This window comes from Methylobacterium sp. 77, from assembly GCF_000372825.1.
Lineage (GTDB): Bacteria > Pseudomonadota > Alphaproteobacteria > Rhizobiales > Beijerinckiaceae > Methylobacterium.
This window is the reverse complement of sequence record NZ_KB910516.1, coordinates 2,200,450-2,255,876: the sequence shown is the minus strand read 5'-3', so window position 1 is coordinate 2,255,876 and position 55,427 is coordinate 2,200,450. Positions and strand designations below refer to the sequence as shown.

The following is a 55,427-nucleotide window of genomic DNA, read 5'->3' as shown; positions in this document are numbered from 1 at the left end:
GAATGGTTCGACCCGGACCGGCGCTGTACGGCACGGGTTCCATATGCGGCGAAAGATTATGAACGGGAGCTTAAGGATAGCCCGAGTTGACCAGGGTAAAGGTCGTACTCCTTCTGGCTGAGTGTATTGCAACACAGGTGAGAAATAGTGCCAAAATAAAAAATACAATGCCGCGGCGCAATCTCACCTTTGATGCGACGCGGCAGATCTGGACTTTTCTGTGGCGCAGCGCATCACGGCGCCGGCTGCAGCCCTTCCGACGCGATCCAGGCCTCGGTCCGGTCAAGGGCGCGGATCAGGCGGTCGAACAGCGTATCGATCTCGTCGTCGGAGATGACGAGGGGAGGGCAGACCGCGATCCGGTCGCCGGCGAGGAACCGGACGATCAGCCCCTCGCCCTGGGCGAAGGCGACGCAGCGGGCGGCGACCCCGGCCTTGGGCTCGTATTGGCGCTTCGAGGCCTTGTCGGCGACGATCTCCAGGCCGCCGATGAGGCCGATGCCACGGGCCTCGCCGACGATCGGGTGGTCGGCCAGGGCCGAGAGCCGGGCCTGGAAATGCGGCGCCTTCTCGGCGACGCCCTCGACGATGCGGTCGCGCTTGTAGATCTCGATGGTCTTGAGCGCGACGGCGCAGGCGACGGGATGACCCGAATAGGTCGTGCCATGGCCGAAGGTGCCGAGCTTGGCGCTCTGCGTCACCATCGCCTTGTAGAGCGGCTCGTCGATGCTGATGCCGCCGAGCGGCATGTAGCCCGAGGTCACGGCCTTGGCGAAGGACAGGCTGTCCGGCCGCATCCCGAGGGCTTCCGAGCCGAACCAGGTGCCGAGGCGGCCGAAGCCGCAGATCACCTCGTCGGCGATGAAGCGCACGTCGTAGCGGTCGAGCACCGCCTGGATCTTCTGGAAATACCCGGCCGGCGGGGCGATGGCGCCGCCGGCTCCCATCACCGGCTCGGCGACGAAGGCGGCGACGGTATCCGGCCCTTCGCGCAGGATCAGGGCTTCGAGCTCATCGGCGAGGCGCTGGGAGAACGCCTCCTCGGTCTCGCCGGCCTCGGAGAAGCGGTAATGATGCGGGCAGCCCACATGCAGGAAGCCCGGCAGCGGCAGGTCCCAATCGGCATGGTTGGCGGTGAGCCCGGTCATCGAGGCCGAGGCGACGGTGACGCCGTGATAGCCCTTGATCCGCGAGATGATCTTCTTCTTGGCCGGGCGGCCGAGGGCGTTGTTGAGGTACCAGGTCAGCTTGACCTGGGTGTCGTTGGCCTCAGACCCCGACGAGGTGAAGAAGATCTTCGAGGTCGGGATCGGCATCAGCTCCTTCAGCGTCTCCGCGAGCTCGATCGCCGGATCGTGGCTGCGCCCCGAGAACAGATGGGTGAAGGGCAGGCGCGACATCTGCTCGCTCGCCGCCTCCACAAGCTCCTCGTTCGAGTAGCCCAAGGCCGTGCACCACAGGCCGGCCATGCCTTCGAGATAGGGCCGGCCGTCGCTGTCATAGACCCAGACCCCGTGGCCGCGCTCCAGCACCAGGGGGCCGGTCTCACGGAAGGTGGAGAGGTTGGTGTAGGGATGGATCAGCGTTTCGACGTCGCGGGTCGCGAGGTTCGAGAGCATGGGCCTGCCGTTACCTGTGGAAGCGGGCCGGTTCGGCCCCGTGTTCACGCGATGCCACACTAGCGAGCCGAGCGGCCGGTAGAAACCCGTCCCGGCATCGGCGCGTGCGGTCGAGCGAGAGGTGCGCCGGGCCAGGGGGGCAGCAGTCGTCCGGCCGCTCTGTTGCGCCATGCGTGACAGCCCATGGTGGACATCCGACGCCGGGTGCCCATTCCCTTCAAAGAAGCGGGAATCGGCCCGCACCAGGAGACGCACATGCCCTTCGCTCGCATCGATCTCGTTCAGGGCAAGTCCGCTGACTACCGCCGCACGATCGGCGATGTCGTCTACGAGGCTATCGTCTCGGCACTCGGCGCTCCGAAAGACGACCGCTTCCAGGCGATCACCGAGCACGCGCCCGAGAACTTCATCGTCGACCCGACCTACCTCGGCATCGCGCGGACGGCAGATTGCATCGTGATCCAACTCACCCTCAACAGCGGCCGTTCGATCGAGCAGAAGCGCAACTTCTACAAGCAGGTCGCCGATGGGCTGCACGAGCGTCTCGGACTGCGCCGCGAGGACGTCTTCATTAATCTCGTCGAGGTCGTGAAAGAGAACTGGTCCTTCGGCAACGGCGAGGCCCAGTACGCGACTTGACGGCCACGACGTGCGGCTGCTTCGCGTTGGGAGCGAGCCACGGCCGAGGGTGAGATCCATTGAATGGTCACCACTGGAACGTCAATGCGATCTCGAACCCCAGAGACCTCATAGCGGCGCTTGCCGCAGAGCCTAGCCCCGACCTAGGCTAACCCAGCCGCAAGCCGTTCCGGACGTAAGCTCAAGGACGACCGAAAGGTCGGGCACGAGGCATTGCGGTGCCTTTGAACGCCATTCCCATGCCACCGCTTATGATGGCGTTTGCCATCGCCTTGGTACGTTTGCTCTATATGGCCGGACTTGTAGGTGACACCGAACGTGCGCCGCAATCCCTTGCCGCCGACGCCTTGACGCGGCCTGACGAACAAGTGGATCGCATAGAACTACAGTTGCAGGGGCATATGTGTGTTCTGCAGGATGGTGACAGCGGTCGCAGACACCGCATCACCGCCCTATCGACACGGGCTGCTGTTGAATGAGACTCCGTGGGCGGACCTCCATCCGGCGGATCGGTCCCGCTCCGGGTTTCAAACCGGGGCACGACCCGGTATCGATCCACACACCTCACGCCTCCCATTCGCACGAATGTCCCCGCGCATGCTCGATCCCGCAACCTTCGTGGCTCATCCGGCGCCGGGGCGCTCGTGCGGGACCTGCACCCTGTGCTGCAAGGTCTACGACGTTCCGGCGGTGGAAAGCGTCGCCGGCCAATGGTGCCGGCACACGCAACAGGGGAGGGGCTGCGCCATCCATTCGACGCGGCCGGACCATTGCCGCGCCTTCCACTGCCTCTGGATGACGGAAGCCTGGCTCGGGGCCGAGTGGAAGCCGGAGCGGGCCAAGATGGTGCTCGCCCTCGATCCCGTGACCAAGAACATGAACGTCCAGGTCGATCCCGGCCAGCCGAACGCCTGGCGGCGCGAGCCCTATCACGGCCAGTTGCGGCGCTGGGCCGCCGCCTCCCTGGCGCAGGACCGGCTCGTCCTCGTCCATCTCAACAAATCCACCACCGTGATCCTGCCCGACCGTGACGTGGCCCTCGGCGTGTTCGAGCCCGGCGACAGGATCGTGCGGCGCGAGCGCGCGGGCGCCTTCGATGTCGTCAAGGTGAGTGCCGGCACGTGACGTCGACCCGACCTGACCGCCTCGCCGGCATCCTGTTCGACAAGGACGGCACCCTCGTCGATTTCGACCGGACCTGGGGGCCTGCCGCCTATGCGGTGATGGACATTCTGGCAGGATCCGACCGCGCCCGCCTCGAAGACCTGATGGCGGTGAGCCATTACGTCGAGGAGGAGCGCCGCTTCCTGCCGAGCTCTCCCCTCATCGCCGGCTCGTCGGCCGCCTATGGCCCGCTCTGGGCAAAGGTTCTCGGCCGGCCGGCGGGGCCGGCGCTGTATCGGGAGATGGATTCGCTGTTCCGGCAGGAAGGGCTGAGGCATCTCCGTCCGATCGGCGACCCGGCCGCGATGGCGCGAGCCCTTGTCGATGCGGGCTACGCCCTCGGCATCGCCACCAACGATTCAGAGGCCTCGGCCCGGGCCCAGGGCGAGGCCTTGGGTCTGACCCCGCACCTCACCTACGTCGCGGGCTACGATTCCGGGCATGGCGCCAAACCGGAACCCGGCATGGTCAGCGCCTTCGCCGCCCATCTCGGCATCGCGCCGGACCGCCTCGCCATGGTCGGTGATTCCCCCTACGACCTCGTCGCCGGGAGCGCGGCCGGCGCGATCACCATCGCCGTCATGAGTGGGCCCATGGGGGAGGCCGCCCGCGAGGCCATGGCGCCGCTCGCCGACCATGTGATCGCATCGATCGGTGACCTTCCCGCCTTGCTCGATGACATCGCGGATGGGGCGCAGGCGAGATCCGCCGGGTGGCAGCCGGGACGTTGAGCGAAGGCCGTTCACCGATCCGGCCGACCGTGATGGAAGGGGAATTTTTACCCGCAAGGGCCATATTCACCGCTGTCGTTTCCGGGCGCCCGGCCTTGCCGATGCGGCCCCATCGGCACCGGCGGCAGGACGCTGTCGCGCCCTGATGTTTCGCCCGAACGTCCTCCCCGACCATCGGCTTGACTGCGTGAGTTCCCGACGATGCCTCCTCACGATCGCACCGGCTCCTTTGGCACCGGATTGAATGCTCCGACGAAACGTGACCTTCTTCGCGGGGCCGCCGGTACCGCACTCACCGCCACGCTCCCCTTCCTCGCCTCGCCGGCCCTCGCGCAGACGGGCAACGCGCCGAAACACGTGCTCGTCCTTGGCGCCGGCATGTCAGGTCTGACGGCCGCCCTGGCTCTTCTGCGCAGAGGCCATCGCGTCACGGTGATCGAGTACCAGGATCGTATCGGCGGTCGCCTCTACTCGCTTCCGCTGAAGAACGGGCAGTTCACCGAGGCCGGCGGAGGACACTTCAGGTCCAACATGCCCTACGTGCTGAGCTACGTGCGGCGCTTCAACCTGCCCCTTCTCAGCCTGAATGACGGCCTTCCCCGCTACATCGTGGGCGGCAAGACCGGGACGGGCGCCGATCTCGCCAACTGGCCCTGGCCGGTCTCCCGCGAGGAACGCAACGTCAGCGTCGCCACCAGCCTCAACCGCTATCTCTACCGGGCCGGGCTCGACACCGATTCCGTCCTCGATTCGCGCTGGCCCGACCCGGAATCGCTGGCCCGCTATGACAACGTCACCGTGGGCGACCTCGTGAAGGGCGTCGGCGCCTCGGACGCGTTCTGCCAGCTCCTCGACGCCCATGGCGGCACCTTCACCAGCCGCTCGCAGGCGCTGGGGGCCATCCCAGACCTGGCCTACCATTTCGGCGACCAGAACGTGTTCCGCATCGAAGGCGGCAACAATCGCCTGCCGATGGCCCTCGCCGGGGCGATCGGCCCGACGAACGTCGTCCTCAAGGCCGAGGTGGTCAGCATCGAGCAGACCGACGGCGGCGTCCGTGTCGGAACTCGCGACGGGCGCGACTTCAGCGGCGATGCGATCGTGTCCACGATCCCGTTCAGCGTCCTAGGCGATATCGAGGTAAAACCCGGCTGGTCGGAGGGCAAGCGGCGGATGTTTGCCGAGATGGAATGGGACAAGACCGTGAAGGTCATCGTCCAGACCAGGACGCCTTCATGGCTCTCCAAGAACGTCCATGGCTGGCCCATGGCCGGCGGTGACAGGCCCTGGGAGCGGGTCATCGACATCACCGGCAACGAGACCGGCTCGCATGGAAACGTCTTCTTCTACCTCAACGGAGCGAATGCGGAGGCGATCCTGGCCCGCCCCCGCGAGACGCGCGCTCAGGTGACGGTCGACCAATTCCGCGCCGACATGCCGGACCTGTTCGACGAGGTGATCACGGTGAAGGACTTCGCCTGGACCGAGCAGCCCTGGATCAAGGGCTCGTTCGGCTCGCCGCCGCTCGGCGGCGGATGGATGATCCGGGAATGGACCCAGCCCGAGGGCCGCATCCATTTCGCCGGCGACTTCACCAGCCTCAAGACCGGCTGGGTCGAGGGAGCGATCGAGGCCGGTCTTCGCGCTGCCCGGCAAATCGACCCGCTGGTCCAGGCGGAAGGCCGCCCGGTGATCCGTCAGAGTCTCTGACGCGGAAAAACCGAAGGCGATCAGCCGCCCGACTCGGCGCGGGCGACATCGCGCCACTTCAGAACGAGCTGTTCGAAGGCCGCGATGTCCTCCTGCGGCAGGGTGCCGAGGGTGCGCGCGACATAGGCCGTCTGCGCGGCGATTCCGCGCGCCGCGATCTCGATGCCCGCCGCCGTGAGGTGTAGAGCATGCGAACGCCGGTCGCCGGGAATGGCATGACGCTCGACGAGGCCGGCCTCCACCAGCCGGTCGATCAGCCCGGAGACGTTGCCCTTGGTCACGTAGAGCCGCGCGGCGAGATCCTGCTGCGTCAGACCTTCACGCTCGGTCAGCGTCGAAAGCACGTCGAATTGCGGGATCGAGAGGCCGAGACCGCGCAATTCCGCCGCCATCGCCCCCGTTACCCGCCGGTTGAGGCGAATGAAACGGAACCAGACCCGCAGCGGGTCGCCCGCTTGCGCATCGGTCACGTCGGGGCGGGTCGCGGCGTCTAGACTCATGTCATGCCGCTATAGCAGAACCGGGCCGCATCGACAGCCCGCCGCAACTCGCGGGTGGCGTCGGCATGCGAGGCCCGGTAAAGCTCGGACCCAAGCGCGCGGATACGACTTCCCCATGGCGCAGCGATCTCCCGGACAGCGATTTCACTGGTCTCATGCGTCGTTCGCTCATCGAGGAGCCCATCACCCGCGCCGGCCCGCTCTCCCGCGGCACCGCCATTCTGTCCGTCCTCGTCACCCTGTTCGCGCTCGTTCTGGTGCGGGATCCGCGGGCGGACGAGGGGCCCGCGCTGGTGACCCTGGGGTCCGGCCTCGTCCTGGCGGTCATAGCGATCGCCTTCTCCCTCTTCGCATTCGTTCGGGTCTGGCGTGAGGGCGCACGCGGATTGGGAAGCGCGATCGCCGGCCTGCTCATCGCCGCGATCCTCCTCGGCTATCCCGCCTTCATCGGCTTCCGCAGCCTGCGCCTTCCGGCCATCGCCGATGTCACCACCGATACCGACAACCCGCCCGCTTTCTCGCGCTCGCACGCTGCTTTCGCCGCCCGGGAAGGACATTATCCTCCCGATCCCGGACCGGAATCGCGGACGGCGCAGCGCGCCACCTATCTTCAGATCGCGCCGCTCACCCTCGACCTCGACGCGAACGCCGCGTTCGAACTCGCCCGCAAGGCCGCCGTGAACCGCAAATGGCAGATCGTGGAAGCGATCCGCCCCGGCGGCAGGGTCGGCAACGGCCGGATCGAGGCGGTGACGCGCGGGCTCATCCTGAACCTCGCCAACGACGTCACCGTGCGGGTCCGGCCGAGGGCGGACGGAGCCCGGATCGATGTCCGCTCGGCCTCCCGGATCGGCGACCGCGATTTCGGCGCCAATGCCGACAGCATCCGGGCCTATCTCGACGAGGTCGCCAACCTCGCCATCGCCGTCAAGTGAGCGATCAGGCCGGCGCGTAGATGCTGTCGAGGCGCGGCGGACCGTCGGTGACGATGATTCCCCGCTCAACCAGATCCTCCAGATGGGCGAAGACCGAGAGCGCGGCAGCGCCCTGCAGGGCCGCACTCAGCCCCTGATAGATGACCCCGACGATGGAGCGGATGTCGCGGTCTCCGGCCTCGATCCGTGCGCGGATCGCGCTCTCACGCTGTCGCCGATGGGCAGCGAGGCCCCGCACGAACCGCCGCGGATCGCGCACCGGGCCACCGTGACCCGGCCAGTAGATCGTCTCGTCACGCCCGCGCAGCGCCTCGAGCGACGCCATATAGGCGCGCATCGACCCGTCGGGCGGTGCCACGATGGTGGTGGACCAGGCCATCACGTGATCGCCCGAGAACAGGGTCGCCTCCTCGGGCATGGCGAAGGCGAGGTGATTCATGGTGTGGCCGGGCGTCTCCACCGCCTCCAGCGTCCAGCCGGGTCCCTCCAGCCTGTCTCCCTGCGTCATCTGACGGTCGGGACGGTGGTCGCGGTCCGCGCTGGCGTCGAGATGCGGGAACTCGCCCTCCGCGAGGAGCCTCGCGGCACGGTGCGGACCACAGCCGACGATGGGCGCGCCCGTTTCCGCCTGGAGCAGCCGCGCGCCCGGAGAATGGTCGCGATGGGTGTGGGTAACGACGATGGCTGTGAGGCGCTCACCGGCGATCGCGGCAATGAGCGCAGCGACGTGAGCCGGATCGGCGGGGCCTGGATCGATGATCGCGACCTCGCCGCGTCCGACGATGTAGCTGCAGGTGCCGCTCGACGTGAAGGGACTCGCGTTGGGACAGATCCGTCGTCTCACCAACGCCGTGAGGTTCACCGTCTCGCCGTTCGTGGGCGATGCAGAATCGAAATTCGGATCGACCCCGGTGTCGCCTTCGTCGTTGCTCTTGGTCATGCGCTAACCTGGAACGTTCGCTGTCGCGTCCGCCCCTACGCCATCATGCCGAATGCCACAACGGACGTCACAATCATCGGATGAAGGGCGAGGCCACCACGACCCGAACGACAGAGAATCCCGCTTCGTTGTCCTGGCTGCGCTGAACGATGCCGAAACCGCCGGTTCCTTCGATGTCGCCCATCTGCGCGACCCGGATCCGCGGGGCGCGATCGACCGTCCGGCTAGCCTGACGGATATCCCGGCCCGAGCCGCGGGCATCGGCCTCGCGCCGCACGACGTCGATCTTGCGGTCGATGTTGCGACGCTGACGGTGCGACAGGATGCTGGCCTCGCGGAAATCCACGACCTTGAACCCCCCGGTCCGGGTGGAGACCACGACACGGGCGCTCGACGGCGTGGCGACCACATCTCCGACTCTCGCGGTCATATCGAGCTCGATCGGCAACGGCGTGGCCGCCACGCCGTCGGGCTGGCACGAGCATTGGTCGACGCGCTTCGTCCGGTAGAGGTTCGCTACCCGGAGCGTACGATAGGGCCGGCCGTCGAGGCCGATCGCGCGGTCGAGATCATTCTGGTCCGCACCGAGCGTGTAGAGGTTGGTGGCGGCATTCGGGCAAGCCGCCGCGCAGGCGGCCTCGTGGACGGGGATATCGGAACGTGAGGCCAGCCGCCCGAGCGGAAACAGGTAACCGTCGCAAGACCGGACGCAGACGGTACGGGTGCCGAGCGCTGAGGCCGTCAGCGCAGCGGACGCCGAACGGCTCGAGCGCGCAGCGACCGGCCGCTTGACGCGGGCCAAACGAGGCGTCTGCCGGAAGGATTGTGCAGCGGTGACGCGGCTCGCATTGGGGAGAGAGGCGTAGCGGGGTCTCGCCGGGCGCGGCATGGGCGCAGGCTGAGGCTGGACGGCCGGCCCGCGAAAGATCTCCTCGAAGAAGCCGAAGATGCCTCCCCGCTCCGAGGCCTGAACCAGGCTCGCCCCGGCAACGATGCCGCCGACGCCAAGGATGAGCCCGGCCATCAACGGTGCGATGACCCGTCTGTTCGCCGTGGAAATCTTTCTCGTTCCCATAGGGCCATTCACCCGCATCGTCTTCTCGACCCTTTAGAGATCCTTCATCAGGACGCCTGTCCTGCCTAAAGCCCGAAACAAGCGGTTCGCAACGGGGTAGACCACCGAGGGAGAAGAGTCCGGTGGGCAACCGGGCACAATCCAAGGTCGTTGTCCGGACCCGCCTGACGCTGTGTCGGCAACGAAAAGATTCGCCGTCCCAGCCAAAACCCGATCTGCGGTGCATTGGAGACTCGGCAGATAGCGGAGCGACGACAGCGCAACCGCATGTGAGGCCTCTCTTAGCCTTTGTTTTCCATTATAGCAGATGCTATACGCCAGCTCGCGTGCAGTGCAGCGCTCACGGGTAAGGTCGACGGATTTCCAGATATGGACAGGCTTAACGAGGATCGGGCGTGGCGTTTCAGCCGCGACACCCAGGAACAGCCGAGCCTCGGCCGTATGAACGCCAGCGTGCCGGTGCTGTCACACGGAAGCTGGCTGAGGCGGCTGCTGGCCTTCATCGGCCCAGGCTACATGATCTCTGTCGGCTACATGGACCCGGGCAATTGGGCGACCGACATCGCGGGAGGTGCCCAGTTCGGTTACACGCTGCTTGCCGTCATCCTGCTCTCCAACCTGATGGCGATCGTGCTGCAGGCTTTGTCGGCGCGGCTCGGAATCGCCACAGGTCGCGACCTCGCCCAGGCATGCCGAGATCACTATCCCCGACCCGTGAGCCTCGCGCTTTGGATCGCGTGCGAAGCGGCGATCATCGCCTGCGATCTCGCCGAGGTCATCGGCACCGCCATCGCCCTCAAGCTGCTCTTCGGCATTCCGCTCATCGTCGGAGCGATCATCACGGCCCTCGACGTCTTCCTGATCCTCCTTCTCATGCGGAGGGGCTTCAGGGCACTCGAAGCCTTCGTCATCGCGCTGCTTCTCGTGATCTTCGTGTGCTTCGGCATTCAGATCGCGCTCGCCGCACCTCCCGTCCAGGCGGTGCTGGCGGGGTTCATCCCCTCCACCGAGATCGTCACCAACCCAGCCGCACTCTACATCGCCATCGGCATCATCGGCGCGACAGTGATGCCGCATAATCTCTATCTGCACTCGTCCATCGTGCAGACACGGGCCTATCCCCGCACCGACGAGGGACGCCGCGGTGCTCTGCGTTTCGCGGTGACGGATTCGACTATCGCCCTGATGCTGGCGCTCTTCGTCAATGCAGCGATCCTGATCATGGCCGCCTCGGTGTTCCATTCCACCGGGCGAACCGACGTGCAGGAGATTGAGCAGGCCTACGAGCTGCTGTCACCGCTCCTCGGTGCCGGCATCGCGTCAACCCTGTTCGCCGTCGCCCTCCTCGCCTCGGGTCTCAACTCGACCGTGACCGCGACGCTGGCCGGCCAGATCGTCATGGAAGGCTTCCTGCGCCTGCGCATTCCCGACTGGGCGAGGCGTCTGATCACGCGCGGCATCGCCATCGTTCCCGTCGTCATCGTGACGGCACTTTACGGGGAAGACGGTACGGCGCGCCTGCTGGTGCTGAGCCAGGTCGTCCTGTCTATGCAATTGCCCTTCGCCGTCGTTCCCCTCGTCCGCTTCGTCTCGGACAAGGAAAAGATGGGAGCATTGGTCATCCCGGCCTGGCTGAAGTTCCTCGCCTGGGTGATCACCGCCATCATCATCGTTCTCAACATCAAGCTCTTGGTCGATACCGTCATCGGAGCCTGAGACCTGAACCAGCGCCCGCTTCCCAGAACGGGAGCGGGCGGGAAACTGATCACGACACCCTCGCCCAGGCCGCGTCACGGCATCGGGCGAACAAGCTTTGCCCGCGAATATAGCATGGACTATACTATTGAGACGAGGCGTCGATGATCAGCTTGGAGAGAATGGGCAGACGCGGAGCGGCAAGGATCAGGGAGACCGTATTGGCGCTCGCCGTCCTGGCAGCGTCGCCCGTCAAGTCAGAGCCTGGGCAGACCGGGGCCGTTGACGACCGACCGGCACAATCCGCTTCGCTGGAAGCCGATCGTCCCCCGTCGATACAAGACTCTCTCGGCGCATTCGGTGATCCGGGCGGCTTTCGCAGCATCACGACGGCGCGAGGTATCACTTACAATCTGCTCTACACGAACGAGGTTCTCGGCAACGTCGCGGGTGGAGTGAGGCGTGGCCCGATCCATGCCGGGAAGCTCGAGGCGGCGCTTACAGTCGATCTCGACCGACTCGTCGGTTGGACAGGCTGGGCTGCCTTCGCCAATGTCTTTCAGATCCACGATACGGGCGGCCTACGCGACAGAAGTTTCCAGCGGCTGATCACGGTCAGCAACATCGAAGCCTATCCGTCGACGCGGCTGTCGGAACTGTGGCTCGAGCGAACCTCGGAGAACGGGAATCTGAGCCTACGCATGGGGCAACTCGTGGCGGATGGCGAATTTTTCTCGTCCGACACCGGGAAGATCTTTCTCAGCAATGACTGGCCGACCATTACTGGGGCGAATCTGCCCAGCGGAGGACCGGCCTATCCTCTCTCGACCCCCGGCCTGCGACTTCGCTGGACGCCCGATGGTTCGGTGAGCGCCCTTGTCGCGATCTTCAATGGCGACCCCGGCAATCAGGCCAGCGTCAACCGAACGGGGTTGAACTTCCGGCTGAACGACGCGCCTCTCGTCATGGGAGAAGTTCAACTACGTTCGACGCCGGGGGCTGACGGGCTCCGAGGGAGCGTCAAGCTTGGCGGCTATCGGCATTTCGGACAGTTCGACGATTATCGCTTCGACCGGTCAGGATTGCCGCTGGCAAACATCGACAGCAATGAAACCGCCAAGCAGCACGCTGGCACCAGCGGCATCTATGCGGTTCTTGATAAGCATCTTTACCGGCCAGACGGCGGTGACGAAGACGCCGGTGTCTTCGCCTACACCCGTGTCTCCACGAGCCCTTCGGATCGAAATCTCGTCGATCTGTGGGCAGATGGAGGCATTGTCGTTGCTGGACTAGTACCGAACCGGCCGAAGGACACTTTCGGCCTGAGCTTCATCTACGCGCGTATCGGAGAAAACGCTCGCCGCTTCGATCAGGACCGCATGTCCTTCGCCTCGCCATTCGATATTGTTCGCAGCTACGAAGCCACTATCGAACTCACGTACCAATTCAATCTAGATCCGGGTTGGACCGTACAGCCCGACATCCAATACATTTTCAATCCTGGCGGCGGGATCGTCGACCCATCCCTGCCGAGCCGCCCTATCAGGGGCGGCGCCGTGTTCGGAATTCGGTCTACACTAACCTATTAGGATCAATCGGTCAGCGTCGATGATCACGACGGACGCGAACAGGCACGGGTTGAGGAGCGGGCAGAACACCCTCAGCCACTTCAACCATTCCACGGGCCGCAGCAGCGACCGCATGAAGAAAGCGCCGTGCAAGTGATCCAGCCGTCGACTCTTTCATTGCTACGTATCCGTGCTCGGGAACGGGTGAGGAACGCCACATCCGACACCGGGTTCCACACCCGCGTCAACATCTAATTGGGGTCACGCTCCCGGTGCAGACAAGATGCTTGGCGATATGACGCAGAGGTGGCCGGCCGTATGCCGGAGCGCTGGTCAAACGATTGCCGCTCGCCGCGCCGACTGGGGCGGCCTAACTCGCAAACCGATGATGACAGCCGACCTCTTCACCTGCCGCGTTATTGATATGGGCGCAAACCCGCACTCTCGAAAGGCAATCGTGACCGCTTTGTGTCGAAGTCAGGAACCGGCTCGATAACTTAGCGTTATTGCTGTCATGAGGTCGCGGCACAGGTCGCACCAGCTTCACAAGGATCACGGACATGCTTGGTTGGGCTGTAACATTTCTCGTCGTGGCCCTCGTGGCCGCCTTGCTTGGTTTCGGTGGCATTGCCGGTACGGCTATGGAAGCTGCGAAGCTCGTCTTCTTCGTCGCAATCGTGCTGTTCGCAATCTCAGCCGTCATTGGTCTGATGCGTGGTCGCTCGCCGACACTCTGACCATCGAGAGCAGAGATGTACCTGCGCATCTAGACTGCTAAAAGGAGAGAACCGCCGGATCATTTCGGCGGTTTTTCTCAAACCGATGCAGGACGCGGTACTCTGCCCGATCCAATGCTCATTTTAAAATCGTTGAGACTGCAATGGCTTAGGCGTCGTCTAAGGTTTCATTTTTGGATTCATCCATCCGGGCAATGAGATCGCGAAAGCGATCCGGGACCGGCTGCTGGACGATCGTGTCGTACATGACCCGCAGATGCATCCCGATCCTTTTCTGAGTGAGATCACTCAGTCGGTGCGTATCGACATCATGATGTCTTGATCCACGCTCCCGCTTCGATCGCGCCTCTACCAGTGAGGCGCGGCTCGTCTCGTGATCGTCCATTCAGTTATCCCCTTGATGCCGCGCAGTGGCATCGCCGCGATTGTTTTGCGGCTTGACATAAGTCATGGCTGCACCTGCAACGCGGCGCATCACAAACGGTTCCGAGCATGCGGAACAGAGGCCATCGATCCGCGTTATGGCGGTGGCGGTCATAAAAAACGGCAGAGCCAAGGGGATCTAATGTCGACAGCTCAACTCGTCGTGCAACATCTGCCGTATCTGCGCCGCTACGCGCGGGCGCTGACCGGCAGTCAAGTCGCCGGCGATGCGTACGTAGCCGCAACGCTGGAGACGCTCGTCAATGAGCCAGACACGCTCGGGCGCAGCACGAACGTCAAGGCGGATTTGTTTCGTGTTTATACGCGCATCTGGAATTCTCTCTCGGTGAACGGGCAGAGCGATCAGGTTCAGCATGATCTTCCGGCCGAAGTTCGTCTGGGCCAGATCACGCCGCTGCCGCGCCAGGCGTTTCTGCTGTCCTGCCTTGAAGGATTCTCCGAAGAGGATGCTGCGGTGATCCTCGAAGTCGATGTCTCGCAGGTGCGTGACCTCGTCGACGAGGCTGGCCGTGAACTCGCTGCCGACATGGCGACCGAGATCCTCATCATTGAGGACGAGCCCCTTATCGCGATGGACCTCGAAGCTCTCGTCGAGGGACTTGGGCACAACGTCATCGGCGTTGCGCGTACGCGGACCGAGGCGATCAAGATCGCATCCGAAGGCTCGCGCCCCGGCCTCATCCTGGCCGACATCCAACTCGCGGATGGGTCTTCCGGGCTCGACGCGGTGAACGACCTGCTGAAGACTTTCGAGGTCCCGGTGATCTTCATCACCGCCTATCCCGAGCGATTCCTGACAGGTGAACGTCCTGAGCCCGCCTTCTTGATCGCGAAGCCGTTCCAGCCCGCCAACGTGTCCGCGGTGATAAGCCAGGCGCTGTTTTTCCAGCAAAGTGCTCGTCGGCGAGAAAAGACTGCCTGATAACCCGAGAAGCGAACAGAAGCATTCGTCGGATGATCTCATACAAAAGCCCCGGTCCTTGACCGGGGCTTTTTGCATAAAGGGTTCAAGCTGTCCTGAAGCCTTCCACTTTATCGAAAAGGGAACGATCCTACGAAAAACGGGTCGGACATATGTCCGACCCGTGAGAAGTTTCCGGCCAATGCACAAGGGGAATGCGGGGGGAGGACCAGGCGGCCGGGTGACCTGATAACGGACAGGATACAACACGGTTCCAAAAAATGAGTCGGCCGCCATTTTGCAAATTGGCGTGATTTTTTAGCAACGTCCCTTCTCCTGCGGCTCATGGATCAGCGCAAATTTATCGCAATATCGAAGCCCGTATTTACTGACCATAAAGTTTTCGTTCAGTCGAGGAACCGATGACGATTTGATCGCGTTGTCGAGCATCCTGTCAAGCTCCGCTTGGAGATTACGCCGATGCTTCGGTCTGCCTTCCTCCTGAGTGTCAGTGGACCAGCGGCCCTTCTTGCGGTGATTTTTCATCCGATTCTTCAGCGGGAGGCTGACCTTCGTTCCCCCCCAGCGTCGGCGACCCTGTCGACCGTCGCAGTTGCCGCTGCCGCTGCCGCACCAGCGGGGCGCATTGCGCTTTCAGGATCGATACCCGCCGGAGCGGCGGTTGTACGTGTGTCGACGGCGCGGACAACCGAGCGCTTGGCACCAGCAATTTCTGACGATCGAAACTCGGCTTCGAGTGAGAAGCCTATGCTTAAGCCGCGCCGCTCCATGCGGGATGGCTGCGAGGGTGCGATCAGTTCACTTGCTGGGCCGGAAGCACGTCGAATGATACCGGGACGCTGCATCGCCTGAGCGAGCGCTGGATTTCGGTACTCATCGGGAATGGACCAAAAAGCCCTTCGCTTGCAGCGTGGGGCTTTTCGTTGTCGATCTTTTTTGAAAACGGTGGAGCGAACAAAAAGAAAGGCGCGCGCCGGAAATCGGCACGCGCCTCGCTCCACTTAGATCAAGGCTTTTAGTCTTCGCCCGGCCGTCCGGGGCCAGTCGACTGACCGCCCTTGCGTCCCGCCGACGAGGCGAGTTCGCGATCCTGGGAGAAAGAGCGCTTCTCGGCCGGCACACTGCGCCCGCCTTTGCTCGCGATTTCGCGTTGCCGCTCCAAATCCATCGACGCAAAACCTCGCTTCGAGGTAGAATTTCCTGATGCCATCAGCGCCTCCTCAGCATGTGGTTCTCGAAAAGGACAACCTTCGCCAATATCGATGGTTCCTCTGCGAGCGTAACCGAAGATAAATGGCCGGCTCCATCTCGCCCGTCCCGATCCAAGATTGGCGGAGTAGCTCTAGGCACGCCAGAAACGTCATCCTGGATTTCAGCACGGAACCTTCCTCGGCCATGCTGCCGAGCTCTCCCCGCTGGTCCCCGATCGCGTCAAGCTCGTGTCAGCACGGTGCGGGGCTGGACAATGTTGGGGCAAACCGCATGGATACGCGAGATGAAGGCGACCGACGGCGGGCGCCCGTCAACGGAGCGCTCGAAATGGTCCAGGCATCATGACTCTCGATACCGAGGTCACTTCGCTGCGCCAAGTGCCATTGTTCCGAGGAGTGGAGCCGTCGAGGCTCAAGCTCCTTGCCTTCACGAGTGAGCGCGTCCATTTCGAGGCTGGCCAGCAGCTTTTCGCCAGAGGCGATGTGGCCGATGCAGCCTACCTGATCCTGGAAGGTTCGGCCGCCGTCACCATTGACGGGTCATACGGTTCATTCCGACTCGCACTCCTCGGGCCGAATGCCCTCGTCGGTGAAATGGGCATCCTGGCGGATCAGCCGCGATCGGCCACTGTTCAGGCAGAAAGTGCCGTCACGGCTTTGCGGATCGATCGGACCGTGTTTCTTGAGTTACTGGCTCAGTTCCCACAGATCAGCATCGCTGTGATGCGGGAACTTGCTCTGAGACTGGAGCACACAAATCAGCAATTGGCCGAACGCCGAAGCTGAGCCTGCACCATTACCCTGTCGGATAGGTAATGAACTCCATCAGGGATCCGTCAGGATCACGGAAATAGACGCTCAATCCGGAGCCTGCGGCGCCGCTACGCTCAACAGGGCCTAACTCGACCGGTACGCCCTGCGCAGCAAGATGGGCGACTGCATCCTCGATCGATCCTGACCAACGGAAGCAGAGATCGCTGCCGCCCGGCATGACCGGTCGTTCCGCCAAGGGCTTGGGCGAAAGACCGGGACCATGGACGTTCAACTGCACTCCGCCGAACCGATAGGCGAAGCCTTTCCCGCGCGACACGATCTCGGCCCCCATCACATCACGATAGAATGCGGTGGACCGCTCCCAATCGGAGACGTGGATCACGCAATGGTCGAGATGGACCGCCGGACCCAATGCGGCGAGCGGCTCCTCGATATCCGAAACGGTCAGCGTCTGTGTGTCGGCCATCTGACATGCCTCCCGTGTTCCAGCGGCCCGGCTGCAATGGCTCGACCATGCCTTCTCAAGCCAAGGTGAGCAAACGCAGCTGGTTCATCTCGAAAAGGCAAATTTGATCTGAGGTTGATTGTGTTGATTTCAGATTGACAACTTGGTTTCCGATTCACGTTATGGAGACTTCACGGACATCATCCCCTTGCCGCAAATCTCTCTGGGTCATTGATGTCAAAACCATGGTTTTCGCGATCGCTGCCAACCACTTGCGGCTTGAGGGCAAGCAAGGCGTGTCCATGCCGTCTCCTGATATCGGTGCGGCACCACCTCACCCGACGCGGCTCTTGGGGTGCACTTCGGGCACGGAAGCAGCAGGCGTTCGAGCGCGCTGGAAATGGGTCGGCGTCAGTGTACTGAACGCGCCAGGTCGGCCGAGTCAGACCGGCTGGGCTCACAAGCGATACCTGCCGTAAAATCCGCCCATATGAGCACGTTCGCTCCTGCTGCGACGTGAAAGACACAACATCGGCCTCCCCCGGAAGGTAGTCATGTGGGCAATGCCCCGCCCGACGACCACTCTCGTGGAGTTCTCGATGCATATTCGCCGCGTCTTTCTCAGCCTGCTCGTCATCGCCCCATTGGCCGCATGCAATTCTCGCGGCCCGATGACCGTCGCGCAGGACGACGAGGCCGCTTGGTATACGGGATCGATGCCCGATAAGCCCTACGACGTGCCCCTGGTCGATACCTCGCGGCTCGATCCGAAGTACCGCCGGCAGGTGGTCCGCTACACCGGAGCGGAGCGTCCGGGAACGATCGTCGTTGACATCGACAACCGCCAGCTTGCCTTGGTGCAGGAGGATGGAAATGCCCGTCAGTACGGCATCGGTGTAGGTAAGCTCGGGTTCTCCTGGAAGGGCGAAGCAAAGGTTGGACGTAAGGGGGTTTGGCCGGATTGGAGCCCCACCACCACGATGGTCTCTCTCAACCCCGACTTGCCGCGGACGCGCAAAGGCGGAGTCGACAACCCGCTCGGCGCCCGAGCGCTCTACCTCTACCAGAACAACCGGGACATCCTGTTCCGCATCCATGGTACCAACGAGCCGTGGAGCATCGGAGAACAGATGTCGTCCGGTTGCGTGCGCATGCTCAACGAAGACATTGTCGACCTGTTCGAACGTGTCCCGGTCGGCACGCGGGTGTTGGTGAAGCGCAACGGCAAATATCGGGTCTAACCATTCCTGAGTCAGCGAGGCCGGGCGGCCTCAATGCACCGATACTCGATGCACCGATAACAGTGCCGATACTACGTGCACCGATCCAACTCCCTTGGGAGTGCCGATCGTCGGCGGCCCGCGACCACCGGTTACAATGTGGTGGTCTCTCTCATCCCTCTCGGGCTGATGGGCCTGGGCGTTTCGCGAGCGGTAGCGTAGAATTCGGTGCGTCTCTATGGATGCATCCGGGCTACAGAGCCTCTCGATGACAAGGCGGATTGACCGTGGTGTAAAGCGGAGGCGTCTGGTTAGGCGTTCATCTTGCGTTGCAACATGAGATGGTCCAACGGGGCATCGACGGGCATCGTGCCCCATACTGTTGCAAGCGGATCGGTGACGATGGCGAAGTGGGTCTACTCGTTCGGCGATGGCAAGGCCGAGGGCCAGTCGTCCATGCGCAACCTCCTCGGAGGCAAGGGTGCCAACCTCGCCGAGATGTCGAATCTCGGTCTGCCGGTTCCTCCGGGCTTCACCATCACTACGGAAGTCTGCACGTGGTACTACGATAATGACCGTCAGTACCCGGCGGAGCTGAAAGCCGAGGTCCAGGCCGCCCTTGACGCCGTCGGTGCGCTCACCGGCCGCGGTTTCGGCGATCCGAAAAACCCGCTTCTCGTCTCGGTCCGTTCTGGCGCGCGCGCCTCTATGCCGGGCATGATGGACACGGTGCTGAACCTTGGCCTGAACGACGTGACCGTCGAGGCTTTGGCGGAAGGGGCGGGCGATCCGCGCTTCGCCTATGATTCCTACCGCCGCTTCATCACCATGTACTCAAACGTGGTGCTCAACGTGGAGCACCACGCCTTCGAGGAAGCGCTGGAGCACTACAAGGAGACCAAGGGCTTCAATCTCGACACCGAACTCGGTGCAGCGGATTGGAAGCATATGATCGGGCTCTACAAGAATATCGTCCGCCAGGAGCACGGCTCGGACTTCCCGCAAGGTGCAGAAGATCAGCTATGGGGCGCCATCGGCGCCGTGTTCAGCTCGTGGATGATCCCGCGCGCCAAGAAGTACCGCGAGCTCAACAACATCCCCGAGAGCTGGGGCACTGCGGTGAACGTCCAGGCCATGGTGTTCGGCAACATGGGCGATACATCGGCCACGGGCGTCGCGTTCACCCGCAACCCCTCCACCGGTGAACGTGCGCTCTACGGTGAGTTCCTCATCAACGCACAAGGCGAAGACGTGGTGGCGGGCATCCGCACTCCGCAGGACATCACCGAGAAGGCGCGGATCGAGGCCAAGTCCGACAAGCCCTCGATGGAGCGGGCCATGCCCGAATCCTACGCGGAGCTCGTGCGGATCTACGGCCTGCTCGAGACGCATTACCGCGATATGCAGGACATGGAGTTCACCATCGAGAGCGGCAAGCTCTGGATGCTCCAAACCCGCAACGGTAAGCGCACCGCCAAGGCAGCACTCCGCATCGCCGTTGATCTCGCCGCTGAAGGCCTGATCACTGAGGAGGAGGCAATCGGCAGGGTTGAGCCCGCCGCCCTCGACCAGCTTCTTCACCCCACCATCGACCCGAAGGCCGAGCGCAAGGTCATCGCCTCCGGCCTGCCGGCCTCGCCGGGCGCGGCCACAGGTGAGATCGTGTTCAATTCCGAGGATGCCGAGGCCGCTCGCAAGGCCGAGCGCAAGTGTATCCTCGTGCGGATCGAGACGAGCCCCGAGGATATCCACGGGATGCACGCGTCGGAAGGCATCCTCACCACGCGCGGCGGCATGACATCGCACGCCGCCGTGGTCGCCCGTGGCATGGGCAAGCCTTGTGTCTCGGGCTGCGGAACGATCCGCGTCGACTATAAGGCCGGTACACTCTCGGTGGCGGGCACGACGCTGAAGGCCGGCGACAAGATCACCATCGACGGTTCCACGGGTCAGGTTCTCCTCGGCGAAGTCAAGATGCTGGAGCCTTCGCTCTCCGGCGAGTTCGCGACCCTGATGGGCTGGGCCGACAAGGTCCGCACCATGAAGGTTCGCACCAATGCCGACACGCCAACAGACGCCCGTGCCGCGCGCAACTTCGGCGCCGAAGGTATCGGCCTGTGCCGGACCGAGCACATGTTCTTCGAGGGCGACCGCATCGTCGCCGTGCGTGAGATGATCCTCGCCGACGACGTCGAGGGTCGCCGCTCGGCCCTGGCCAAGATCCTACCCTACCAGCGCCAGGATTTCGTCGAGCTGTTCACGATCATGTCCGGCCTGCCGGTGACGATCCGCCTGCTCGATCCCCCGCTGCACGAGTTCCTGCCACATACCGATGCCGAGGTGCAGGATGTTGCCAAGAGCACCGGTGTGTCCGAGGACAAGCTCCGCCGCCGGATGAGCGAACTCCACGAGTTCAATCCGATGCTCGGCTTCCGTGGATGCCGCCTCGCCATCGCTTTCCCAGAAATTGCGGAAATGCAGGCCCGCGCCATCTTCGAGGCTGCCGTACAGGCCGCCAAGGAAACCGGCCAGCCTGTCACCGCTGAGGTAATGGTGCCGCTGGTTTTCACTCAGATGGAATTCGACATCGTCAAGGCACGGATCGACGCCATGGCGAAGGCCGTGACCGAGGAGACCGGAGCCGAACTGTCCTATCAGGTTGGCACCATGATCGAGCTGCCGCGTGCAGCACTCCGCGCCGGCGATATCGCGAAGACCGCCGAGTTCTTCTCCTTCGGCACCAATGACTTGACCCAGACCGCACTCGGTATCTCGCGTGACGACGCGGCGACATTCCTGGGGGCCTACACCCAGAAAGGTATCCTCACCGCCGATCCGTTCATCTCGATCGATCAGGAAGGCGTGGGCGAACTGGTCCGCATCGGTGTCGAGCGGGGCAGGGCGGTTCGTCCGAACATCAAGCTCGGCATCTGCGGAGAGCACGGCGGTGATCCGGCATCGATCGGATTCTGCCAGGAGGTCGGACTCGATTACGTGTCCTGCTCACCATATCGCGTGCCGATCGCGCGTCTCGCCGCCGCTCAGGCAGCCTTGGCGACACGGGACAAGACCCGCGGCTGATTGGCCTGCAATTTCAAAATCACGAACACGAGGGGGCAGCTGATGGCTGCCCTTTTTCGTTGGTTTGCCACCGCTCGAATTCTCGCTGAATAAATCTTTGAAAAATCGGTGAACCGATGTCGCACGAGCACGTTCAGTGCTAGTGCCAGACCAGTGCGCGACGACGCTCCCGGCTGGGTGGGGTGGCACAGAAACGCGCGGGAACGCCGACCATGAGCGACTCGAGCCCTAACCCGTTATTCCTCGATGAAAATCCCGCCGCCGTTCCATTTCCGCGGATACTGCAGCAGACCTATATTTGGGTTCTCTCGATGCTTTGCGGCATCGTGACCGTCGCGCTTCTTGTCTTTGCGGTTGCTACTCAGAGCAGCGGAGATGCTGAGCGAATCGCCGACATGAAGGGACGATCGAGCATGAGTTCGCTCGTCGGAGCCCTCGCCGTGACATACGGCAGACCCGGACGTTTCTGATCGGATTCGCGGTCGGGATGTGTTTGCGGCTGACGACAGCGATGTCAGCCAACGGTCTTAAGACACTCGCAACCATAACCATCGATAGTTCTGATCACGCCAGTCGCTCCCGACGCACGGGAGCAGTCTGTCGAGGGTTCATGAGCGGGTTGGTTGGTCGTGAGTACGAGACGCGTTCGCCGGTCCTTACGAAGGCATTGGCTCCGTACTTCCCTTGCGCCCTGGACACTGGCGCTAGGCTTTATCGTCTCCTTCACTGCGACAGCCGGTACCAATCCATCTGCCCTTGGTCACATGGAACCGAGCGCGTCAGGAATTGCCTTGCCGCTTTCGCACGATACGCCAGGCACCCGTCGGCGCACCGACGTGAAGGCGACAGAGCGGCTGTATCCGAACCACGCCGCGCGAGGCCCGAACGACACAGCGGCAAGTCTTCTCAACGTCGGTCTGGCAGGTTCGGACGGAGATCTCCTCATCCCCGGATCAGCAATCTGGACGCCGGACTTCGAACCCACTGCGGGCTTCACGCCGCCCGCCAGAGATGACGAAACCGAAGTACCCTCAGACGGCTCCACCCCTGCCATTCCCCGCGCCATCGCGCTGTCCTCGACGACGCCCGCCCCAGCGGATGCCACACCGATCGAAGTCGCAGCCGCAAGCCTGATGTTCCCAGGTTTCTCGCCGCAAAAGGAGACTAGCATCGGCGGCGGCGAGGCCGCTCCCGACGACGCCCGCCACCGCTACGCCGACCTCATTGGCCCGGACGCCATGGACCGGGAACAGCGCTGCCTCGCCGAGGCAGTGTATTTCGAGGCTCGCAGTGAGCCGGAGGAAGGCCAGGCGGCCGTCGCTCAGGTTGTGCTGAACCGCGTCAAGAGCGGCCTATATCCCTCGAATGTCTGCGGCGTGGTCTACCAGAACCGTCATCGCTATATGGGCTGCCAGTTCTCTTTCGCCTGTGAGGGCAAGTCGCTGCACATCACCGACGGCCCGTCCTGGCAGAGCGCCACCCGTATCGCCAGCGCGGTGATCGAGGGCCGAACCTACCTCAGTGAGGTTGGAGGTGCCACGCATTACCACGCCGACTACGTCAAACCCGGCTGGTCGCGGCGCCTGAAGAAGATGGACGTGATCGGCCGGCACATCTTCTACCAGCTCAAGCGTGGGCAGACTTGAATTCGCCTTAACGACGCGTGACTCAAACAAAATGACTTTACTTAAGCAGAATCGGATCTGCGTAGTCTTAAGCCAGGGTTAATTTTACCCTGATCTCCGATACAGCTTGCTCCGAGCGCAACTTGACCGCCTCTAGTGCGTCGAAGAGTGCGTGCCGTCATTGGCCGTGCACCGATCACAACGCATTTCAGTGTCGAGGATTCCGTCATGACCGCGCCGGTCGCTCATTTGACCCAACTTGCCTCCGCCCTCGCCAGCGCCATCCTCGGTGTTTCCGCTCTCGTGACATCGGCTCAGGCCGGTGGCTGTGGCGGAGCCGAGTGCTACCGTCACGTCACCACCCCGCCGGTCTACGACACCGTTTCCGAGCGCGTTCTCGTCCGTCCCGCGAGGACGGTCTACCGCTCCATCCCGCCCGTCTTCGAGACCGTCTCCGAACAGATCCAGGTCTCGCCCGGTGGCCGCGTGTGGCAGACACGTCGCGATGCCTATGGCGAGATGATCGGCTGCTGGGTGAACATCCCTCCGCGCTTCGCGGTTCGTCATCGCCGCGTACTGGCGCAGCCGGGCCAGACCATCCCCGAGACGATCCCCGCCGAATATGCCAGCGTTCAACGCTCGGTCCTCGTCTCACGCGGCCGGTCCGGTTGGGTTCCGGCCTATGGCGGCGGAGGCGGGTATGTCGGCTCCCATGGAACGCGCCTCGTGGGCTCAATCCCCGACGCGTTCGGCATCACCGGCGCCAGTTCGGCCGATATCGGCGTCGGTCTCGGCTTCTCCAGCGGCAGCATCTACGACGGCTATTGATCGATCGAAACGGCAACATCACGGCCTCGGGCGCCTCCGCGCTCGGGGCCGTCTTGATTCATGCCAACTGCGCCACAGGTCTCACGTGGGCGAAGAGGAGACCGACGGACATGGCGACGTTCAAGGCGTGGGTGATCGAGAAGAGCGAGGCGGGTCAGACCCTTCGCTTCACGGATTTTGACGAGGCCGACCTGATGGACGGGGACGTCACGATCCGGGTCACGCACTCGACCCTGAACTACAAGGACGGATTGGCGATGACCGGGCGCTCGCCCGTGGTGCGCCGGTTCCCCATGATTCCCGGCATCGATTTCTCCGGCATCGTTGAGAGTTCGGACCATCCCGGCTACAAGCCCGGCGATGCGGTTCTGCTCACGGGCTGGGGCGTAGGCGAGAGTCATCTCGGTGCTTATTCGGAACGGGCGCGGGTGAAAGGCGACTGGCTGGTACCGCTGCCGACAGGATTGAAGCCCGAAGAAGCCATGGCCGTGGGCACCGCGGGCTATACCGCCATGCTCTGTCTCATGGCCCTGGATGCCCACGGCCTGAAACCGTCCGATGGTCCCGCCATCGTCACCGGCGCATCGGGCGGTGTCGGCTCGGTGGCGGTGGCACTCCTCGCCAAAGCCGGCTGGCATGTCATCGCCGTCACGGGGAGAGCCAGCGAGGCGGAATACCTCAAATCCCTTGGCGCCTCCGAAATCATGGACCGGTCCGAATTATCCAATCCTGGCAAGCCGCTGGCGAAGGAGCGATGGGCCGCCGGAATTGACGCGGTGGGTTCGACGACCCTCGCCAATCTCCTCGCTTCGACCAAAGCAGATGGCGCCATTGCCGCCTGTGGTCTTGCGGGCGGCATGGACCTGCCGACCTCGGTGGCACCCTTCATCCTGCGCGGGGTCACGCTGTTCGGGATCAATAGCGTCAGCACGCCCCTTCCCAAGCGCAAAGAGGCGTGGGCGAGGATCGCGCGAGACCTTGACCGCACTCTCCTCGCCACGATGACCACCACAGTGCCTCTCTCCGAGGTCGGGTCTCTCGCAGAAGATATTCTGGAGGGACGGACGCGTGGTCGGACCGTGGTATCGGTCGGTCAAGCCTAAGCGGAACTGTTTCGCCTCCAGAGCATTGCCGATTCCATGAGCAGTGCATTCGTCAAAGAGCGTGAGGGCGGCGAAGCCTTCGAGGATCTTCCCGATCGTCCGATCTCGCCCCATACAAATTTTGTCACCTCCCAAGGTCTCGCCAACATGGAGGCTGAGGTCGCGCGGCTACAGGCGGAGTTTACCGCGCTGACGCCGGGCGCCAAGGCCGACGAGGCTCGCGTGACCCGCGACTTAGCCTATTGGACCGCCCGTCTCGGTTCGGCCGAGCTGGTTGAACCCATGGACGGCGACACGGTCCATTTCGGGTCGAAGGTCTCGATCATCAAGGAAGACGAAACCAAGCAGACGTTTCGCATCGTCGGGGAAGACGAGGCCGATCCCGCCAAGGGGTCGATATCCTACGTTTCTCCTATGGCGAAGGCGCTGACGGGTAAGAGCGCCGGCGATACCGTCGAGGTCAACGGCCACGAGATCGAGATCGAGTCGATCGGCTAATCTAGGCACCGATGCCTTCGATCATCGGACGCATTGCGCCAATCTCGGTGGCCATATCGTCCATGAAGGCCCTGACCCGCGGGGCGTGACGCAGATCCGCATGGGTTAAAATCCAGAGCGAGCTCGCCAAGGCGGGCTCGTTCTCGGACAAGCGGACCAGATTAGGGCGCGTATCAGCTTCCCATCGCGGCAACGGTCCAATCCCGCATCCGGCCTCGATGGCCTCGCGTAATCCGAGCACGGTATTGATCGACATCGCGAGCTTGTCCGACATCATCTGCGACTTCGCATAGGCGGCGAACCGGCCGCCGGCTACGACTTCGCTTGGGCAGACCCACGGGCATTCGGCGAGCGGTCGTCCAACGAAGTTCCGTGTTCCGTAGAGTGCCCAATTGATCGTCGCGAGACGCCTCCCGACGAGGCTCGGTGGCGGTCGATCGCTCGCGCGGATCGCCACGTCGGCATCCCGGCACAGGTTGAGGGATTCTTCGGCGAGAACGAGATCCAGCCTGATGCGCGGATAACGCCGCTGAAACCGAGCGAAGATCGGCATGAGGATCGAGGTGACGAGTCCGGCGGGCGCGGTGATGCGAAGGTCGCCGGCTGGTTCGGAGGAACGCCCCGCCAGTTCTCGGTTGAACTGCGCCACCGTGTCGTCCATCCGGCTGGCGGCGAGCACCATGGCGCGGCCGGCATCGGTGGCCACGTAGCCCGATCGATGGCGCTCGAAAAGCGGTTGTTGGATCGACGCCTCAATAGTGGCGAGGCGGCGGAATGCCGTCGAGTGGTTGATACCGAGCTGATCGGCGGCACGCGTCAAGCCGCCTTGATCGGCGATGGCTCTTACGAGGCGGAAGTCATCCCAATCCGACACGGCCAGCTTTCATTCCCAAAGAACCTTGCTTCGATGAGCCTTGCATCGATGCAAAACAACTTTTGCAGATCGAGGCATTTCCGCAAGGCTCGCGAAGGCAGATATCAGCGCCAGGAAAACGGCTGCGCTGCAGCCTCCCGGAATTTGGAGTGAACACGATGGCGAAGGTTCTGGTCCTCTACTATTCGTCCTGGGGCCATGTGGAGCAGATGGCCAACGCCGTTGCGGATGGTGCCCGCGAGGCGGGCGCCGAGGTCAGCGTGAAGCGCGTACCGGAATTGGTGCCTGACGAGGTCGCCAAGCAGTTCCACTACAAGCTCGATCAACAGGCCCCCATCGCCACGGTCGACGAATTGGCCGACTACGATGCGATCATCTTCGGTACGCCGACGCGCTTCGGCAACATGGCCGCGCAGATGAAGCAGTTCCTGGATCAGACCGGTGGTCTCTGGGCGCAGGGTAACCTCATCGGCAAGGTCGGCTCGGTTTTTACCTCCACCGCTTCCCAGCATGGCGGACAGGAGACGACGCTGACGAGCTTCCATACCGTGCTCTTGCATCACGGAATGGTCATCGTCGGGCTACCCTACGCTTTCGCCGGTCAGACTGGTGTGGAGCAGGTCAAGGGCGGCACGCCCTATGGCGCATCGACAATTGCCGATGGCGATGGGAGCCGACAGCCGAATGCGGTCGAACTCGACGGCGCCCGCTATCAGGGCAGGCATGTCGCCAGCATCGCCGCAAAAATCGCCGGCTGACTGCCCTAAGAATCGCGAAGGCCCTCGCTGCTTCAGCGAGGGCCTTCGCGATGCCTACATACCTGAGCCCAAGAAAAAAGACCCGGATTACTCCGAGCCTTGAAAGGGAGAAGGTCATTGGGGGCTGAACTGGCCTTCTGGATCGATAAACGCGGACGATGTGGAAGGGTTCCGCATCATTTCGAAAAAAATCTAGCGTGGCGACGCAGCACGACGCAGCCGGTCGTTGATGGCCTCGCCGAGCCCCTCTTCCAGGATTGGGACGACGGCGATGGTCTCGACACCCGCCTCGTCCAGGCGACGTAACGCAGAAAACAAACGAGCGGCCGCCACCTGCAAATCGCCCGTCTCGCTCAGGTTCAGGTGTGCTCTGGCCGCTCTCGTTCCCGGCGGATCGATAGGGCCGAAAAGCAGCACCGCCTCATCGGGCTCGACACGCGACGCATCCAATCGCACGGCGGCACGGGGCGCGTAATGCGAAGCGAGCAGGCCTGGACCGATCGGCGCCTCACCCGAATGAGCCATGGATTCCAAACCGAAACCAAGGATTGCTTCTGCGGCCGCGCGCGTCACGCCTCCGGGCCGCAGCAGGCGAGCCCGACCGTCGAGGCAAGCGATGACGGTCGATTCGACGCCGACCGACGTGTGGCCACCATTGAGAATGGCGGTGATACGACCATCGAGATCGGCGAGAACATGTTCGGCACAGGTCGGGCTCACACGACCCGAGCGATTGGCGGACGGTGCAGCCACCGGCCGCCCGACTTGTTCGAGCAGGGACAATGCGACGGGGTCCGCGGGTACGCGCAGGGCGACACTCGGGAGGCCCGCGCGGGCCAAATCGCTGACGGTCCCACTGGCCGCCGCAGGGACGACGAGGGTGAGCGGACCGGGCCAGAACGCCTCGGCAAGACGTAGGGCGATCTCGTCGAACACGCCTTCGCGACGCGCGGCGTCGAGGTCGGGCACGTGCGCGATCAACGGATTGAAGCTTGGCCGCTCCTTCGCCAGATAAATCCGCGCTACGGCATCGGGATCGGAGGCATCGGCACCGAGCCCGTAGACCGTCTCTGTAGGAAAGGCGACGAGCTTGCCCTGGCGCAGAAGGCTCGCGGCCAGTTCGATCCCGGCAGCGTCGACTTCGAGCCTCAGCGTCAGCGTCTGACCGAGACTTGACCCGAGATCGTTCATATCTAAACTATCTCCTGTCCGACCGATGCCGGGCGTGATGCCGTATCCTCGCAAGCGACTGCCTATCCCTGCGATCCTGTCTTGCCTATGCCTGTCGGCGGACAGCACGACAGGCCCTATCGCCGGGCTGGCGCGCGCGTCAAATACGGAGGAAGCGTCGCTCGAGACGACGCGGGAGATGCGGCCATGACCTATCGCACGCCAGTTGCCGAGATCAGCTTCGCCCTGCGCCATGTCGCGGGGCTTGAGGCCGCCATTGCATCGGGACTCCATGGTGACCTGACGATCGAGGATGCGGACGCGATCCTGCAGGAGGCCGGCCGGGTGGCGGATGCCGTGATCGCTCCGCTCAACCCCGTCGGAGACCGCCAGGGCGCCCGTCTTGCGGATGGCGCAGTGACCACCTCGCCGGGATGGCGCGAGGCCTATCGCACCTGGACGGAAGGCGGCTGGAACGGCCTCAGCGCGGAGGCCGAGTACGGCGGACAGGGCCTGCCGCTGCTCCTCAATGCCGCCTGCAGCGAGATGTGGAATGCCGGCAGCATCGCTTTCGCGCTGTGCCCGCTCCTCACCGCGGGCGGGATCGAAGCGCTGTCGAAGCACGGCTCCGATGAACTGAAGGCGCGCTACCTCGAGAAACTCGTCACCGGCGAGTGGACCGCCACGATGAACCTCACGGAGCCGCAGGCAGGGTCGGACCTCTCGCTCCTGCGCAGCCGAGCCGAGGCGGCCGACGATGGCAGTTACCGGATCGTCGGGTCCAAGATCTACATCACCTATGGCGAGCACGACATGGCGGACAACATCGTCCACCTCGTCCTCGCCCGATTGAAGGATGCCCCGGCCGGAACGCGCGGAATCTCGCTGTTCCTGGTGCCGAAGATCCTTCCCGACGGCAGTCACAACGACCTGCGCTGTTCGGGGCTGGAGCACAAGCTCGGCATTCACGGCTCGCCGACCTGCTCCATGGCCTTCGGTGACCGGGGCGGCGCGACGGGCTGGCTGATCGGCGAGGAGAACCGGGGTCTCGCCTGCATGTTCACGATGATGAACTCGGCCCGCCTCAATGTCGGGCTTCAGGGCGTGGGCGTGGCCGAGCGCTCCTACCAGCAGGCGCTCGCTTATGCTCGGGACCGACGCCAAGGCAAGGCTTCGGGCTCGTCGGAGCCTATCAGCCCCATCGTCGAACATGCCGACGTCCAGCGCATGTTGCTGACGATGAAGGCCTACACAGCGGCCGCTCGCGGCATCTGTTACCTCACGGCGGAGGCACTCGACGCGGCGCGGGGACCTGATGGCAGGGCCGCGCACGACAGGGCCTCACTGCTGACGCCTGTCGCCAAGGCCTTCTCTACCGACATCGCCAACGAGGTGACCTCTCTTGGAGTGCAGGTCCATGGCGGCATGGGCTTCGTGGAGGAGACGGGTGCGGCGCAGTACATGCGCGATGCGCGCATCCTCGCCATCTATGAGGGCACCAACGGCATCCAGGCCATCGACCTCGTGGCGCGCAAGCTGCCGTTGAACGGCGGGGCGACCGTTCGGGCACAACTCGCCTCGATGCGACGCGTCGCGGAAACGGTCCAGAAGGATGCAAGCCCGGCCTTCGGCCATCTCGGGCCCCGTCTGCGAGCCGGAATCGAAAGCCTCGACCGGGCGACGAGCTTCCTCCTCAAGGCTCTGGCCTCGAACCGACCGGACGAGGCCCAGGCCGGAGCGACGCCGTATCTTCGCCTGTTCGGGCTCGCGCAAGGAGCGACATGCCTCGCCCGCGCGGCGCTGGCCTCGAACGCTGCGATCAAGGTGGGGGAGACCGACCCGGCCCATCCTGCCCGTATCGCCCTGGCGCGGTTCTTCGCCGAAAACCTGCTCACGGCTGCGAGCGGCCTCGAACAGAGCGTCGTCGATGGCGGCGGGTTCACCCAGGATGCGATGCTGGCCCTGGCGGGCTGAAACCTCCCCGTGGATCGGACGGAAAAGGGGGCGGCGGCGGATGAGGAGACGAATGTGAGCGAGCACATCGCGATTTACGACACGCAAGATGGCGTCCGCCTCATCAGCATCGACCGGCCGGCAAAGAAGAACGCGCTCACCGGAGCCATGTACGATGCCATGCGTGGAGCGCTGGAGCAGGCCGACGCCTCCGACGCCGTCGGCGCGGTGGTCTTCGCCGGCCTGCCAGGTGCGTTCAGCGCCGGCAACGACCTCGCTGATTTCGTCGAGGGCTCACGGAGGCCCTTCGCTGAGGCTCCCGCCCTTCGCTTCATCCGCCAGCTCGCGCGCACCAAGACACCGATGGTGGCAGCGGTGGATGGGATCGCGGTTGGGATCGGCACGACGCTGACGCTGCATTGCGACCTCGTCTATGCGAGCCCGGCCGCGCGCTTCCGGATGCCTTTCGTAGAACTCGGCCTCGTGCCCGAAGCGGCTTCGTCCTACCTGTTGCCACGCCGCGTCGGACTCCTGAAGGCCACTGAACTGCTGCTGCTTTCCCAAGCCTTCGATGCTGACGAAGCCCTGAGGCTCGGGCTCGTCAACGCGATCGCGCCGAGCGACCTGTTGCTCGACCACGCCTTGGCCCAAGCTGGACGCCTCGCCGCACTTCCGCCCGGTGCGGTCGCCGCGACGCGTCGCCTGATCCGCGGCGATCAGGCCGAGGTCGAGGCCGCTCTGGAGGCCGAGGCCGAGGCATTCGAAGCGCGGCTGCGTGCGCCTGAGGCACAGGCGGCGTTCGCGCGATTCCTCGGCAAGGCGAAAGCCACATGAGTGGGCGCGCGCCGAAGCCCGATCTGAGCAGGATGATCTGCCTCGTCGCCGGCGCATCGCGCGGCGTGGGGCGCGGTATTGCGCGTGGGTTGGGCGAGGCCGGCGCCACGGTCATCGTCACCGCTCGGTCGAGCGAGACCGGGCCGCGCACGGAGGGTAGGGCGGAAACCATCGAGGACACGGCCCGTGCGGTCGACGCCGCAGGCGGCCATGGACACCATTTCATCTGCGACCATACCAGCGAGCGGGCCGTAGATGGCCTCGTCCATTGGGCCCTGCGTCGCTTCGGGCGGATCGACGTGGCCATCTCCAGCGTCTGGGGCGGTAACGAGGGCTTCGACGGCGAGCGCTACGCCGACGGGGCGGAATGGGGCACACCATTCTGGCGCCGTTCCGCCGAACCGCTCTCGAGTTTCTTCGAGAGTGGCCCCTATCCCGCCCTGCTCCTCGCGCGGGCCGTCGCACCGGCCATGGTCTCGGCAAAACGCGGCCTCATCGCCTTCGTCTCGTTCGACACGGAATCCGGTTATCTCGGCGACGTGTTCTACGATCTCGCAAAAGCCAACACCAACCGCCTCGCTTATGTCTGCGCCCAGGAGCTCGCACCCTACGGCGTCACGGCGCTCGGGCTGTCGCCCGGCTTCGTGAGCACCGAGAGGGCGCGGGACAACGGCCATGCCGACCGGGCGACGGAGAGCCCTCTCTATGCCGGCAGGGCGCTCGCGGCCCTGGCCGCCGATCCGGACGTTCATGTTCGCACCGGCCGTATCCTGCACGCGGGCGACCTTGCGGCCGAGTACGGTTTCACCGATGCCGACGGCACGATGCCAGCGCGATTTCACCTCGGATCCTGAGGAAACAGCCATGACGGATACGAATTCCCTGAAGGGGAAGACCTTGTTCATCACCGGCGCCTCTCGCGGCATCGGCCTCGCCATCGGCCTGCGGGCCGCCCGAGATGGCGCCAATATCGTCATCGCCGCCAAGACCGACACGCCGCACCCCAAGCTCGAAGGCACGATTCACACGGCCGCCGCCGCCATCGAGGCAGCGGGAGGCCGAGCCCTCCCGCTCCTGGTGGATGTCCGCGACGAGGACAGCGTCGCATCGGCCATCGCTCGCACGGCGGAGACGTTCGGCGGCATCGACATCGTGGTGAACAATGCCAGCGCGATCTCGCTCACCCGCACGCCGCAGACGGAGATGAAGCGTTTCGATCTGATGCACCAGATCAATACCCGCGGCACCTACATGGTCTCGAAATACGCGATCCCGCATCTGGTCAAAGCCGAGAACCCGCACATCCTGATGCTGTCGCCGCCCCTCGACATGGCGGAGAAATGGTTCGCGCCGCATCTCGCCTACACCATGGCGAAGTTCGGCATGTCGCTCTGTGTTCTGGGGCTGGCAGGCGAATTGCGCAGGCAAGGCGTCGCGGTCAACGCCCTGTGGCCACGCACGACCATCGCCACGGCGGCCGTCCGCAACCTGCTCGGCGGCGATGCGCTGATGCAGGCGAGCCGCACGCCGGAGATCATCGCCGATGCGGCCCATGCCCTGTTTCTGAAACCGTCCCGCGAGATCACCGGCCAATTCCTCATCGACGACAGCTTTCTCGCGGAGCAGGGTGTCACGGACTTCACACAATACCGCGTCACACCCGGCATACCCCTTGCGCCGGACTTCTTCGTGCCGGATGCGAACACACCGCCTTCCGGGGCCTTCGCCTGAGACGTAAAGCGTGATCTTCATCCATCAGCCGATCGCCGGCCCCGGGCACACCCTGCTCGACCGCCGCCCCCTCGAACTGCAGGACGCCATCCCCGACGAGACGGTCTGGCTCGATATGATCCGACCGACCCGGGAGGAGGACCTCAAGGTCGAGGCCTTCATGGGCATCTCGGTGCCGACCCGCGAGGAAATGAAGGACATCGAGCCCTCCGAGCTCCTCTATGTCGAGGACGGCGCGCGCTACATGACCGGGCGGGTGCTGAGCAAGGTGAGTGAGGCGGAGGAGCCGGGGCTCGCCGGCATCACCTTCATCCTGCGCGGCAATCGGCTCGTGACGGTGCGCTACGAGGAGCCGCAGGCCTTCCGCATGTATACCCAGCGGGCAGGACGCTCGACGGGCAACGGCCCCTCGGCCGCGCCTTCGGGCGAGACCATCCTCGCCGGGCTGATCGAGACCGTGATCGACCGCGCGGCCGACGTGCTCCAGCTCCAGGGCGAGCGGATCGACCGGCTCTCGGGCAAGATCTTCGAGGAGAAGGCGGACCCCTCGGCCCGCAACACCGCTCTCCAGGACACGCTCCGCGCGCTCGGCCGCCACGGCGACCTGATCTCGAAGCAGCGCGAGAGCCTGGTCTCGATGGAACGCATCCTGCTCTCGCTCTCGGCGACCTATCGCACCGCCAAGGCCCCGCGGGAGTTGCGCGAGGACGTGCGCTCCACCCTGCGAGATCTGCAATCGCTGGAGGAGCACGCGACCTTCCTGTCCTCGAAGATCCAGTTCCTGCTCGACGCGACGCTCGGCCTCGTGAACCTGGAACAGAACAACATCATCAAACTGTTCTCGGTCATGGCGGTGGTGTTCATGCCGCCGACACTCATCGCCTCGATCTACGGCATGAACTTCAAGGCGATGCCGGAACTCGACTGGAATTTCGGTTATCCCATGGCCGTGGTGATGATGGTCGTCGCCGCCGTGCTGCCATATGTGTTCTTCCGCTGGAAAAAGTGGCTGTAGCGATCATTGCCCTCGAGACGTCCCGACGTGGAGTTGGGGCAGGATCGTACGGCTGGAGAGGATGGCGATAGTCGAGCGATGTGCGGACGCTTCCTCATCCAACAGGACCCGAATGTCTTCCGGTCGTTCTATGGGTATCCCGAGCAACCGAACTTCCCGGCGCGCTACAACGTGGCGCCGACGCAGCCGGTGCCGATCGTCATAGCGGAACGTGGACAGCGCCATTTTCGGTTGGTGCGATGGGGCTTCCTGCCGGGCTGGCTGAAGGACCCGAAGGGCTTCCCGCTCATCATCAATGCGCGGGTCGAGACGGTGCAGGAGAAGGCAACCTTCCGCGGGGCGATCCGACATCGCCGCTGCGTCTTCCTTGCGGACGCTTTCTACGAATGGCGCCGCGAAGGGACGGGCCGCGCCGCCACGCGCACGCCCTACATGATCCGCCGGGCGGATGGAGCGCCGATGGCGCTGGCCGGATTATGGGAAAGCTGGCTCGGTGCCGATGGGTCCGAGATCGATACCGCAGCCATCGTTACCACGGGCGCCAACGGCACCATGGCGGCGATCCACGACCGGATGCCGGCGATCCTGCCGCCAGAGGCCATCGAACCCTGGCTCGACCACGTCGCTACGGAGCCGAAAGACGCGGTCTCTCTGTGTCGGCCGTGCCCGGATGAATGGCTGACGCTCGACGTGGTGAGCGCGAGAGTGAACGACGCCCGCCACGATGGCCCCGACCTCGCCGTGCCCGTAGATCGTGCCGTACCAGAAAGGGTCTCCGAGACCCCGCCCGAGCAGCGCCCGCTATCGAGCGACGAGGATGCCCAGGGAATCCTGTTCTGATTGAAGCCCGATGGCTTTCAGGTCCGGGGCCGGGAGGCGGCGCGTTCGTCGACCCCTCGACGGAAGTCGCTGTAAGCGTCCTTCAGGGCCCAACCAGCGGTCAGCAGCGAGAAGACGGCGACGGAAGTGACGATGGCTGCGGAAACCAGCAGCTTGGCGGTGAAGACGTCCACGACGAAAGGTCCTGAATGGGGTTGAGAGTTCGCTCCACCCAAGATGGCGACGAAGAGCCTCGCCGGCCATGGGATTCCGAGCGCGGCTGCCATGACGTCGGAAAGCCCCGCTGGGTGCCGCAGCGCACTGCAACAGCCGAATGGGCGCCTCGATGCGGTGTGCCGACGCCCAGACCTATCTCAGCGAGGGCCGACGTTTGACCACGTCCTTCCGGAACACACCCACCATCTCGAGATGGCTCGAATACTTGAACTGATCGATGGGGAAGACTCGTTCGAGCCGGTAGCCGCCCGCGATCAGGGTTGCCGCATCCCGCGCGAAAGAGCCGATGTCGCAGGCGACACCGATGACGAGCGGCACCTTCGATTCAGCGATGCGCTTGGCCTGGGCCTGGGCTCCGGCGCGCGGCGGATCGAACACCACGGCATCGTAGGTATCGAGTTCGATCGGCAGGAGCGGTCGGCGGAAAAGATCGCGCGTCTCGCTCGTCACCCTGCGCAGGCCCTGGGTCGCGCGAAATGCGCGGTCGAGGCTGGCAATGGCGGCGGCCTCGCCCTCCACCGCATGGACGTCACGCGTGCGGGCCATGGCGAGAGTGAAAGGACCGGCTCCGGAGAACAGGTCGACGACCCGCTTCACGCGCTTGTCCAGGGCGGAGACCACGATCTCGGCGAGCATCGCCTCGCCCGCTTCCGTCGCCTGCAGGAACCCGCCGGGCGGCGGCACGACGCGGGCGTCGCCGGTGGTGATCGCCGGCGCTCGGCGCTCCACAACGATGTCGCCGTGGAGGGACAAGCGCGCGAGGTCGAGTTCGCCCGCAAGCCGAACCAGCGTGGCGCGCAGACCTTCACTCACCGGGCCATGTCCGCGCAGGTCCACGTCGAGCCCGGCTTCGGTGGCGGTGAAGGCGACGTCGAGTGGTTTGCGACCGTGGCCGAGGGGAGCGCTCAGCGCACGCGCCACGGCCGGCGCCCTATGGAGAGGCTCGACGGTGATAGGACAATGATCGATCGCCACGAGATCGTGGCTACGCGCAGCCATCAGGCCGGCGACGCCCTTGCCATCGATCTCGCGGACATGGAGCGTCAGCCGGCGGCGGCCGGTTCCATGCGCATCGCGCGCCGGCTCGCAGGGGACCTCGATCCCGGCCTGGGCCAGCCCTTGCGCGAGGTTGCCCCGCTTCCAAGCCGAGTAAGGCTCGGGCGCGAGATGCTGGACCGCGCAGCCACCGCAGGTTCCGAAATAGGTGCAAAAGGGAGCGATCCGGTCCGCGGACGGTGTCTCCACAGCCACGAGGGACGTCCGTGAGCCGTCGGTGCGGATCGAAACCCGCTCGCCGGGCAGCGCATAGGGGACGATGGTGCCGTCCAGTGCCATGCCGTCGCCGCGCTGACCGAGCCGAACGATCTCGACGGTGCGAAGGTTTGAATGTTCGGTCATGCTGACTTCCGTCATGGACGCACCATAGAGCGTGCCCCGATGAGGAACTCGCGATTACCGTCGCCGCCGGCGACAGGAGAGGGGATGACACCGAGGATGGTGAGACCGAGATCGGCGACGAGGTTCGTCACCTCTTCGCAGACCGCTTGGTGGACGGCCTCATCGCGCACGATACCGCCGCGCCCGACCCGGTCACGCCCCGCCTCGAACTGAGGCTTGATCAATGCTGCCAGGGCGGCACCCGGCGCCATCAGCGGCACGATTGCGGGCAGGACAAGGCGAAGGGCGATAAAGCTGACATCGATCGCGACAAGGGACGGCGCACGAGGAATCATCGCGGTGTCGAGACCGCGCACGTCCTGGCCCTCGAGGCTCGACACACGCCTGTCCCGGCGCAGCGACGGGTGCAGCTGATCCCTGCCTACATCGACGGCGTAGACGTGCTCGGCTCCGCCTTTCAGCAACACGTCGGTGAAGCCGCCGGTGGAGGCACCGACATCGAGGCAGACGAGCCCAGTGGGATCGAAGCCGAACGCGGTGAGGGCCGCTTCCAGTTTCAGCCCACCGCGCGAGACGAAGGGATGGGGAGCGCTCGCTACGATGCGAGCTCGACGGTCGAGCCTGTCCGAGGCGCGGCTCACCGGGCGATCGTCGGCAGTGACGAGGCCCGCCTCAATCGCCGCCTGGGCCCTCGCTCGACTCTCGAAATGGCCGCCCTCGACCAGGAGCCGATCGGCCCTTACCCGGTCCGCCGTCATCGAAACCTTATCATCCCGCGTCTATGATCCTGAACCATGGATCGAGCGCCGGCTGAGTCCGGCCACATCGTTCCAGCTACGGGATTTCTCCGGTTTGTCCATCCGGGCGGCGGCATGGCGCGCTTGCGTGGCCAGCCAAGCCCATGGATGATCCTCACCCGGTCCCCGGGCGTTGGCGCTTACGATACTGGACCAGAAACAGGACGCGTGATGGGTACCCCGAAGGAAGTCGAGTTGAAGCTGGATTGTGGGGCCCCGGAACTCGCCGAACTGGCGCGCCACCCGCTTCTCGACGTCGCGGAACCGACCGAGGCTGAGTTCCTCTCGGCCACCTATTACGATACGGCCGACCGGGCGCTACACCGCCAGGGCATGACCCTGCGGGTGAGGCGGCACGGCGAGCGCCATGTCCAGACCGTGAAGGTCGCCTCTTCGGCAGCCGGCCTGTTCGACCGTTCCGAATGGGAATGGGCCGTGGACGGTCCGCTTCCGGACCTGTCGCTCCTCGACGACACGCCGATCCCGGACGTGCTCGGCAGCGCATCCTCACCCGATCTCGCAGCCGTTGTCACGACCGTCATCGAGCGCACCACCCGCGCCGTCACTTACGGGGTCTCGCGCATTTCAGCGACCCTCGATCAAGGTCGAGTGGAGACGCCGGTTGGAGACGTCCCCCTGTGGGAGCTCGAACTCGAATTGATCGAGGGCATTCCCGCCGACCTGTTTTCTCTCGCACAGAGCTTGGCCGAGACCGTGCCGCTCCGCCTCGGCGTGCTGGCGAAGAGCGAGCGCGGCTTCAGGATCCTCAACGAGACCCTACGACGGCCGAGCAAGGCCGGCTCCGTCAAGCTGGATCAGGATAGTTCGGCGACCGTTGCTTTCCGTGCCATCGCCATTGCCTGCCTCACCCACCTGCGGCTCAACGAGGACGTCTTCCTCAAGACTCGCGATCCGGAAGGTCTGCACCAGATCCGTGTCGCCCTGCGCCGGCTGCGCTCGGCCTTCACCCTGTTCAAGCCGATCCTCGCCAGCGATCCGGCTGCGACGCATCTGCGCGAAGAGATCAAGCGCGTCACCGAGCCGTTCGGGCAGGCTCGCAACCTCGATGTCTTCCTGAGCGAGACCCTTCCCGAGGAGATGGCCAAGAGGCCGGACGAGGCGGGGCTCGACGACCTCCGCATCCGGCTCGAGGCCGAGCGGGAAATCGCCTACGACGCGGTGTTCAGCATTCTGGAATCGCAATCCTGGCGCAGCCTCATCCTCGACCTGTCCGCCTGGATCGAGACCGGGCCTTGGCGCAACGAGGAGACTCGGAGCACGATCTCAGCCCGCGACTATGCCGAGGAAATCCTCGACAAGTCCCGCCGCCGCATCCGCAGACGCGGCCGACACCTTCACCGCGTCGATGCGGAGGAGCGCCACCAGGTACGCATCGAGGCCAAGAAGCTGCGCTACGGCGCCGAATTCTTCGCCTCGCTCTATGCCGGGAAGAAAGCTCAAAAGCGTCATAAGGCTTTCGTCGCCGCGCTGTCGGATCTGCAGGACCATCTCGGCGCGCTCAACGACATCGCCACCGCGCATTCCGTCATCGCGAGCCTGATCGCGACCGGACCGACTGCGAATAGCGAAGGAGAGGCCGGGACGATGTTCGCCGCCGGCCTCACCGCCGCTGACGGCGAGGCCCGCACGAATGACCTGCTCCGGTCGGCGGAGCAAGCACACGAGGCGCTGCTCGACGTGAAGCCGTTCTGGCGATGAACTGACGCGTCAGTCGCCGCGCACGCTCAAGGCATAGAGCGTGATCGCAGCGGCGTTCGACACATTGATACTGCGGATCTCGCCGCTGAACGGAATCCGCGCGAGCACGTCGCAATTGTCCCGCGTGCGCTGGCGCAGGCCCTTGCCCTCGGCACCCAGCACGATCACCGCCGGCCTTTTCGGGCCTACGGCATCCAGGGTGGTCTCGCCCTCGGAATCGAGGCCTATGCGGGTGAAGCCGCGCTTGCCGAGGTCGATCAGCGCGTCGGACAGGTTGCGTACGATCACGAGGGGAACGTGTTCGAGCCCGCCGGACGCCGATTTCGCCAGCACACCGGTGGCCGTGGGCGAATGCCGCGCCGTGGTGATGATGCCGGCGACGCCGAATGCTGCGGCGGTTCGGACGATGGCACCGACGTTGTGCGGATCGGTGATCTGGTCGAGTGCCAGAAGCAGTGCATCGTCCGGAAGCTCATCGAGTTCGGGGCCGGGCAGGGGATCGGCCTCGAGGTAGAGCCCCTGATGAACGGCATCCGGCCCGAGCAGGGCGTTGATCGCGTTGGGACGCACCATTTCGGCGTCGATCCTGAGCGGGCCGAGTTCCTCGGTCAGACGCGCCAGAGCGTTCTCGGTGGCGAGAAGTCGATGCAGGCCACGCCCCTCATTCGCCAGCGCCTGCGACACCGGGTGCCATCCATAGAGCACCACGTGATCACCGCTGACCCCACGCGGTCCGGAGGACGGCGGCCCATGGCGAAACCGGTCACGGGAGCCACCGGGTCGGCTCGTGCGAGGCCCACCCGGCCCATCGCGTCGCGTATTCATGGTGTTATCCACTGTCTCGGGGCAGGGCCTGAACGCCATGCCGATGCTGAGCAGCGACAAAGCGACCGCCATGCCGTTCGTCAAGCGCGAAACACGGCGAAACGCCGGTTGCCCTACCGGGGGAAGCCGCCTATAGAACCCTCGCTCACGAGCAAGCGCCCTTCGTCTAGCGGTCCAGGACGTCGCCCTTTCACGGCGAAAACACGGGTTCGATTCCCGTAGGGCGCGCCAACTGCTTCCCAGTAGCTGGCGCGGCTAAATACTCCGACATTTTTGTAATTTCGCTCCGCGCTCGTCGAATAAGCGAGCGTGAGCGGTGTCTCGTCGGCCATGACTGGGCATCGGGCGGAGCAGCGTCTGATCCTTCCGCCAGATGAATCCCGTCAGCCCTCGCGACGCCGGAGCCCTAGCGAGGAAAGTCCATATTGGCATTGGGCTTTCGAATGGTTGACGACGAGGAGATGAGGAAGGCTCACGCGCCTATCCGCCTTGCCGCTGGGAAATCCTCGTTTCGCCGACTGAAGCCGACCGAGCGACCTACGTCTTGATTTTCATGGGATGCTTGACGGCCGACGACCACACGTTCGGCTAGGCTGAAAGCAGCTTGGCTATCGAGTGCTCGGATAGACGCTTGGAAGCGATCGAGGATGCGGCGGTTCTGGCCTTCGTCATCGACGTATAAGCCGAAATCTGCCGGGGCGGCACGGTTGGCGATGGCGAGACCGTTCATCGAAGAGCTGCGCAAACGGGCCGCTGAGCCCGGACAATGATCGGTGGAACGCGATCAGGTCGTCATCGTATGATGTCCGCCGCCTGGGCGAAGGCGGCCGCAACCTCGGCTCGATCCTGCCGCCTTCAATTCATGGTGGCGTATCGGGTCACGGGATCGCCTGGACGTCGATGGAAAGCGGCTTCGCGGGTGAGCGAAGCGGGCGCCGATCCAGGAGAAGAAACGAGCCCAGACGCCACAGCACGTCACAGCCCCTTAAGGTCGTCTCCGTCTGAGGGCCATTCCGGATCATGGCGATGACGAAAGGCGCAGGACGAGCCAAGCTTCCCTCAACGCGCCGCAAGCACCTCCCGCACCTTGGTCCAGCGCATCCCCGGGTAGCGGTCGTTGTCGAGCGGCGTGAGCTTGCCATCGCCGCTATACATATCGCGCATGTACTGCATGCCTTGCCACGGCGGGAACACGTCGCCCTTTCCCGGCGCCACCAATCGGGTGAGTTTGATCATCCCCTCAAGCAGACCGATGCCGCCCACCCGGAAGGTCTTGAAAGGCCGGCCGGCGACATCGCCGGCAGATGCAGCCAAGCCACGAGGTGAGGTCGTCTCCCCGGCGATCCGCAGTATCCGGGGCGTGGTCGGGTCCATCGCGACGGCCGCGGTGTAGGCGGCCGTATCGTCCATCGTCGTGAAATCGACGGGCTGGTCGGCGTCGCCCCAATGAATGACCCGCCGAGGCCCGAACAGAATGAACGGCGCCTGCCCGGTCAGCATGTCCATGAAGGCGCCGTTGAGGATTGAGGTCGCCTGGATCGGCGAACCGTCCAGCCGCTCCTTGAACGCCCGCCGCAGGTCCATGTTGCGGTTCGATCCCGGCGGCGTCCGCGTGAAGTCCAACGAAAAATCCGAGGGGATGAAGCGCGGCACACCGGCAGCCACCGCCGCATTGAGGACCACCGACTGTGTGCCGAGGATCGTGTCCTGGAGCCCGTTGAGGGCAGAGACCACGCAATCGACGCCCACGCATGCCGCGGTGACCTGCGCCGCATCGTCGAGGTCGACGTCGAGGATATCGACGCCCAACGCCTTCAACGGCTCTGTCCGGACTGCAGTGGTTCCCTGCCGCACCACGGCCCTTACGCGGGCGCCGCGCTTTCGCAGCTCTCGTGCGATCCGGAGACCCAGGCTGCCGGTTGCGCCCGCGAGGAGGATCTGATCGAGACCTGAGACGGGAATGGTCACGTCCTGGACTTCCCGCCCTTCTTGCCGAGCTCGGCCTGTGCCGCCGAGGACGTACGCGGGTTGTCCTTACCTTCCTTGGCCGCTTTGGCGTTCGCCTTTTTCGCCGTCGCGCTGCCCTTGCCCTTGGTCTCTGTCATTGCGCCGCTCCCTATCGTCCAACGGCAATGGACGCGACCAATCTCTGTTCCGAAGTGGCGTTCGCGACACGGGATATGCCTCATCCATGCGGCGGCGGCCCAAGACTTCGGCGGGCTCTCACCTCCGAGGGGAAAGCGGGACCAGCTGCCTCCCGGATCGAAGGAATCCGGCAACCAAGATTAAGCGTGTGCCGGGGAGCACGTGGCGGCGCGCGGGAGGTTGATCGATGCGCCCCATGGAGCGCCGCCGGTGATACTGCCTCGTTCATTCCGGATGCCGGATCGACCCCGTGTCGACGGTCAACCGACACCGAAATGAGCGCATGTTCCACCTGATCTTCGGACTGCCCAGCCTGTACGTCATTTCCCGGGTGGTGTGGCCACTGCCTTGGCCGTTCGCGCTGAAGGCCGGTGTCGCGATCCTCCTGCTGATCGCCTCGCAGTATCACCTGTGGAGCCGCCTCTCGTCCGGTTCGGTCTTCGCCCCGGAATTCCCGCGCTCGCTGATCGTGCTGTTCAACTGGGCCTTCGGTGCCATCTTCCTCGTGGCAGCGATGCAGTTGGCCCTCGACGTCGTGGCCTTGGCGAGCAAACTGATGCCCGGAGGCGGTTGGGCGATCCCCGCCGGGTGGCGCTACGCCGAGGCGGCCCTGGCCATGATCCTGTCGGCAGTGGCAGTGCAGCAGGCCGTGCGGGTACCGCCGCTCAAGGACGTTACCGTCGAGATCGAGAACCTCCCCGCCGGGTTCGACGGCTACACCCTTCTGCAGCTGACGGACCTGCATCTCAGCCGTCTGTTCCCGGCAGGGTGGGCGAGGCAGGTCGTGGAGCGGTCCACTGCGCTTGGCGTCGACCTCATCGTTGTGACCGGCGACCTGATCGACGGGTCCCTCGCCGCCCGTCGCGCCGACGTCGAACCGCTTCGTGAACTTTGCGCGCCTGACGGGGTCTGGGTGATCCCCGGCAACCACGAGTATTTCTTCGAATACGCGGCATGGATGCGCCACTATGCAGACCTTGGCATGAGCGTGCTCGAAAACCGGCATACGGTCCTGCGACGCGGTGAGGATGCCGTGGTGCTGGCCGGCGTGACCGACCTGTCTGCCTCGCATTCGGGCCAGCCGGCCCACGACCTCGATGCGGCCCTGATGGGAGCGCCGGCGGGCGCCACCATCATCCTTCTCGACCATCAGCCGAGGGACGCGGGGAGGGCGGCCGCGAGGGGCGTGGCCCTGCAGCTCTCCGGGCATACGCACGGCGGGATGATCTGGGGTCTCGACCGGCTGGTGGCCCGGGCGAACAACGGCTTCGTCTCGGGCGCCTACGCAGTCGGCCCCATGACTCTCTACGTCAACAACGGCACGGGGCTGTGGCCGGGCTTCGCCCTCAGGCTCGGGCCTTCGTCAGAGCTGACGCGCATCACGCTCCGGGCCAAGCCCCGATCCTAGCCGACCGGCACGAGGTCCTTTCGCGGCTGTCGCCGGTGCCGAACTCCGTAACGGCGATGACCCGTCGGACGGCCGCCTTCTCCATGGCGGGCACGAGAACGTTCGTCGCGTCTGAGAACAGAGTGACGGGACCGGACGGGTCCTCCATCACTCGAACTTTCCCCGGCGACATGATCAGCCCCCGCCACCGGGCTTCACCGGCGGCTCCGGCGAAAACCTCTGGGAACACCGTCTGCCCGGTCCTGTTGGGTCGGCAATCATCCCGGAGACATGCCATGACGACCGATCCCCTGCACAAGTACCCGCGGCCTCCCTTCGAGGCCCAGCCCCAGGGATTTCCCGGCACGACCGGCAAGATGGCGCCCGAGCCCGATCATGGCGAGGAAAGTTACAAGGGCGCTGGCAAGCTCTCCGGCAAAGCCGCCCTGATCACCGGGGGCGATAGCGGCATCGGACGCGCCGTCGCCATCGCCTTCGCCCGAGAGGGCGCCGACGTTGCCATCTCCTATCTCCCGGAAGAACAGGCCGACGCGGAGGCGGTCCGAGGCTGGATCGAGAAAGCCGGACGGCGGGCACTCCTCCTACCGGGCGATCTCAAGGATGCGGCCTACGGGCGCGAGATCGTGGCGCGCACCGCCGAGGCATTCGGCGGCCTCGATCTCCTCGTCAACAACGGCGCCTTCCAGCATCCGAACGAAGGGCTGGACGGCATCGAGGACCGTGTGTTCGAGGACCATTTCCGCACCAACGTCTTCGGCCCGTTCTACGTGACGAAGGCGGCGCTCGCCCACATGAAGCCCGGCGCTTCGGTGATCTTCACCTCTTCGGTGAACTCCAAGCACCCGATGCCGTCTCTGCTCGCCTACAGCGCCACCAAGGGTGCCTTGAGCAACATGGTGCTGGGCCTCGCCCAGTTGCTCGCCGAGAAGGGCATCCGCGTAAACGGCGTGCTGCCGGGGCCGATCTGGACGCCCTTCATCCCGGCCGGCATGGATCAGGACTCGGTGAAGTCGTTCGGATCGAAGGTGCCGTTCGGACGCCCGGGCCAGCCGGCGGAGCTCGCCTCGGCCTATGTGATGCTGGCGTCGGACGACAGCAGTTACACCTCCGGTGCCTTGATCACCGTCGCGGGCGGGATGCCCGTATTCTGATCGATACCGTATCGCGCTTACCCATCCTTACGATGGTTCGGAAATGACCGAGGAGGCCGCGAAGACAATCCGCGGCCTCCTCGAAAATTGCTCAGGTGTCTTGAAGCGCTTCCGCCCGTACCGGCAGCTTCCAGTTCGGCCGGACGAAGTGGCATGTGTACCCGTCAGGCCGGCGCTCCAGATAATCCTGATGCTCCGGTTCGGCCTCCCAGAACGGACCGACCGGTGCCACCTCGGTGACCACCTTCCCAGGCCAAAGTCCGGAGGCGTCGACATCCGCGATGGTGTCCTCGGCGACGCGGCGCTGATCGTCATCGCCATAATAGATCGCCGAGCGGTAGCCCAGGCCACGATCGTTGCCCTGCCGGTTCAACGTCGTCGGATCATGGATCTGGAAGAAGAACTCCAGCATCCGACGGAAATTCGTCCGCGCCGGATCGAAGGTGATCTCGATCGCCTCGGCGTGAGTGCCATGATTGCGGTAGGTCGCGTTCGGCACATCGCCGCCGGTATACCCAACCCGCGTCGTCACCACGCCCTCCTGGCGTCGGATCAGGTCCTGCATCCCCCAGAAGCACCCTCCGGCCAGCACTGCCCTTTCGTCGCTCATCGTTCGGTCCTCACATGATGTGTCGAGTTCAAGGTGGTCGGCTACCTCCGTTTAGACCAGTGCGACCGCTTTCCCGTGTCCCGCGCAATGCGCATCGGGGCCACTTTTTCATGACGCGCGCGACCGCTGCCTTTCGACAATTTCCACGACGGAATCATAGTTAATAGATCCTCTATTTTTGGGGTCCGCACCGGCCGAGACTTCGCCGGCAGCCTGCCCCCACAATCATGTTCGATACCGCAGGGCATCCACCAGCAGCGCGAAAGCCGGCGAATGCTGCCGCCGGCTCGGATAGTAGAGGTGGTAGCCCGGGAAAGGGTCGCACCAATCGGCCAGGACCCGAACGAGCCGGCCCTCGGCCAGGTAGGGCTCGATCAAACCCTCCGGCAGGTAGGCGATGCCGAAGCCGTCCAGGGCGGCCCGCAGCAACATGTGGGCGTCGTTGAACACGAGTTGTCCCTCCACCCTCACGCGAAGCTCGCGGCCGCCCTTCTCGAACTCCCAGGCGTAGAGCCCTCCCTGTGTGAGGAGACGGTGGTTGATGCAGGTGTGACCCGTGAGGTCCTGGGGAGTCCGTGGCTTCGCGCGTCCGGCAAAATAGAGCGGCGTGGCGACGGTCGCCATGCGCATCGGTGGTCCGATGGGCACCGCGACCATGTCCTTGGCGACGATGCCGCCCAGACGCACGCCGGCGTCGAACCGTTCCGCCACGATGTCCGTCAGGATGTAGTCGGTGACCACCTCGACCTTGATGTCCGGATAGTCCGGTAGGAGGCGCGCCAGCGCAGGCCACACGACGGCACCGGCCGCGTAACCATCCGCCGTGATGCGGATGGTGCCGGCCGGCTTCTCGCGCAAGGCGCTCAGTGCCGCGAGGCCGGCCTCGATCCCGTCGAGATGCGGACCCACCGCCTGAAGCAGGCGCTCGCCGGCCTCGGTCGCGGCGACGCTCCGGGTCGTCCTTGTGAGCAGGCGAAGCCCGAGCCGGGTCTCCAGGCCGCGGACGGTCTGGCTCAGGGCGGATTGCGATACGCCCATCTGCGCCGCCGCGCGGGTGAAGCTTCGTTCGCGCGCGACCGCCTGGAAGGCGATCAGGTCGTTGATGCTTTCCCGCGCCAATCCAGAAGCTCCACTAATGACCGCTTGCAGGTTTTAGCGGCTTATCGGCGAAGCCGGCGAGCGATAGTTTGACCCCGTGCACAGGTGGTCGGGCCGCCGGGCCATCATGGTCCCCGGCCAAGGCCGGCCTATCGCACGGCCGTACCGACAGGAGACAATCGTCATGGAGATCAAGCGTTCAGGCTCGCAGGCTTCGGCCAAGGGCCCCACCGACTGGTTCACCGGCACGGTCCGCGTCGACCCACTCTTCAGCCCCAACGAGCCAGCCCGCACCGGCGGCGCCCTCGTCACCTTCGAGCCCGGCGCCCGCACGGCCTGGCACACCCATCCGCTCGGTCAGACGCTGATCGTGACCGTCGGCATGGGGCTGGTCCAGCGCGAAGGCGGTCTCATCGAGGAGATCCGTCCCGGCGACATCGTGTGGTTCCCGCCGGGCGAGAAGCACTGGCACGGTGCCGGGCCGACCACCGCAATGAGCCACATCGCCATTCAGGAGACGCAAGACGGCAGCGCCGTAACCTGGATGGAGAAGGTCAGCGACGAGCAGTACCGCCCATAGGGCCCGCCCCCGAACGCGAGGGATGCGCACCATGCTTCCTGTCTTCGTCGAGCTCGTGTCCGGACTGACACGCCGCTTCTAGGGATCGCGGAACAGGGATGTCCCGGAAATCCGACGAGCCGTTCAACCGGTATCGGTCGAAGCAATGACTCATTAGTTTTACTAATAACCTTATGCAGGTTTCAGCCCCTAATCTTCTGGGATGCGCGCGGTACCTTGGAGCGTATCCGAAGTGTCGGTGTTGCCTTTGGCATTCCGCTTTCGATGAACGGCCCTGAACTGGGTCATCCCCTGCGACAGGCTCGGAGATCGAGATGGGACGTCCTGGAGACCTCGATTTGAACCGGAGAGACCTGATGGTCGGAGCATCCGCCACCGCCGCCCTGGCCGCCGTGCCGTCAGGCGCCCGGTCCGATACCGCAGGCGCCAATCCGGCCGGTGCGGACAAGCCGGTCATGGCGAAAGTGTCGCTGACCGTGAACGGGCAAGGGCGTGAGCTCCAGCTCGACACCCGCACCTCGCTCCTCGACGCGGCGCGCGAGCACCTGCACCTGACTGGTTCCAAGAAGGGCTGCGACCATGGCCAGTGCGGGGCCTGCACGATGATCGTCGACGGTCGGCGCATCAATTCGTGCCTGACCCTTGCGGTGATGCACCAGGGCTCGGAGATCACCACCATCGAGGGACTCGGGCAGCCCAACAACCTGCACCCGATGCAGGCGGCCTTCGTGAAACACGACGGCTACCAGTGCGGGTTCTGCACGCCAGGCCAGATCTGCTCCGGCGTCGCAATGCTCGCCGAGATCAGGGCCGGCATCCCGAGCCACGTCACGGCGGATCTCAACGCTCCGATGCAGGTGACGGACGCCGAGATCCGGGAGCGCATGAGTGGCAACATCTGCCGCTGCGGCGCCTATTCCAACATCGTCGAAGCGGTGACCGACGTCGCCGGGAGGCCCGCATGAAGTCCTTCACCTACGAGCGTCCGAGCACACCTGCCGGGGCGGCGTCCGCCGTGGCCGGGATGCCGAACGCCAAGTTCATCGCCGGCGGCACCAACCTCCTCGATCTGATGAAGCTTCAGATCGAGACCCCGACCCACCTCGTCGACGTGAACGGCCTGGGCCTCGACAAAATCGAGCCGGCCTCGGATGGCGGCCTGCGTATCGGCGCCCTGGTGCGTAATACGGACCTCGCCGCCGATGCCCGCGTCCGGAGGGATTACGGCGTCCTGAGTCGTGCCCTGCTGGCCGGCGCCTCGGGCCAGTTGCGCAACAAGGCGACGACCGCCGGAAACCTGCTTCAGCGGACCCGCTGCCCATATTTCTACGACACCGCCCAGCCCTGCAACAAACGCCAGCCCGGCTCGGGCTGCGCCGCCATCGATGGCGTCTCGCGTCAGCTTGGCGTCATCGGCACGAGCGATACCTGCATTGCGACCTACCCCGGCGATATGGCCGTGGCGATGCGTGTGCTCGACGCCACCGTGGAGACGGTCGACGCGAAGGGAACCGAACGCAACATCCCGATCGCCGAGTTTCACCGCCTGCCGGCCGACAAGCCGGAGATCGATACGACGCTCAAGGCGGGTGAGCTCATCACTGCAGTCATGTTGCCGAAGCCGGTCGCCGGGACGCACATCTACCGCAAGGTCCGCGACCGTGCCTCCTACGCTTACGCCCTGGTTTCGGTCGCCGCCATCATCGGCAAGGACGGCTCCGGTCACGTGGCGTTCGGCGGGGTCGCGCCACGTCCCTGGCGCATCGAGGCCGCCGAGGGCGACCTGCCCCGAGGCGCCAGGGCGGTGACCGACAAGGTCTTCGCCGAGGCCAAGCCGACCCCCGAGAACGCCTACAAGCTGAAGCTGGCCGAGCGCACGCTCGGTGCCGTCCTGTCCGAAGCGAGGGCCTGACCCATGAAGTTCGACACCCCCGCCGGCCAGAACCCCATCGATCGTCTCAAGGTGGTCGGCCAGCCGTTCGACCGGGTCGAAGGCTCGTTGAAGGTCACCGGCACGGCGCCCTACACTTCCGATTGGAGCGATCCGCAGGCGAACCTGACCTACGGCTACATCGTCGGTGCCGGCATCGCCAAGGGGCGCGTCGTCTCGTTCGACCTCGCCGCGGCCAAGGCCGCTCCGGGGGTCGTCACCATCGTCACCCACGAAAACGCCGGTACGCTCGGTAAGGGTGAGTTCTATGCCCAGCGCTTCCTCGCCGCCCCCGAGATCGACCATTATCATCAGGCCGTCGCGGTCGTCGTGGCGGAGACGTTCGAGCAGGCGCGCGCCGCTGCCGCCCTCGTTCGGGTGGAGTATACTCGGGAACAGGGCTCGTTCGACCTTTCCACGTCGGTGGCAACGGCGCCGGTGGCCAAGGCCGGCCAGTTCGGGGGTAAGCCCGAGACCCATGTCGGCGACTTCGATGCCGCGTTCGCGGCCGCGCCGGTCAAGCTGGACGAGACCTACACTACCCCCGACCAGGCGCACGCGATGATGGAGCCGCATGCCACCATCGCCTCGTGGGAGGGCGACCGGCTGACATGCCACACCGCGATCCAGCAGATGAACTGGGGCCTCCGCGACCTCGCCAAGACCCTCGACATCGCCAAGGACAAGATCCGCCTCGTCTCGCCCTATATCGGCGGCGGCTTTGGCGGGAAGGGCACCGTTCAGACCGACCTCGCCCTGGCAGCGGTGGCGGCGCGCGTGGCGGGCCGACCGGTCAAGCTCGCGCTCCAGCGCCCGATGATGTTCAACACCACCATCCACCGACCGGCCACGATCCAGCGCATCTGGATCGGGGCAACGAAAGACGGCCGGATCACCGCCATCGGGCACGACAATCTCAACGGTAATCTCGCGGGCGGAAGGACCGAACCGTCGACGGCGGCGACGCGGTCGTTCTACGCCGGCGCCAACCGGATGACGCGTCAGCGCCTGACGGTGCTCGACCTCGCCGAGGGCAACGCCATGCGGGCTCCGGGCGAGGCGCCCGGCCTGATGGCGCTCGAGATCGCCATGGACGAGATGGCCGAGAAACTCGGGATGGACCCGATTGCGTTCCGGGTCCTCAACGATACCCAGGTCGACCCAGAACATCCCGAGATGCCGTTCTCGACCCGCCCCTTCGTCGAATGCCTGCGCACCGGCGCCGAGCGGTTCGGATGGGATCGGCGCAAGGCCGCGCCCGCCAGCGTACGCGAAGGCCGCTGGCTGGTGGGCATCGGCATGGCGGGCGCGATCCGTGCCGCCAAGATCGCGAAGTCCGGCGCCCGGGTCCGGCTCGACGGGCGCGGCGTCGTCACGGTCGAGACGGACATGACCGATATCGGCACAGGCAGCTACACCATCGTCGCCCAGACCGCAGCCGAGATGATGGGCGTCGGCATCGACCGCGTCGTCGCGAAATTGGGGGATTCCGATTTTCCCGAGACGCCGGGCTCGGGTGGCCAGCAGGGCGCGCCGTCCGTCACCGCGGGTGTCTACGCCGCCTGCGTGAAGCTGCGCGAAGCCGTGGCCCAGAAACTCGGGTTCAACTCGGCCGACGTCACCTTCGCCGACGGCGAGGTCCGTTCGGGCAACCGCGCCGCGCCCCTGGGCGATGCGGCGAAGGCGGGCGACATCGTCGTCGAGGACGTCATGGAGTTCGGCGATCTGTCGAAAAAGTTCGCCCAGCAGACTTTCGGCGCGCATTTCGCCGAGGTCGGCGTCGACGCCTATACCGGCGAGATCCGCGTCCGCCGGATGCTGGCGGTGTGCGCGGCAGGCCGCATCCTCAACCCGAAGACGGCCCGCAGCCAGGTCATCGGCGGGATGGTGATGGGCGTCGGCGCCGCCTTGATGGAAGAGATGGCGGTCGACACCAAGCGCGGCTTCTTCGTCAATCACGACCTCGCCGGATACGAAGTGCCGGTGCATGCCGACATCCCGCATCTCGACGCGATCTTCATCGACGAGGTCGATCCGACCATGTCGCCGGTCAAGGCCAAGGGTGTGGGTGAACTCGGGTTGGTCGGCGTCGCGCCCGCCGTCGCGAACGCGATCTACAACGCCACCGGCGTGCGGGTGCGCGACTATCCGATCACGCTCGATAAGCTCATCGACCGGATGCCGGAGGTGGCTTAAGATCATCTGGGCTGGGCAGTGTGGTCTTCTCCCACCGAGTGCGCCTCCACATTGCATCGATAAGGGGAGGTGCCCTAAGCATCGTCCATGAGCACCAGCATCCACGACGTCAGCGTCCCGATTTTCGTCAACGCCCTTCGCAACATGAGTGTTTGGCTCGACAAGGCGGCATTAGAAATGCCCGAAGCCGAGTTGATCGTCGGTCGCCTCGCCCCTGATATGAAGCCCTTGCCTGCCCAGTACCAAATGGCGTCCGACAGCGCGAAGAACGCCGTGGCGCGGCTCGCCGGGATCGGGGCGCCCGCGATGCCGGATATCGAGACCAATTTCGCCGAGCTCAAAGAACGTTGCGCCAAGACGATAGCCTTCGTCGAGGGCGTCGACCCGGATGCGTTGGCTACAGCCGCGGAGCGTGAGGTTGAGCTGAAGTTCCCGAACGGCATGGGATACCGCTTCACGGGGCAGGCCTATCTCACCGGCTTCGCACTTCCGAACTTCTTTTTCCACGTCACCACCGCCTACGCGATCCTGCGCGGCGCGGGGGTGAGCCTCGGCAAGCCGGATTTCCTTCAACATCTGGGTCCGCCCAATATCCATGCCGGGACATAGGCAACATCGTCGAGCTTTAGAAATCCGGTTGTAGCCGACCTCTGGAATCAAGGAACGCTTGGAGCTTAGACAGCTTCTGCGCCTCCAGGCCGTGATGGACCTTGGCGGGTTGGAATCCGGATGAAGAGGCATGACCTGTTGGCGCGCCGCTTACCGATCCGACGGTTCCGATGATGAATGGGTACTGGTCGCCCGCTACCTGACGCTGCTGCGCGAGGATGCGGGGCAGCGTGAGTTCTCGCTTCGCGAGGCGTTCAGCGGATAGCGCTACGTGATGAAGACGGGGGCACCCTGGCGGTGGATGCCCAAAGACCTCCCACCCTGGGAAGCCGTCTCCCAGCAGGCGCAGCGCTGGCTGGCGGCAGGCTGCTTCGAGCAACTCGCCGACGATCTGCGGGCACTGCTGTGTCTGGCTTCTTGCCGTGATCCCGGTGGTCCTGATCTCATGCGCTTTCAGCGGCTTGTGCAAAGGAAGCGCTGTCGGTTCGCTTGGTGGCGTCAGGCCTCGTCATCCATCCACTTGCGGCTCTCCGCTAGGAGCTCGTCCGAGAACGACGCGTCGTCGACTGCACGCGCCAGAATCAACGCTCCGAGCATGGCCGCGTAGGTGCCGATGGCCTCGCGGCGTCTGTCCTCGACGGTGTCCGGAAGCGCCGTCTCGATGCGAGCAATCTGCGAGCGGATGCCGGCGGTCATGGCCGAACGCGCGGGAGCCGGCCGGAGCCGGACGTCCGCCGCCAGGGCGGCCATCGGGCAACCGCCAGCGGCGTCGTCCCGGTGTGCCGGTGACAGATAGGCGGTGAGGAAGGCGGGCAGACTGCCTCCCGAACCGGCTTTTTCGGCTGCCGCATGCGCGATGGCGTGGGCCATCAAGTCCTCCTTCGAGGCGAAGTGCCCATAGAAGCCGCCATGCGTGAGGCCGACCGCCTTCATCACCTCGGCCACACCGACCGCCTCGAAGCCCTTCTCTCGGAACAACCGGCTGGCCTCCGTGAGGATGCGCTGGCGGTTCTCGCGCATCTGTTCCTGGGTGACCCGCATACCGAAAATATCCCGTCAGGACCGTTGACACTATTATGATCACGATCATATTAAAGGTCAATCATGATCTCAGTCATGAAAATGGCGTTACGCGAAAGGGTCATACCATGCTGACCAAGCCCGCCGTCCTCGTCACCGGCGCCACCTATGCGGACCGGTTCGTGCGGCGCGAGCCGGTGACGATCCCACACCTCCATATCGCCGGCCAATGGAAAGCCTTTCAAGCGGCGCGACAGGCGATGATCCCCGACTTCGGCACCATCCATACGACCAAGCGCTACGCCTTCGCCGCGTGACGTCATCCCATCCTCGGCACGCGGAGTTTCAGCGACCATGAAGGCCTTCATCCTCGACCGTTACAAGAAGAAGCAGCCGCTCCGGCTCGGCGAGATGCCCGAGCCGACGATACGGGACGGTGACGTCCTCGTCGCCATCGAAGCCGCCGGACTGAATCTCCTCGACGCCAAGATCCGCAACGGCGAGTTCAAAGCGCTCCTCAAGTACCGTCCCCCGTTCGTGCTGGGCCACGACCTCGCTGGGACCGTCATCCGGATCGGGCGGAACGTCCGGCGCTTCAAGGTCGGCGACGCGGTCTACGCGCGGCCCCGGGACGGACGGATCGGCACGTTCGCCGAACGCATCGCGGTCGACGAGGCAGACCTCGCCTTGAAGCCGACAAACCTGTCGATGGCCGAGGCGGCGTCCATTCCCTTGGTCGGGCTGACGGCGTGGCAGGCCCTGGTCGAAATGGCAGAGCTGAAGCCGGGCGACAAAGTGCTGATCCACGCCGGCTCCGGCGGGGTCGGCACCTTCGCGATCCAGCTCGCCAAGCATCTCGGCGCGACGGTGGCGACGACGACGAGCGCGGCGAACGCCGACCTTGTCAGGAGCCTCGGCGCCGATATCGTCATCGACTACAGGCGACAGGACTTCGAGAAAATCCTGTCCGGCTACGATGTGGTCATCAACAGCCTGGACGGCGAGACGCTTCGGAAGTCCCTGAACGTCCTCAAACCGGGCGGCAAGCTGATCTCGATCTCCGGGCCTCCGGACCCGGCCTTCGCCAAGGCGCAAGGCCTGAACTGGGTGCTTACGCAGATCATGCGTCTGTTAAGCCTCGGCATCCGGCGCAAGGCCAAGGCACGCGGCATCGACTACGCGTTCCTGTTCATGCGCGCGAGCGGCGCTCAACTGGCGGAGATCGCGACGCTGCTCGAGGCTGGGACCATCCGCCCTGTCATCGACCGGGTGGTGCCGTTCGAGGCGACCGACCGGGCTCTGACCGAGCTTGAGGCCGGCAGGTCCAAAGGCAAGGTCGTGGTCGAACTGCATTCGGAAGGAGCGGCGGCATGAACATGTCGGTCTCCCAGCTTGCATCCTCCCCATCGCCATGGACCGATGCACCAAACCGTAGCGTCACTGCAGCGGGAACGACATTCGCCTACCGGCTGCTCGGACCTTCGGCCGGCGTGCCCGTGGTGCTGCTCAACCATTGGGGCGCCAATCTCGACAACTTCGACCCGCGCATCGTCGACGGCCTGGCTGCGAGCCGGCCCGTCATCGCACTCGATTACCGCGGGGTCGGTGCCTCGGGTGGAGAGGTGCCCCGCACAGTGGCAGAGATGGCCGGCGACACGGTCGCGGTCATCCGCGCCCTCGGGCTGGACCGCGTCGATCTTCTCGGGTTCTCCCTTGGCGGGTTCGTGGCGCAGCAGGTGGCTCTCAGCGAGCCCGCCCTGGTCCGACGGATCATCCTGGCCGGCACGGGCCCCGCCGGCGGCGTCGGCATCGACCGGGTCGGCAGCGTGTCCTGGCCGCTCATCCTGAAGGGGCTCGCGACCTTCAAGGACCCGAAGACCTACCTATTCTTCACCGCGTCCGAGACGAGCCGTCGAGCCGCACGAGAGTTCCTGGAGCGGCTGAAGGAACGCCGGTCGGATCGGGACAGGCCCGCTGGCCTCGGGGTGCTGCTGAAGCAAGTGCGGGCGATCCACGCCTGGGGAAGGCAGCCACCGCAGGATCTCGGGCGCATCGCCCACCCCGTCCTCGTCGCGAACGGCGACCGGGACATCATGGTGCCGAGCGTCAACTCCGAGGACATGGCCCGGCGTCTGCCGAACGCCGAATTGGTCCTCTACGCCGACGCGGGTCACGGCGGCATTTTCCAGAACCACGAGGACTTCACGCGGAAGGCCGTCGCTTTCCTCGACGCCTGAACCCGTCGCGGACAAACATGGAGAATGATGTGCAAGCCCCACGTCCCAAAGTCGGCAAGCTCCTGCTCGGCGGCGTCGCCATGGTCATCGGCGTCACACTCGCCGCGTACGCCTCTCCGGCTTCGATTTCGCTCTCGTCGGTCTCGCGATTCCCTGAGGGCCTGACCGCGACCGCCGACGGAACCCTGTATGCGAGCAGTCTCACGCAGGGCGGGATCGTCCGCGTGAAGGCCGGTTCGGATGTCGCCGAGCCCTGGATCAAGCCCGGCGCGTTCGACACGCGCTCGACGTTCGGCGTCCTGGCCGACGAGCGGTCGGGCCTTCTCTGGGTCTGCTCCAACGATGCGACGCCCCTCGGGGTCGCGGGTCCCAACGCCATCGAGGGTGCCTTCGTGAAGGGCTTCGACCTCGCGACCGGGGAAGGCAAGGTCAGCCTCCCGCTTCCCGCGAAGCCTTCGCTCTGCAACGACCTGACGATCGGCCCCGACGGCGCACTCTACGTTTCGAATACCCTGCAGCCCCAGATCCTGCGCCTGAGCAAGGGAGCATCCGAGCTAGAAGTCTGGGTGCAGGACGACCGTCTGAAAGGCGGGCTCGACGGCCTCGCCTTCGGCCGGGACGGCGCGCTCTACGTCAACACGTTCCTCAGCGGCGAGCTCTTCCGCATCGAGGCGAAGGGGGGCGCGGCCGGAGCCGTCACCAAACTGCGGACCTCCCGGCCGCTCACGTTTCCCGACGGCTTCAAGGCGGATGGAACCGGGTTCCTCATGGTCGAAGGCGCCGGTCCGCTCTCCAGGGTGACCGTCACCGATGACTTGGCGGAGGTCGAGACGGTCAAGGATTTCGCCG

At 64.8% G+C, this 55,427-nt stretch carries 55 protein-coding genes, 1 tRNA gene and 3 pseudogenes (1 of these 59 running past the window's edge); 39 read left to right on the top strand and 20 right to left on the bottom strand.

The features are described 5' to 3' along the window. Positions 1-233 precede the first annotated feature (233 nt). Positions 234-1,619: an aminotransferase gene (locus tag A3OK_RS0110720; protein ID WP_019904863.1), complete on the bottom strand. Its 1,386-nt coding sequence runs from the start codon at positions 1,617-1,619 to the stop codon at positions 234-236. A gap of 255 nt (positions 1,620-1,874) precedes the next feature. On the opposite strand from A3OK_RS0110720, the gene A3OK_RS0110715 reads away from it, so the two are divergent. Continuing rightward, positions 1,875-2,258: a tautomerase family protein gene (locus A3OK_RS0110715; RefSeq protein ID WP_026597134.1), complete on the top strand. Its 384-nt coding sequence runs from the start codon at positions 1,875-1,877 to the stop codon at positions 2,256-2,258. 245 nt (positions 2,259-2,503) lie between these two features. Here the strand turns inward: A3OK_RS0110715 and A3OK_RS24575 are convergent. Continuing rightward, positions 2,504-2,707: pseudogene (locus tag A3OK_RS24575) on the bottom strand (hypothetical protein); the annotation flags it as partial. A gap of 148 nt (positions 2,708-2,855) precedes the next feature. On the opposite strand from A3OK_RS24575, the gene A3OK_RS0110710 reads away from it, so the two are divergent. From A3OK_RS0110710 to A3OK_RS0110700, 3 genes are all read left to right on the top strand, one after another. Then, on the top strand, positions 2,856-3,383 hold the full coding sequence (locus tag A3OK_RS0110710; protein WP_026597133.1) for a hypothetical protein: 528 nt from the start codon (positions 2,856-2,858) through the stop codon (positions 3,381-3,383). After that, positions 3,380-4,153, top strand: a complete 774-nt coding sequence (locus A3OK_RS0110705) for an HAD family hydrolase (protein WP_019904860.1) — start codon at positions 3,380-3,382, stop codon at positions 4,151-4,153. Before A3OK_RS0110710 ends, A3OK_RS0110705 begins: the two co-directional genes overlap by 4 nt. A 201-nt stretch (positions 4,154-4,354) precedes the next feature. Further along, the gene (locus tag A3OK_RS0110700) at positions 4,355-5,863 is read left to right on the top strand and encodes an NAD(P)/FAD-dependent oxidoreductase (RefSeq protein WP_051092920.1); all 1,509 of its coding nucleotides are present in this window, start codon (positions 4,355-4,357) and stop codon (positions 5,861-5,863) included. A gap of 20 nt (positions 5,864-5,883) precedes the next feature. Here A3OK_RS0110700 and A3OK_RS0110695 read toward each other — a convergent pair whose 3' ends face one another. After that, positions 5,884-6,363, bottom strand: a complete 480-nt coding sequence (locus tag A3OK_RS0110695; protein WP_019904858.1) for a MarR family transcriptional regulator — start codon at positions 6,361-6,363, stop codon at positions 5,884-5,886. A gap of 155 nt (positions 6,364-6,518) precedes the next feature. Here A3OK_RS0110695 and A3OK_RS0110690 point away from each other — a divergent pair, with 155 nt between their 5' ends. After that, positions 6,519-7,298: a DUF1499 domain-containing protein gene (locus tag A3OK_RS0110690; RefSeq protein ID WP_019904857.1), complete on the top strand. Its 780-nt coding sequence runs from the start codon at positions 6,519-6,521 to the stop codon at positions 7,296-7,298. Positions 7,299-7,302: 4 nt separating this feature from the next. Here the strand turns inward: A3OK_RS0110690 and A3OK_RS0110685 are convergent, their stop codons facing one another. Further along, on the bottom strand, positions 7,303-8,238 hold the full coding sequence (locus A3OK_RS0110685) for an MBL fold metallo-hydrolase (protein WP_019904856.1): 936 nt from the start codon (positions 8,236-8,238) through the stop codon (positions 7,303-7,305). 73 nt (positions 8,239-8,311) lie between these two features. Then, complete coding sequence (locus A3OK_RS0110680) at positions 8,312-9,262, bottom strand: DUF2865 domain-containing protein (RefSeq protein ID WP_051092919.1); 951 nt, start codon at positions 9,260-9,262, stop codon at positions 8,312-8,314. A 420-nt stretch (positions 9,263-9,682) separates the two neighbouring features. On the opposite strand from A3OK_RS0110680, the gene A3OK_RS0110675 reads away from it, so the two are divergent. The 3 genes from A3OK_RS0110675 (at position 9,683) to A3OK_RS23580 (ending at position 13,313) form a co-directional block, all read left to right on the top strand. Continuing rightward, the gene (locus A3OK_RS0110675) at positions 9,683-11,029 is read left to right on the top strand and encodes an Nramp family divalent metal transporter (protein ID WP_026597131.1); all 1,347 of its coding nucleotides are present in this window, start codon (positions 9,683-9,685) and stop codon (positions 11,027-11,029) included. Between the two features lie 200 nt (positions 11,030-11,229). Next, positions 11,230-12,597 (top strand): carbohydrate porin, encoded by a 1,368-nt coding sequence (locus A3OK_RS0110670; RefSeq protein ID WP_019904853.1) that lies wholly within the window; start codon positions 11,230-11,232, stop codon positions 12,595-12,597. A gap of 539 nt (positions 12,598-13,136) precedes the next feature. Next, positions 13,137-13,313 (top strand): DUF1328 domain-containing protein, encoded by a 177-nt coding sequence (locus tag A3OK_RS23580; protein ID WP_003599466.1) that lies wholly within the window; start codon positions 13,137-13,139, stop codon positions 13,311-13,313. A gap of 148 nt (positions 13,314-13,461) precedes the next feature. Here the strand turns inward: A3OK_RS23580 and A3OK_RS23980 are convergent, their stop codons facing one another. Next, positions 13,462-13,698 carry a NepR family anti-sigma factor gene (locus A3OK_RS23980; protein ID WP_026597130.1) on the bottom strand — a complete coding sequence of 79 codons (237 nt, stop codon included), beginning with the start codon at positions 13,696-13,698 and terminating at the stop codon, positions 13,462-13,464. A gap of 180 nt (positions 13,699-13,878) precedes the next feature. Here A3OK_RS23980 and A3OK_RS0110650 point away from each other — a divergent pair, with 180 nt between their 5' ends. Further along, positions 13,879-14,679: a response regulator gene (locus A3OK_RS0110650; RefSeq protein WP_019904850.1), complete on the top strand. Its 801-nt coding sequence runs from the start codon at positions 13,879-13,881 to the stop codon at positions 14,677-14,679. A gap of 1,015 nt (positions 14,680-15,694) precedes the next feature. Here A3OK_RS0110650 and A3OK_RS0110645 read toward each other — a convergent pair. Then, positions 15,695-15,889, bottom strand: coding sequence for a KGG domain-containing protein (locus tag A3OK_RS0110645; protein ID WP_026597129.1), 195 nt, complete (start codon positions 15,887-15,889; stop codon positions 15,695-15,697). Positions 15,890-16,232: 343 nt separating this feature from the next. On the opposite strand from A3OK_RS0110645, the gene A3OK_RS0110640 reads away from it, so the two are divergent. Further along, positions 16,233-16,676, top strand: a complete 444-nt coding sequence (locus tag A3OK_RS0110640; RefSeq protein WP_019904848.1) for a cyclic nucleotide-binding domain-containing protein — start codon at positions 16,233-16,235, stop codon at positions 16,674-16,676. A gap of 10 nt (positions 16,677-16,686) precedes the next feature. On the opposite strand, the gene A3OK_RS0110635 is transcribed toward A3OK_RS0110640, so the two are convergent. Further along, on the bottom strand, positions 16,687-17,130 hold the full coding sequence (locus A3OK_RS0110635; protein ID WP_019904847.1) for a VOC family protein: 444 nt from the start codon (positions 17,128-17,130) through the stop codon (positions 16,687-16,689). A gap of 578 nt (positions 17,131-17,708) precedes the next feature. On the opposite strand from A3OK_RS0110635, the gene A3OK_RS0110630 reads away from it, so the two are divergent. The 7 genes from A3OK_RS0110630 to greA all read left to right on the top strand — a co-directional run bounded on the left by A3OK_RS0110630 (position 17,709) and on the right by greA (position 25,464). After that, complete coding sequence (locus A3OK_RS0110630) at positions 17,709-18,350, top strand: L,D-transpeptidase (protein WP_036302773.1); 642 nt, start codon at positions 17,709-17,711, stop codon at positions 18,348-18,350. A gap of 381 nt (positions 18,351-18,731) precedes the next feature. Then, positions 18,732-21,410, top strand: coding sequence for a pyruvate, phosphate dikinase (gene ppdK, locus A3OK_RS0110625; protein WP_019904845.1), 2,679 nt, complete (start codon positions 18,732-18,734; stop codon positions 21,408-21,410). A 212-nt stretch (positions 21,411-21,622) separates the two neighbouring features. Beyond that, positions 21,623-21,880 (top strand): hypothetical protein, encoded by a 258-nt coding sequence (locus A3OK_RS23975; protein WP_155911999.1) that lies wholly within the window; start codon positions 21,623-21,625, stop codon positions 21,878-21,880. A 321-nt stretch (positions 21,881-22,201) separates the two neighbouring features. After that, on the top strand, positions 22,202-23,056 hold the full coding sequence (locus tag A3OK_RS0110620) for a cell wall hydrolase (RefSeq protein ID WP_348625423.1): 855 nt from the start codon (positions 22,202-22,204) through the stop codon (positions 23,054-23,056). 207 nt (positions 23,057-23,263) lie between these two features. Next, a complete protein-coding gene (locus A3OK_RS0110615; RefSeq protein ID WP_026597126.1) occupies positions 23,264-23,863 on the top strand; it encodes a hypothetical protein in 600 nt (199 codons plus the stop codon). Between the two features lie 110 nt (positions 23,864-23,973). Beyond that, positions 23,974-24,966, top strand: a complete 993-nt coding sequence (locus tag A3OK_RS0110610; protein ID WP_026597125.1) for an MDR family oxidoreductase — start codon at positions 23,974-23,976, stop codon at positions 24,964-24,966. A 36-nt stretch (positions 24,967-25,002) separates the two neighbouring features. Next, positions 25,003-25,464: a transcription elongation factor GreA gene (gene greA, locus A3OK_RS0110605; protein WP_019904841.1), complete on the top strand. Its 462-nt coding sequence runs from the start codon at positions 25,003-25,005 to the stop codon at positions 25,462-25,464. A 1-nt stretch (position 25,465) separates the two neighbouring features. Here the strand turns inward: greA and A3OK_RS0110600 are convergent, their stop codons facing one another. Continuing rightward, positions 25,466-26,284, bottom strand: coding sequence for a LysR family transcriptional regulator (locus A3OK_RS0110600; RefSeq protein ID WP_348625430.1), 819 nt, complete (start codon positions 26,282-26,284; stop codon positions 25,466-25,468). On the opposite strand from A3OK_RS0110600, the gene A3OK_RS24570 reads away from it, so the two are divergent. Beyond that, positions 26,183-26,491, top strand: a complete 309-nt coding sequence (locus A3OK_RS24570) for a hypothetical protein (protein ID WP_245259461.1) — start codon at positions 26,183-26,185, stop codon at positions 26,489-26,491. The genes A3OK_RS0110600 and A3OK_RS24570 overlap by 102 nt on opposite strands. A gap of 5 nt (positions 26,492-26,496) precedes the next feature. Then, the gene (gene wrbA / locus A3OK_RS0110595; protein WP_026597123.1) at positions 26,497-27,096 is read left to right on the top strand and encodes an NAD(P)H:quinone oxidoreductase; all 600 of its coding nucleotides are present in this window, start codon (positions 26,497-26,499) and stop codon (positions 27,094-27,096) included. Positions 27,097-27,288: 192 nt separating this feature from the next. On the opposite strand, the gene A3OK_RS0110590 is transcribed toward wrbA, so the two are convergent. Beyond that, positions 27,289-28,287: an L-threonylcarbamoyladenylate synthase gene (locus tag A3OK_RS0110590; RefSeq protein ID WP_019904838.1), complete on the bottom strand. Its 999-nt coding sequence runs from the start codon at positions 28,285-28,287 to the stop codon at positions 27,289-27,291. A gap of 186 nt (positions 28,288-28,473) precedes the next feature. Here A3OK_RS0110590 and A3OK_RS0110585 point away from each other — a divergent pair, with 186 nt between their 5' ends. The 6 genes from A3OK_RS0110585 (at position 28,474) to A3OK_RS0110560 (ending at position 34,639) form a co-directional block, all read left to right on the top strand. After that, positions 28,474-30,240: an acyl-CoA dehydrogenase gene (locus A3OK_RS0110585; protein WP_019904837.1), complete on the top strand. Its 1,767-nt coding sequence runs from the start codon at positions 28,474-28,476 to the stop codon at positions 30,238-30,240. Positions 30,241-30,294: 54 nt separating this feature from the next. Continuing rightward, positions 30,295-31,053: an enoyl-CoA hydratase-related protein gene (locus A3OK_RS0110580; protein WP_026597122.1), complete on the top strand. Its 759-nt coding sequence runs from the start codon at positions 30,295-30,297 to the stop codon at positions 31,051-31,053. Beyond that, positions 31,050-31,907 carry an SDR family NAD(P)-dependent oxidoreductase gene (locus tag A3OK_RS0110575; RefSeq protein WP_019904835.1) on the top strand — a complete coding sequence of 286 codons (858 nt, stop codon included), beginning with the start codon at positions 31,050-31,052 and terminating at the stop codon, positions 31,905-31,907. The genes A3OK_RS0110580 and A3OK_RS0110575 overlap by 4 nt, the downstream gene beginning before the upstream one ends. Before the next feature lie 10 nt (positions 31,908-31,917). Continuing rightward, on the top strand, positions 31,918-32,784 hold the full coding sequence (locus tag A3OK_RS0110570) for an NAD(P)-dependent oxidoreductase (RefSeq protein ID WP_019904834.1): 867 nt from the start codon (positions 31,918-31,920) through the stop codon (positions 32,782-32,784). 10 nt (positions 32,785-32,794) lie between these two features. Next, positions 32,795-33,799 carry a magnesium transporter CorA family protein gene (locus tag A3OK_RS0110565; RefSeq protein ID WP_019904833.1) on the top strand — a complete coding sequence of 335 codons (1,005 nt, stop codon included), beginning with the start codon at positions 32,795-32,797 and terminating at the stop codon, positions 33,797-33,799. A 78-nt stretch (positions 33,800-33,877) separates the two neighbouring features. Next, positions 33,878-34,639: an SOS response-associated peptidase gene (locus A3OK_RS0110560; RefSeq protein WP_019904832.1), complete on the top strand. Its 762-nt coding sequence runs from the start codon at positions 33,878-33,880 to the stop codon at positions 34,637-34,639. A gap of 17 nt (positions 34,640-34,656) precedes the next feature. Here the strand turns inward: A3OK_RS0110560 and A3OK_RS24300 are convergent, their stop codons facing one another. The 3 genes from A3OK_RS24300 to A3OK_RS0110545 all read right to left on the bottom strand — a co-directional run bounded on the left by A3OK_RS24300 (position 34,657) and on the right by A3OK_RS0110545 (position 37,011). Next, the gene (locus tag A3OK_RS24300) at positions 34,657-34,812 is read right to left on the bottom strand and encodes a hypothetical protein (RefSeq protein WP_019904831.1); all 156 of its coding nucleotides are present in this window, start codon (positions 34,810-34,812) and stop codon (positions 34,657-34,659) included. Between the two features lie 175 nt (positions 34,813-34,987). Further along, positions 34,988-36,253 carry a methyltransferase gene (locus A3OK_RS0110550; protein WP_019904830.1) on the bottom strand — a complete coding sequence of 422 codons (1,266 nt, stop codon included), beginning with the start codon at positions 36,251-36,253 and terminating at the stop codon, positions 34,988-34,990. 11 nt (positions 36,254-36,264) lie between these two features. Then, positions 36,265-37,011 (bottom strand): TlyA family RNA methyltransferase, encoded by a 747-nt coding sequence (locus A3OK_RS0110545; protein ID WP_019904829.1) that lies wholly within the window; start codon positions 37,009-37,011, stop codon positions 36,265-36,267. 210 nt (positions 37,012-37,221) lie between these two features. On the opposite strand from A3OK_RS0110545, the gene A3OK_RS0110540 reads away from it, so the two are divergent. Then, positions 37,222-38,769, top strand: a complete 1,548-nt coding sequence (locus A3OK_RS0110540; RefSeq protein WP_019904828.1) for a CHAD domain-containing protein — start codon at positions 37,222-37,224, stop codon at positions 38,767-38,769. Between the two features lie 9 nt (positions 38,770-38,778). Here the strand turns inward: A3OK_RS0110540 and rlmB are convergent, their stop codons facing one another. Further along, positions 38,779-39,594 (bottom strand): 23S rRNA (guanosine(2251)-2'-O)-methyltransferase RlmB, encoded by an 816-nt coding sequence (gene rlmB, locus A3OK_RS0110535; protein ID WP_026597120.1) that lies wholly within the window; start codon positions 39,592-39,594, stop codon positions 38,779-38,781. 155 nt (positions 39,595-39,749) lie between these two features. Here rlmB and A3OK_RS0110530 point away from each other — a divergent pair. Next, positions 39,750-39,825 (top strand) — tRNA-Glu (locus A3OK_RS0110530). A gap of 241 nt (positions 39,826-40,066) precedes the next feature. Here the strand turns inward: A3OK_RS0110530 and A3OK_RS23970 are convergent. The 3 genes from A3OK_RS23970 to A3OK_RS24295 form a co-directional block, all read right to left on the bottom strand. Next, entirely contained in the window at positions 40,067-40,324 is a 258-nt protein-coding gene (locus tag A3OK_RS23970) for a hypothetical protein (protein WP_155911997.1), read from the bottom strand. A gap of 329 nt (positions 40,325-40,653) precedes the next feature. Further along, positions 40,654-41,562, bottom strand: coding sequence for an NmrA family NAD(P)-binding protein (locus tag A3OK_RS0110525; protein WP_026597119.1), 909 nt, complete (start codon positions 41,560-41,562; stop codon positions 40,654-40,656). Next, a complete protein-coding gene (locus A3OK_RS24295; RefSeq protein WP_019904825.1) occupies positions 41,559-41,699 on the bottom strand; it encodes a hypothetical protein in 141 nt (46 codons plus the stop codon). Before A3OK_RS24295 ends, A3OK_RS0110525 begins: the two co-directional genes overlap by 4 nt. Positions 41,700-42,022: 323 nt before the next feature. On the opposite strand from A3OK_RS24295, the gene A3OK_RS0110515 reads away from it, so the two are divergent. Next, positions 42,023-43,147 carry a metallophosphoesterase gene (locus A3OK_RS0110515; RefSeq protein WP_019904824.1) on the top strand — a complete coding sequence of 375 codons (1,125 nt, stop codon included), beginning with the start codon at positions 42,023-42,025 and terminating at the stop codon, positions 43,145-43,147. A gap of 275 nt (positions 43,148-43,422) precedes the next feature. After that, entirely contained in the window at positions 43,423-44,298 is an 876-nt protein-coding gene (locus tag A3OK_RS0110505) for an SDR family oxidoreductase (protein WP_019904823.1), read from the top strand. Positions 44,299-44,389: 91 nt separating this feature from the next. Here A3OK_RS0110505 and msrA read toward each other — a convergent pair whose 3' ends face one another. Continuing rightward, positions 44,390-44,908, bottom strand: coding sequence for a peptide-methionine (S)-S-oxide reductase MsrA (gene msrA / locus A3OK_RS0110500; protein WP_026597118.1), 519 nt, complete (start codon positions 44,906-44,908; stop codon positions 44,390-44,392). 225 nt (positions 44,909-45,133) lie between these two features. Continuing rightward, positions 45,134-46,027: a LysR family transcriptional regulator gene (locus A3OK_RS0110495; protein ID WP_019904821.1), complete on the bottom strand. Its 894-nt coding sequence runs from the start codon at positions 46,025-46,027 to the stop codon at positions 45,134-45,136. Between the two features lie 163 nt (positions 46,028-46,190). On the opposite strand from A3OK_RS0110495, the gene A3OK_RS0110490 reads away from it, so the two are divergent. From A3OK_RS0110490 to A3OK_RS23575, 6 genes and pseudogenes are all read left to right on the top strand, one after another. Beyond that, complete coding sequence (locus A3OK_RS0110490; protein ID WP_019904820.1) at positions 46,191-46,586, top strand: cupin domain-containing protein; 396 nt, start codon at positions 46,191-46,193, stop codon at positions 46,584-46,586. Between the two features lie 356 nt (positions 46,587-46,942). Next, on the top strand, positions 46,943-47,551 hold the full coding sequence (gene paoA, locus A3OK_RS0110485; RefSeq protein WP_019904819.1) for an aldehyde dehydrogenase iron-sulfur subunit PaoA: 609 nt from the start codon (positions 46,943-46,945) through the stop codon (positions 47,549-47,551). Beyond that, a complete protein-coding gene (locus tag A3OK_RS0110480) occupies positions 47,548-48,498 on the top strand; it encodes a xanthine dehydrogenase family protein subunit M (protein ID WP_019904818.1) in 951 nt (316 codons plus the stop codon). Before paoA ends, A3OK_RS0110480 begins: the two co-directional genes overlap by 4 nt. A 3-nt stretch (positions 48,499-48,501) precedes the next feature. Then, complete coding sequence (gene paoC, locus A3OK_RS0110475) at positions 48,502-50,712, top strand: aldehyde oxidoreductase molybdenum-binding subunit PaoC (protein ID WP_019904817.1); 2,211 nt, start codon at positions 48,502-48,504, stop codon at positions 50,710-50,712. An 87-nt stretch (positions 50,713-50,799) separates the two neighbouring features. Next, positions 50,800-51,321, top strand: a complete 522-nt coding sequence (locus tag A3OK_RS0110470; RefSeq protein ID WP_019904816.1) for a DUF1993 domain-containing protein — start codon at positions 50,800-50,802, stop codon at positions 51,319-51,321. Between the two features lie 130 nt (positions 51,322-51,451). Next, a pseudogene (locus tag A3OK_RS23575) lies at positions 51,452-51,751 on the top strand (transposase); the annotation flags it as partial. Positions 51,752-51,819: 68 nt separating this feature from the next. Here A3OK_RS23575 and A3OK_RS0110460 read toward each other — a convergent pair. After that, positions 51,820-52,362 carry a TetR/AcrR family transcriptional regulator gene (locus A3OK_RS0110460; RefSeq protein WP_019904814.1) on the bottom strand — a complete coding sequence of 181 codons (543 nt, stop codon included), beginning with the start codon at positions 52,360-52,362 and terminating at the stop codon, positions 51,820-51,822. Positions 52,363-52,520: 158 nt separating this feature from the next. Between A3OK_RS0110460 and A3OK_RS0110455 the strand changes: the two are divergent. The 4 genes and pseudogenes from A3OK_RS0110455 to A3OK_RS0110440 form a co-directional block, all read left to right on the top strand. Then, positions 52,521-52,658 (top strand): annotated as a pseudogene (locus A3OK_RS0110455) (SDR family oxidoreductase); the annotation flags it as partial. Positions 52,659-52,695: 37 nt separating this feature from the next. Further along, entirely contained in the window at positions 52,696-53,715 is a 1,020-nt protein-coding gene (locus A3OK_RS0110450; protein WP_019904812.1) for an NADP-dependent oxidoreductase, read from the top strand. Then, entirely contained in the window at positions 53,712-54,578 is an 867-nt protein-coding gene (locus A3OK_RS0110445; RefSeq protein WP_026597117.1) for an alpha/beta hydrolase, read from the top strand. Before A3OK_RS0110450 ends, A3OK_RS0110445 begins: the two co-directional genes overlap by 4 nt. A gap of 29 nt (positions 54,579-54,607) precedes the next feature. Then, positions 54,608-55,427 carry the 5' portion of a hypothetical protein gene (locus tag A3OK_RS0110440; protein WP_155911996.1) on the top strand. It continues 128 nt past the right edge of the window, so only the first 820 of its 948 coding nucleotides appear in the window; the start codon lies at positions 54,608-54,610; the stop codon falls past the right edge of the window.

Bases quoted from the DNA above. Each gene is read 5' to 3' on its own strand.
- A3OK_RS0110720 (WP_019904863.1), bottom strand. From the start codon at position 1,619: ATGCTCTCGAACCTCGCGACCCGCGACGTCGAAACGCTGATCCATCCC.
- A3OK_RS0110715 (WP_026597134.1), top strand. From the start codon at position 1,875: ATGCCCTTCGCTCGCATCGATCTCGTTCAGGGCAAGTCCGCTGACTAC.
- A3OK_RS0110710 (WP_026597133.1), top strand. From the start codon at position 2,856: ATGCTCGATCCCGCAACCTTCGTGGCTCATCCGGCGCCGGGGCGCTCG.
- A3OK_RS0110700 (WP_051092920.1), top strand. From the start codon at position 4,355: ATGCCTCCTCACGATCGCACCGGCTCCTTTGGCACCGGATTGAATGCT.
- A3OK_RS0110695 (WP_019904858.1), bottom strand. From the start codon at position 6,363: ATGAGTCTAGACGCCGCGACCCGCCCCGACGTGACCGATGCGCAAGCG.
- A3OK_RS0110690 (WP_019904857.1), top strand. From the start codon at position 6,519: ATGCGTCGTTCGCTCATCGAGGAGCCCATCACCCGCGCCGGCCCGCTC.
- A3OK_RS0110685 (WP_019904856.1), bottom strand. From the start codon at position 8,238: ATGACCAAGAGCAACGACGAAGGCGACACCGGGGTCGATCCGAATTTC.
- A3OK_RS0110680 (WP_051092919.1), bottom strand. From the start codon at position 9,262: ATGGCCGGGCTCATCCTTGGCGTCGGCGGCATCGTTGCCGGGGCGAGC.
- A3OK_RS0110675 (WP_026597131.1), top strand. From the start codon at position 9,683: ATGGACAGGCTTAACGAGGATCGGGCGTGGCGTTTCAGCCGCGACACC.
- A3OK_RS23580 (WP_003599466.1), top strand. From the start codon at position 13,137: ATGCTTGGTTGGGCTGTAACATTTCTCGTCGTGGCCCTCGTGGCCGCC.
- A3OK_RS23980 (WP_026597130.1), bottom strand. From the start codon at position 13,698: ATGGACGATCACGAGACGAGCCGCGCCTCACTGGTAGAGGCGCGATCG.
- A3OK_RS0110650 (WP_019904850.1), top strand. From the start codon at position 13,879: ATGTCGACAGCTCAACTCGTCGTGCAACATCTGCCGTATCTGCGCCGC.
- A3OK_RS0110645 (WP_026597129.1), bottom strand. From the start codon at position 15,889: ATGGCATCAGGAAATTCTACCTCGAAGCGAGGTTTTGCGTCGATGGAT.
- A3OK_RS0110640 (WP_019904848.1), top strand. From the start codon at position 16,233: ATGACTCTCGATACCGAGGTCACTTCGCTGCGCCAAGTGCCATTGTTC.
- A3OK_RS0110635 (WP_019904847.1), bottom strand. From the start codon at position 17,130: ATGGCCGACACACAGACGCTGACCGTTTCGGATATCGAGGAGCCGCTC.
- A3OK_RS0110630 (WP_036302773.1), top strand. From the start codon at position 17,709: ATGCATATTCGCCGCGTCTTTCTCAGCCTGCTCGTCATCGCCCCATTG.
- ppdK (WP_019904845.1), top strand. From the start codon at position 18,732: ATGGCGAAGTGGGTCTACTCGTTCGGCGATGGCAAGGCCGAGGGCCAG.
- A3OK_RS23975 (WP_155911999.1), top strand. From the start codon at position 21,623: ATGAGCGACTCGAGCCCTAACCCGTTATTCCTCGATGAAAATCCCGCC.
- A3OK_RS0110615 (WP_026597126.1), top strand. From the start codon at position 23,264: ATGACCGCGCCGGTCGCTCATTTGACCCAACTTGCCTCCGCCCTCGCC.
- A3OK_RS0110610 (WP_026597125.1), top strand. From the start codon at position 23,974: ATGGCGACGTTCAAGGCGTGGGTGATCGAGAAGAGCGAGGCGGGTCAG.
- greA (WP_019904841.1), top strand. From the start codon at position 25,003: ATGAGCAGTGCATTCGTCAAAGAGCGTGAGGGCGGCGAAGCCTTCGAG.
- A3OK_RS24570 (WP_245259461.1), top strand. From the start codon at position 26,183: ATGGCGCTCGAAAAGCGGTTGTTGGATCGACGCCTCAATAGTGGCGAG.
- wrbA (WP_026597123.1), top strand. From the start codon at position 26,497: ATGGCGAAGGTTCTGGTCCTCTACTATTCGTCCTGGGGCCATGTGGAG.
- A3OK_RS0110590 (WP_019904838.1), bottom strand. From the start codon at position 28,287: ATGAACGATCTCGGGTCAAGTCTCGGTCAGACGCTGACGCTGAGGCTC.
- A3OK_RS0110585 (WP_019904837.1), top strand. From the start codon at position 28,474: ATGACCTATCGCACGCCAGTTGCCGAGATCAGCTTCGCCCTGCGCCAT.
- A3OK_RS0110575 (WP_019904835.1), top strand. From the start codon at position 31,050: ATGAGTGGGCGCGCGCCGAAGCCCGATCTGAGCAGGATGATCTGCCTC.
- A3OK_RS0110570 (WP_019904834.1), top strand. From the start codon at position 31,918: ATGACGGATACGAATTCCCTGAAGGGGAAGACCTTGTTCATCACCGGC.
- A3OK_RS0110560 (WP_019904832.1), top strand. From the start codon at position 33,878: ATGTGCGGACGCTTCCTCATCCAACAGGACCCGAATGTCTTCCGGTCG.
- A3OK_RS0110550 (WP_019904830.1), bottom strand. From the start codon at position 36,253: ATGACCGAACATTCAAACCTTCGCACCGTCGAGATCGTTCGGCTCGGT.
- A3OK_RS0110545 (WP_019904829.1), bottom strand. From the start codon at position 37,011: ATGACGGCGGACCGGGTAAGGGCCGATCGGCTCCTGGTCGAGGGCGGC.
- A3OK_RS0110540 (WP_019904828.1), top strand. From the start codon at position 37,222: ATGGGTACCCCGAAGGAAGTCGAGTTGAAGCTGGATTGTGGGGCCCCG.
- rlmB (WP_026597120.1), bottom strand. From the start codon at position 39,594: ATGAATACGCGACGCGATGGGCCGGGTGGGCCTCGCACGAGCCGACCC.
- A3OK_RS23970 (WP_155911997.1), bottom strand. From the start codon at position 40,324: ATGAACGGTCTCGCCATCGCCAACCGTGCCGCCCCGGCAGATTTCGGC.
- A3OK_RS24295 (WP_019904825.1), bottom strand. From the start codon at position 41,699: ATGACAGAGACCAAGGGCAAGGGCAGCGCGACGGCGAAAAAGGCGAAC.
- A3OK_RS0110515 (WP_019904824.1), top strand. From the start codon at position 42,023: ATGTTCCACCTGATCTTCGGACTGCCCAGCCTGTACGTCATTTCCCGG.
- A3OK_RS0110505 (WP_019904823.1), top strand. From the start codon at position 43,423: ATGACGACCGATCCCCTGCACAAGTACCCGCGGCCTCCCTTCGAGGCC.
- msrA (WP_026597118.1), bottom strand. From the start codon at position 44,908: ATGAGCGACGAAAGGGCAGTGCTGGCCGGAGGGTGCTTCTGGGGGATG.
- A3OK_RS0110490 (WP_019904820.1), top strand. From the start codon at position 46,191: ATGGAGATCAAGCGTTCAGGCTCGCAGGCTTCGGCCAAGGGCCCCACC.
- paoA (WP_019904819.1), top strand. From the start codon at position 46,943: ATGGTCGGAGCATCCGCCACCGCCGCCCTGGCCGCCGTGCCGTCAGGC.
- A3OK_RS0110480 (WP_019904818.1), top strand. From the start codon at position 47,548: ATGAAGTCCTTCACCTACGAGCGTCCGAGCACACCTGCCGGGGCGGCG.
- paoC (WP_019904817.1), top strand. From the start codon at position 48,502: ATGAAGTTCGACACCCCCGCCGGCCAGAACCCCATCGATCGTCTCAAG.
- A3OK_RS0110470 (WP_019904816.1), top strand. From the start codon at position 50,800: ATGAGCACCAGCATCCACGACGTCAGCGTCCCGATTTTCGTCAACGCC.
- A3OK_RS0110460 (WP_019904814.1), bottom strand. From the start codon at position 52,362: ATGCGGGTCACCCAGGAACAGATGCGCGAGAACCGCCAGCGCATCCTC.
- A3OK_RS0110450 (WP_019904812.1), top strand. From the start codon at position 52,696: ATGAAGGCCTTCATCCTCGACCGTTACAAGAAGAAGCAGCCGCTCCGG.
- A3OK_RS0110445 (WP_026597117.1), top strand. From the start codon at position 53,712: ATGAACATGTCGGTCTCCCAGCTTGCATCCTCCCCATCGCCATGGACC.